We start from the raw sequence: 54,699 nt of genomic DNA, 5'->3' as shown, positions 1-54,699 counted from the left end.
AGCGGCTTCAGCCGCGATGCTCTTGATCGTCACGGACGGCAGCTGTGCCGCGTCCTGGTGAGGGCATTGGACGGCCTTCGCTGCCGGCTCAGGCTCTATCGCGGCTAAAGCCGCTCCTACGGGTTGGTGTGTATCGGCCGGGACGGTGGAGCTTCTGTAGGTACGCATCGGCAGGAACGGCGGAGTGTCTGTGGGAGCGGCTTCAGCCGCGATGCTTTTGATCGTCGCGGACGCCATCTGGGCGACGGGGACTGGCGAGGGTATATCGGGCGGCCTTTGCTGCAGGCTCAGGCTCTATCGCGGCTAAAGCCGCTCCTACGGGATCGTGCGCATGGGCCGGAATGGTGGGGCGTCTGTAGGTACGCATCGGCAGGAACGGCGGAGTGTCTGTGGGAGCGGCTTCAGCCGCGATGCTTTTGATCGTCACGGGCACCATCTGGGCGACGGGGCCTGGCGATGCTTTTGATCGACCCGAATAGCGCTCGAGCTAGGAAACCTGGCGATGCTCTTGAACAGCGCAACCACCATCCGGGCTGGCCAGTCCCGGGCCATGCTTTCGGTCGAGCGGGCCTCGCCCCTGGCCCCATCGACCCGTATACGCCAGATCAATGATGGTCGCGCCCCGGCAGTAGCTGGATTTATCTTCGGTGCATTCGCCATCCAATAACAACGAGGTGCGTCATGCGTGAAGTGGTGATCGTCGACAGCGTACGGACTGGCCTGGCCAAGTCCTTCCGCGGCAAGTTCAATATGACCCGGCCGGACGACATGGCCGCCCATTGCGTCGATGCCCTGCTGGTGCGCAACGGCATCGACCCGAAACTGGTCGATGACTGCATCGTCGGGGCGGGCTCCAACGAGGGGGCGCAGGGCATGAACATCGGTCGCAATGTCGCGGCACTCTCGCGCCTGGGCAATCCGGTAGCGGGCATGACGCTCAACCGCTTCTGCTCCTCCGGCCTCCAGGCCATCGCCATCGCCGCCAACCAGGTGGCGTCCGGCTGCAGCGAGATCATCGTCGCCGGCGGCGTCGAGTCCATCACCATGACCCTGAAAAGCATGAACATGGACAACCTGTTCAATCCGCTGCTGCAGCAGGACAACCCCGGCATCTACTACCCCATGGGCAAGACCGCCGAGATCGTGGCCAGCCGTTATGGCGTGACCCGCGAGGCGCAGGACGCCTATGCCCTGCAGAGCCAGCAGCGTACCGCGCGTGCCCAGGCTGCGGGCCTGTACGCCGACGAGATCGTGCCGATGGCGGTGAAGTACCAGGTCGAAGACAAGGCCACGGGCGAGAAGCGGATCGTCGACGGCGTGGTCGAGGCGGATGACTGCAACCGCCCGGACACCACCCTGGAATCCCTGGCCAAGCTGCAACCGGCGTTCGATCCGGCCGGCAGCGTGACGGCCGGCAACGCTTCGCAGCTCTCCGATGGCGCCTCCATGACCCTGGTGATGAGCCTGGACAAGGCCCTGGAGCTGGGCCTCACGCCCAAGGCGTACTTCCGTGGCTTCACCGTTGCCGGTTGCGAGCCGGACGAGATGGGCATCGGCCCGGTGTATTCGGTACCCAAGCTGCTCGCGGCCAAGGGCCTGAGCGTGGCCGACATCGACCTGTGGGAACTGAACGAGGCCTTCGCTTCGCAGTGCCTGTACTGCCGCGACACGCTGGGCATCGATAACGACCAGTACAACGTCAATGGCGGCTCCATCTCCATCGGCCATCCCTTCGGCATGACCGGCTCGCGCCAGGTCGGCCACCTGGTGCGTGAACTGCAGCGGCGTGAGCTGCGCTACGGCATCGTCACCATGTGCGTCGGCGGCGGCATGGGTGCCACCGGGCTGTTCGAGGCGTATCGCGGCTGACGAGGCGCTGTTCGGCGCCCGTTTCGCCACGGGCGTCGGAACCGCTGGGCAAGGCGTGCCTGCCGCGTCGGCTTATTTTTTCCTGCCTGCGCTGCCTATAATCGGCCTCCGTCAGCCCCAGCCTGCGAGTCGCCGTCGATGCCCTTTGCCGAGAACCTGATCGCCTTCACCCTGGCAGCCAGCCTGCTGACCCTCACGCCGGGCATCGACACGGCGCTGGTGCTGCGCACGGCTGCCGTCGAGGGGCGACAGCAGGCCTTGCGCGCCGCCCTCGGTATCAATGCCGGCTGCCTGCTCTGGGGCGCGGCGGTGGCCTTCGGGCTGGGTGCGCTGCTGGCCGTCTCCGAGTTTGCCTATAACCTCCTCAAGTACTGCGGCGCGGCTTATCTGGCCTGGCTCGGGCTGAACATGCTGGTGCGCCCGCGCACCTCGCTGGCAGCGGCGCAGGCCACCGGCACGCCTGGCGCCAACTGGTTCCTGCGCGGTCTGCTGGGCAATGTACTCAACCCCAAGGTGGGCATCTTCTATGTGTCCTTCCTGCCGCAGTTCATTCCGCACGGGCAGCCGCTGATTGCCTGGACCTTCGCCCTGGTGGGCATCCACGTGGCGCTCAGCCTGGTCTGGGCGCTGCTGCTGATCGGCGCGACCCGGCCGCTCGGCCACTGGCTGCGCCGTGAGCAGGTGATCAAGTGGATGGATCGCGGCACCGGCCTGGTGTTCGTGCTGTTCGCTGCACGTCTGGCCCTGAGCCGGCGCTGAGTCCTGCCACGGCGGCAGCATGCTTTACTCTGTGCCGGCACAACAGACGACCAGGCGGTGACGATGGATCGGTTTCAGAAAATGAGGGTGCTGCTGGCGGTGACCGAAGCCGAGAGCTTCGCCGGTGGCGCCAAGCTGCTGGGCATCTCGCCACCCAGCGTGACCCGTGCCGTCGCGGCACTGGAGGCGCGCCTGGGCACGCTGTTGCTGGCCCGCAGCACGCGCAGCCTGCGCCTGACCGAGGCCGGCCAGCGGTATGTCGAGGACTGCCGGCGCATCCTGCTCGAACTGGAGGAGGCCGAAGAGCTGGCAGCCGGTGGCAGCGTGCGGCCGCGTGGCCGGCTGACGGTGACGGCACCGGTGATGTTCGGCGAGCTGTTCCTGATTCCACGCATCGCCCAGTACCTTGATCTGTACCCGGAGGTGGAGATCAACGCGCTGCTGGTCGACCGCGTGGTGAACATGATGGAGGAGGGCATCGACATCGCCGTGCGCATCGGCTCGTTGCCCGAGGGCGATCACCCGGCACTGCAGGTCGGGCAGGTGCGCCAGGTGCTGTGCGCGTCTCCGGCGTTCCTCGATCGTGTCGGGCGGCCACGCCATCCGGATGAGCTGCGCAGCGCGCCCATCGTCATGCCCAGTGGCAGCGGGCTGCTCAGTCACTGGCAGTTCAGCGCTGCGGACGGCGCCTTCGGTTTCACCCCTGCACCGCGTTTCACCGTCAACTCCAACCAGGCGGCGATCAGTGCGGCGCGCCTGGGCTGGGGCTACACCCGTGTGCTGTCCTACCAGGTCGCGGCGGCGGTGGCACGTGGCGAGGTCGAACTGGTGCTGGAGGCCTTCGAGCCGCCTGCGCTGCCGGTGCACATCATTCATCAGGGCGGTCGTCAGGTCTCGGCCAAGGTGCGTGCCTTCGTCGACCACTGCGCGGCGAGCTTCCGTGCCGACCCGGCCTTGCGGGCGGCCGGCCAGCCACCGGCGGCATGAACCCGTACCGCGAGATGCAGGTGTTTCTCGCCGTCGTCCAGGCGGGAAGCCTGGCCGCTGCCGCGCGGCAGTTGCAGCTGTCGCCGGCCAGCGTGATGCGCAGCATCGCCGCGCTGGAACGGCGCCTGGACAGCAGGCTGTTGCTGCGTGGGCCGCGTGGCGTCAGCCCGAGCGCGGCCGGTGAGGGCTTCGCCGAGCGCTGCGAGGGCATTCTCCAGCGCGTGGCAGAGGCCGAGCGCTCCGTCTCGGGGCTGCACGCGAACCCGGCCGGGCACCTGCAGGTGGCGCTGCCGTTGCTGATGATCCATCAGGTGCTGACGCCCATCGCTCTGGGTTATCTGGCCGCGTTTCCCGACGTCAGCCTGACCACCCTGGCGCGTGAAGAGCTGCCACGGCTGGTGGAAGAGGGCGTCGACCTGGCGCTGGTGGTCGGCCACCTGCCCAGCTCGTCCGGCTTCGCCGTGCCGCTGGGCCAGGTGCGGCCGCTGGTCTGCGCGGCGCCGGACTACCTGCAGCGCCGGGGCCGGCCGGACACTCCGCAGGCCTTGCACGCGCATCGCATCATCGCCACATCCTCGACGGGGCATGTCGCCGACTGGCGCTTCGCCAACCAGCAGACGAAGCTTGCGCCGCGCCTGGTCTGCAATACCGCGCAGGCCGCGATTCGGGCGGCCGTTGCCGGCTTCGGCCTGACGCGCTGCCTCAGCTACGAGGTCGATCAGGAGTTGCGCAGTGGTCAGCTGCAGACAGTGCTGGACGACTTCGCCGCCGCGCCCCTGCCGGTGCAGCTGTACTACCGCGAAGGGCGCCGGGCTGCCGCGCGGGTGCGCAGTTTTCTCGATTTCGTGGTGCCGCGCCTGCGTGCCCACCCGGCATTCCGGGCCTGAGCGACTGCTTGATTGCAGAAAGTGAAATAGTGGATTGCCTTGGATGGGGATTCTTTTCATCGATGGATGAGGTGAACATGGCCCCATCGTCGCGAAGGCAAGTCGTCTCGCGGTGACCTTAGCCAACCCCAAGGAGTCATCGCCATGTCCCGTCCCGCTATCAAGCTGTACAACTTTCCCCGTTCCGGCCATGCCCACCGCGCCGAGCTGATGCTCTCGCTGCTGCAACTGCCGACCGAGCTGATCTTCGTCGATCTGGCCAAGGGCGAGCACAAGACGCCCGAATTCCTCGCGCTCAACCCCTTCGGCCAGGTGCCGGTGATCGATGACGGCGGCACCATCATCAGCGATTCCAACGCCATTCTCCTGTACCTGGCCACGCGTTATGGCAATGACGACTGGCTGCCCAGGGAGCCTGTCGCCGCCGCCCGCGTGCAGCGCTGGTTGTCGGTGGCAGCCGGCCAGGTGGCCTTCGGCCCGGCTGCCGCGCGCCTGGTGACGGTGTTCGGTTACGCCTTCAACAGCGAAGAGGTGATCAATCGCGCCCATGCCCTGTTCAAGATCATGGAAGGCGAGTTGAGCGACACCCCGTTCCTCACCGGTGACAAGCCGAGCATCGCCGACGTCGCCAACTACTCCTACATCGCTCACGCGCCGGAAGGCAACGTGTCGCTGGAGCCCTACCCGAACATCCGTGCCTGGCTGGCGCGCATCGAGGCGCTGCCGGGTTTCGTGCCCATGCCGCGTACCGCCGCCGGTCTGCAGGCCTGATCCACGCCCGCTGCCGGGTCACCGGCAGCACCTCTGAAGGAGGGCGCAACATGCAACAGCTCCCCAGTCACCGGCACTCGCCCTGGCATGCAGGTGAAAGGCAATTGCAGGAGAAGGTGGGCGTCGCCGAGCGCATGGAAGTGCTCGGGCAGAAGGTGATTCGCGACTACATGCCGGATCAGCATCGCGAGTTCTATCACCAGTTGCCCTTCATGATCGCCGCCGCCGTCGATGGCTCGGGCCAGCCCTGGGCGACCCTGATCGAGGGCGAGGAGGGCTTTGTCACCTCGCCCGATCCACGCAGCCTGTCGTTCGATCTCGACGCCATGGCGCTCGATCCACTCGACCCGGCCACCGCCGGCCTCGCTGCCGGCGAGGCCATCGGCCTGCTCGGCATCGAGCTGCACACGCGGCGGCGCAACCGTATCAACGGGCATATCCAGCGGGCCTCGGCGCAGCGCCTGGAGATCGGCGTGGAGCATTCCTTCGGCAACTGCCCGCAGTACATCCAGCTGCGCCACTATCAGCGGGTGCCCGAGGGGCGGGCCAGCGAGCGCTGGGATGCGCACGAGCTGGATGCGCGCAGCGCCGCGATGATCGCCAGCGCCGATACCTTCTTCGTGGCCAGCTACGTCGAGCACGACGATGGCCGGCGCTCGGTGGACGTTTCGCACCGTGGCGGGCGCGCCGGTTTCGTGCGCGTGCAGGGCAATCGCCTGACCATCCCGGACTACGCCGGCAACCTGCACTTCAACACCCTGGGCAACCTCAGCGTCAACCCGCGGGCCGGCCTGCTGTTCGTCGACTTCAGCAGCGGTGACGTGCTGCAGTTGGCCGGGCGTGCCGAGATCATTCTCGACAGCCCGCTGATCAGGCTGTTCGAGGGTGCCGAGCGGCTGTGGACCTTCGATGTCGAGCAGGTGGTCCTGCGTCCTGCGGCGGCGTCGCTGCGCTGGGCGTTCGAAGCCTACGCACCGACCAGCCTGATGACCGGCACCTGGGCACAGGCCGACGCACGGCTGCGCGAGCGCGAGCAGCGCAACGCCTGGCAGCGCTGGCGCGTAAGCAGCGTGCAGCAGGAGAGCGCCGATATCCGCTCACTGGTGCTGAAGCCTGAACTGGGCGATGCGCCACGCTTCGCCGCAGGCCAGCATCTGCCGATCCGGATCACCCGCGCCGATGGGCAGCAGCTGCTGCGCACCTACAGCCTGTCCAGCGCGCCATCGGATGCTCACCTGCGTATCAGCGTCAAGGCGCAGGGCCAGGTTTCCAGGCACCTGCACGAGCAGGTCCGGGTCGGCGACCTGCTCGAGGTACGGCCACCGCTGGGCAGCTTCACCCTCGATAGCGACAGCCCCCGTCCCGTGGTGCTGATCGGCGCCGGTGTCGGCATCACGCCACTGCTGTCGATGCTGCGCGAACAGGTGGCGCTGGGGCAGGGCAAGCGCATCCATTTCTTCCAGGGCGCACGTTGCCTGCGCGACCTGCCGTTCCAGGCCGAACTGCGTGAACTGCAGCAACGTGCTAAGGGGCTGTTGCACGTTCACCGCGCATTGAGCGCGCCAGAGGCCGGTGCCGAGCAGGGACGTGACTACGAACAACAGGGGCGGATCGATCTGCAGCAGATCAAGCACGCGCTGTCGTTCGATGACTACGACTTCTACCTGTGCGGGCCGGCGGCGTTCACTCAGACGATCTACGACGGCTTGCGCGACCTCAATGTGGCCGATGAGCGCATCCATGCCGAGGCGTTCGGCCCCTCGACGCTGACACGCCGCCAGGCCGGAGGGGCCAGTGAAGCGGCCCAGCCGCCTGCGGCGAGCGAGCCGGTGCCGGTGTACTTCACCGCCTCGGCCAAGGAGGCCCGCTGGACACCGGGCAGCGGCAGCCTGCTGGAGCTGGCGGAGAGCCGCGGGCTGACGCCTGAGTTCAGTTGCCGTGGCGGTTCCTGCGGTACCTGCAAGGCGCGGCTGGTCAGCGGTGCGGTGCACTACCCGAATCCGCCGGCACAGTTGCCGGAGGGCGATAGTGTGTTGATCTGCTGCGCGGTGCCGGCTGCCAGCGAAGAGCGCCAGAGCCTGGTGCTGGACCTCTGAGCGAGGCCCGGGCGCCTCTCAGGCCTCGCTGCTCATTCTCAGGGGCGAGGTGTAGGTCTGGCCGCAGATGCGATCACGTCCCTCGGCCTTGGCCCTGTACAGCTGCTCGTCGGCCCAGTTCAGGTGCTGCTCCACGCTGGCGCCAGCGTTCGGCGGCAGGGTCGCACTGCCGATGGACAGGGTCAGGACCGTGGCCACGTCCGAACTGCGGTGTTCGATGGCCAGGCGCTTGATGGCTTCCTGCAGGCGTTCGGCTACCTGGCGCGCGCCGGCTTCGTCGGTATCCGGCAGCAGGGCGGCGAACTCCTCGCCACCGAAGCGCGCGACGAGGTCATAGGGACGGTTCAGGGTGTTGGCCAGCGCCTGGGCGACGTCACGCAGGCACTGGTCGCCGCGCAGGTGTCCGTACTGGTCGTTGTAGCGCTTGAAGTAGTCGACATCGATCATCAGCAGCGACAGCGGCTTCTGCTCGCGCTGGGCCTGCGCTCTGGCCGCGTCGAAGCGCTCGTCGAAGCCACGGCGGTTGAGAATGCTGGTCAGGCCGTCGATCAGGGCCATCTGACGCAGGTAGTCGCTCTGCAGTTTCAGGCGCAGGTGGTTGATCACGCGCGCGCGGACCACCAGCGCGTTGAAGGGCTTGCGGATGTAATCCACCGCGCCGAGCTCGAAGCCCGTGGCTTCATCGTCCTCATGGCTCTTGCCGGTGACGAAGATGATCGGGATCTCGCTGGTTTCGGGGTTGGCCTTGAGGCGCCGACAGACTTCGTAGCCGTCCATGCCGGGCATGACCACGTCGAGCAGGATCAGGTCAGGGCGCAGTTCACGGCTGATGGTCAGTGCCTGTTCGCCATGGGTGGCCATGAACACATCGCACTCGGGACGAAACAGCTCGTGCAGAACCCGGATGTTGATTGGCTGGTCATCGACCACCAGCAGTTTTGGGCGTCCATGGAAAAACGGTTTCAGGCGCTCCAAATCAATCCCCTATGGCAGAGTGCTGTAAATCTTGAAGCAATCGCTTGGCTCGCTCGAAGTCAAGGGAGGTCACGGCCTGACGCAGCGCATCGAACAGGCTGTCGAGATGTTGCGGAGCATGGGCAGCGAGTGCCTGCACGGTCTCCAGCGCTGCAAGGTTGCCGGTATCGAGTTGTACCTTAAGCGCTTCCACCTCCTGCGTCCACAATCCAGTGGTCGTAGGCGCAGCAGGGCTGGCCGGCTCTGTGGGGATGGCGAACATCGCCTGCAGGCGGGCGTGGCTCTCCTGCAGCGACTGCTTGAGCTCGCTCAGCCAGTCATCGTCGCCATAGGCGCTGTCCGGGGTCTGGGCGAAACGCCGTTCCAACTCGGCGAATCGGGCGGACAGCTCCATGGCGCCCATGGTGCCGGAGGTGCCCTTGAGGGTATGCAGGTCCTTGAGCATGGCCGGCAGATCACGTGCCTGCCGGTGCGCTTCCAGTTGCGTCAGCTGCTTGTTCAGTTCGTCCGGGAGCAGGACCAGCATCGAGCGCAGCAGGTTCAGGTTGCCGCCGAAGCGCTTGAGGATGGCTTCGGCACCTTCCACTTTGCCCGGCGGCTGCGGGTCGCTCGCGGCAGCGTCGTCGAGGCCGCACCAGGTACGGATCACGGCGACCAGCTTTTCGATGTCGATGGGCTTGCCCACATGGTCGTTCATCCCGGCCGCGAGGCAGGAGTCGCGGTCGCTGTTCGACGCGTTGGCGGTCATGGCGATGATGGGTTGCGTCGGCTGACCCGACTGCTGGCGGATGCGCCGTGTCGCTTCCAGCCCGTCGATATCGGGCATCTGGATGTCCATGAGAATGGCGTCGAATGGCGGTTCGCTGCCCAGCGCCAGTTCGACGCCCTGCAGACCACCTTCCGCCAGGCTGACCTCGGCACCTTCGCCGATCAGCAGTTCGCGCGCCACCTGACGGTTGAGGGCGTTGTCCTCGACCACCAGCAGACGCAGGCCCTGCAGGCGCTGGCCCAGCTTGTAGCCCGGAACGGGCAGGGCGCGACTGTCGCCGTGACGTGCGCTGAGGATGCTGGCGATCAGTTGGCGTGGGGTCACCGGTTTGGTGAGGAAGCCGGCGAACGGGGCGTCGGCCTCGCTGTAGCGATCGGCCAGGACCTCGCGGCCATGGGCGGTGATCATGATCACCGTGGGCGGTGTGCGCTCGTTCTGCCCCTGTGCCCGCAGGCGCTGGGCCGCTTCCAGGCCGTCCATCCCCGGCATGCGCCAGTCCATCAGCACGATGTCGTAGGGCGGCTCGGCCCGCTGCACCTGGTCCAGCGCCTCCTGGCCGCCGACCGCAGTGTCGGCCAGCCAGCCCAGGCTGTGCGCCGTCTGCTGCAACAATTGCCGGGCCAGCGCGTTGTCATCGACGATCAGCAGGCGCAGGCTCTCCGACCGGTCTGCCGGCTCGGCCAGCAGATTCGCCTGCGCGCCGATGCCAAGCTCGATCTCGAACCAGAAGCGGCTGCCTTCACCCTGGCGGCTCTCCACCTGCAGCTCGCCGCCCATCAGTTCCACCAGGCGCTTGCAGATCACCAGGCCCAGCCCGGTGCCGCCGTAGCGCCGGGTGGTCGATGCCTCGGCCTGGGTGAAACCGTCGAAGATACGCTGCAGCTGCGCCTCGCTGATGCCGATGCCGGTGTCGCTGACGGCGATCTGCAGACGCACCTGGTGCGGCGAACACGCCACCTGATGCAGGCTGACGACCACCTGGCCGGATTCGGTGAACTTCAGCGCATTGCCGGACAGGTTGATCAGCACCTGCTGCAGGCGCAGGCTGTCGCCGCAGAGCACGTCCGGCAGCGAGGTGTCGACATCGAACATCACCTCGATGTCCTTGTCGCCCTGATTGCCGGCCAGTACCACCGCCAGGTCGCTGAGCATGGGCTCCAGCTCGAAGTCGTGGAGGTCCAGCTGCAGCTTGCCGGCCTCGATCTTCGAGTAATCGAGAATGTCGTTGAGCAGGCCCAGCAGCGAGTGAGCCGCTCCCTGGGCCTTGAGGATGTAGTCGAGCTGGCGCGGGTTGAGCTCGGTCGCCTGCACCAGCTGCAACATGCCCAGTACGGCGTTCATGGGCGTGCGAATCTCATGGCTCATGTTGGCCAGGAAGGCGCTTTTCGCCGCGCTCGCCGCATCGGCTTGCTCCTTGGCGCGGCGCAGGTGTGATTCGAGCTGCAGCTGGGCGGTGATGTCGCGGTTGATACCCGTCACCTTCGCCGGCCGGCCCATGGCGTCGTACTCGACGTGGGCGCCGGCCTGGATATGCAACACCTGGCCATCGGGCCTGACGATGCGGAACACCACGTCGAAGGTCGAAACCCGGGCGAGGGCCTCCTGCAGGCTGGCCTCCACGGCGGCGCGATCCTCCGGGTGGATGCGTGCCTGCCAGTGCCCGTAGCTGAGGCCTTGCTCGCGCTGCGACAGTGGGTAGTCGTAGAGCTCGAACATCCGCTCGTTCCACTGCAGCTGGCCATCGCCCGGGGTCCAGGACCAGATGCCCAGCTCGGCCACCTCGGCCGCCATGGCCATCTGGTCTCGCGCGGCGAGCGCTTCGCGGCGCAGCCGCTGTTCTTCGGACAGGTCGAGCGCGATGCCCAGGTAGCCGGTCAGCTGTCCGCTGGTGTCGCGCATGGCGGTCACCATCAGCGTCACGGCAAGCCTGGAACCGTCCTTGCGGATATAGGACCACTCGCGGCTCTCCGCGCCCTCCAGCTCCGACTTGTGCACGAAGACGCGAAAACCGCTGATCGGCTGGCCGTATTCCTCGCTCAGTTCACGGCTGCGCGCCTCCACCTCTTCGGGCAGGTGGAACACCGCCGGCTTCTGCTTGCCGATCATCTCCTCGGCGCTGTAGCCCAGCAGGCGTTCCGCGCCGCGATTGAACACGCGGATGGTGCCTTCCAGGTCGGTGGCGATGATCGACACCTCGGAGGCCGACTCCAGTACGTTGTTCAGCAGCAGGTTGAGTTCGCGCAGCTCCTGGGTGCGCTTGCCCACCTGTTCTTCGAGGCTGGCGTTGAGTTCGAGAATGCGTGCCTCGGCGGCTTTCTGCGCCGAGATGTCGCGCACGGTCTTCGACAGGCCGGTCAATACGCCACTGGCATCGATCAGCGGGGAGATCGATGCGGAAACGTCCACCAGGCTGCCGTCCTTGCGATGCTGCTGCGTATCGAAGTTGCCGATCGGCTTGCTCGCCGCAACGTTGGCGAGGATGTTTCGTTCTTCCTGAAAAAGGGCTTCGGGCACGATCAGTTCGATCAGCGTATGGCCGATGGCCTCGTGCGCGGTGTAGCCGAAGATCCGTTCTGCGCCGTGGTTCCAGCTGATCACCGTGCCATCGAGTGACTGACCGATGATACCGTCGCTGGAGCTTTCCACGATGGCGGCGGAGCGTGCCTGTTCGGCGAGGATCTGCCGATGGCGCTGGCGATTGACCAGCAGCACGCCGGCGAGGGTCGCCAGCAGCAGGCTGACCAGGCTGCCGACCAGCATCACCAGGCGCGGCGAGGCCTGGTGCAGCCCACCGACGAAACCGGGGTGGGCCAGCAGTTCAACCTGCCAGTCGCGCCCGTAGATATGCCGTGATACCGCATGCCGAGCGATGACGGGGGCATCGTCGCTGGCTTCGCTGGCGTAGAAATCGACGACATGCGCGGCGTCGGTGACGTCGCTCAGTTGCAACTGCAAGCCGTCGTTGCTCAGTTTCAGGCCTTGCAGGACCTCTTCGGTCAGCAGCGGGGCGTAGCTCCAGCCGATGCCCTTGGCCATGCGTTCCTCGACGCTGTCCGGGGTGACGGCACCGCGATAGATCGGCAGCAGGATAAGGAAGGATTGCAGGGGATTGCCGGTCGCCTGCACCAGGGTGATGGGCCCGGTGATACGCACCTCGCCGCTGGTCAGTGCGGCGAGCGCTGCGCTGCGGCGGTTGTCTTCCGACGCGATGTCCAGGCCGACGGCAGGGAGATTCTGCTCGACCGGCTCGATGTACTGGATGATGAAGCGCTCGCCATCGTGTGGCGTCAGCTGGCGAATCTCGAAACCGGGCCTGTCGTCGGCACGGGCCTGGGCGATGAAGCGCTCCTGTTCCGCCGCCGGCACCCGCCGGATGAAGCCGAAACCACGGGCGCCGGGAAACTCGCGGTCGACGTCACGCGTCTTGCTGTAGCTGATGAAGCGCTTGCGGGTGATGCCGCCGTCACCGCTGGCCAGCACGGCCCCGCGTGCCCCGCGCAAGCCGTACTGATAGAGCTCGATGCGCTTGGTAACGACATCCGCAGCGCGTTCCGTGGCTTTGACAAGTTCATCCCGGGCCTGTTTCTCGTTGCTCTGTTGTACCCAACCGGCCACCAGCGCGGTAGCGGCCATGCCCGTTGCGAAAGTCAGCAGGACGATCAGTCTCAATGTGGTTTCTTCTTTTCTGCGAGGTGATCAGTTGCGTTCGAGTGCCGGCAGCAGATCCAGGCTCTTGCGCAGTTGCTCGAAGGGCATGGGGCGGCAGTAGAAATAGCCCTGCATCAACTTGCAGCCCAGTGCGAGCAGTTGCTGCGACTGTTCGCTGCACTCCACGCCCTCGGCGACCAGCTCCAGGTCCAGTGCCTGGCCCATGCGTACGATGGCCTCGATGATCGCAGCATCGCTACGATCCGTCAGCATGTCGCGCACGAAACTCTGATCGATTTTCAGCACATCGATCGGCAGGCGCTTGAGGTAGGACAGGCTCGAATAGCCGGTGCCGAAGTCGTCGATGGCGATGCGCACCCCCATGTGCTTGAGCTCGTCGAGCAGGGCTCGGGTCTGGTCCATATCGCGCGCCAGCACCCCTTCGGTGATCTCCAGTTCCAGCAGTTCCGCTGGCAGGCCGGTGTCGTTGAGCACCTCCTTGATCATGTCGAGGAAGGACTCCTCGCGGAACTGCACCACCGAGATGTTGACCCCGACGCACAGGCGCTTGCCCTGGTCGAGCAGCAGCTTGGCGTCGTGGCAGGCCTGGTGGAGGACCTGCTTGCCCATCGGTACGATCAGGCCGGTTTCTTCCGCCAGCGGGATGAACTCGGCAGGGGAGACCAGTTCGCCGTCGGCTCGGCGCCAGCGGATCAGCGCCTCCATGCCGCAACTCTGCTGACGGCTGACATCGAAGCGAAGCTGGTAGAAGACTTCGAAGACCCCCGACTCCAGCGCGCTGCGCATATGGCTTTCGAGCAGGTGGCGGGCTCTGGCATCGCTCTCGATGCTCTGGGAGAAGAAACGATAGCGATTGCGACCCTCCTGCTTGGCCTGGTACATCGCGGCATCGGCCTGGCGATAGAGGGATTCGAGGTCGTCGCCGTCATCCGGGAACACGCTCACGCCGATGCAGGCGGACAGGTCGAAGCGACTGCCTTCGATGTTCATCGGCATCGCGATGACTTCCAGCAAACGCTCCACGTAGTCGCTGATCACCTCCGAGCGCTGGATATCGGTGGCCAGGATGACGAACTCATCACCGCCCTGACGGCTGACGGTGTCCAGGTAGCGTGATACCTCGGTCAGGCGTGCGCTGACCTCCTTGAGGATCCGATCGCCCGTCGAGTGACCCAGGGTGTCGTTGATGCCCTTGAAGTTGTCCAGGTCCAGCAACAGCAGGGCAAGACGGCTGCCGCTGCGCCGTGCTTTCTGCAGCATCTGCTCGGCGCGGTCACGCAGCAGCATGCGATTGGGCAGGTTGGTCAGCGCATCGAAGTAGGCCAGCCGCTTGGCTTCCGTCCGCAGGTTGAGGTGCGCTCGGACATGGGCGCGCACCACGGGAATGCTCAGCGGTTTCTGGATGAAGTCGATTGCGCCTTGCTCCAGCGCCGCCACTTCATTCTCCGTCTGGGTGTGCGCGGTGACGAACAGGATGGCGGCATCGCAGAGCTTGGCGTCGGCCTTGATCAGGCGGCACAGCTCGAAACCGCTCATGCCGGGCATCTCGATATCCAGCAGGATCACGTCTGGCCGACAGAACCGTGCGATCTCCAGCGCCATGCGCCCATCATGGGCGATATGCACCTGTGCCAACTCGTTGACTGCCGCTTGCAGGATCTGCAGGTCGCTGGACTGGTCATCGACGATGAGAATGACGGGAGATGGGTCGAACCTGTTTTCAGACATGCCATAGCTCCGGAACTCCGCTTTCCTGAGGGTGAGACTAGACCAGTTCATGACATGTGCAGGCCGTTTGCGCCGTGGTTCATGGCAGATAGTCAGCCGGTGCAGGGAGGGCCCGACGCTGGCGGTGCCGCGGCGGATTGGCTGCTCCGTGGCAACTGCGAGATTCAGGGCGTTTGGCGTCGGATTGGCCAGGTTTTGGCGAGGGGCGACGCGCCCAGGCAAGAGGGCTGCGCTGGGGGCGGAAATCGGATGGGCGGTCGTGCCGTGGGTGGCTGTTACCTGGCGCGGTAGGGCCCGAGGTGTCGGTTCAGGGCCGACAAGGGCGCTGCGAAGCGGGAAGGCTGCTGCCGTTTTTCACGAAAACGGCAGCAGTCTCGGATCATCCTTGTGGCTGTGCCTCTTCCAGCGATCTGCGGTAGGCGTCGGCTTCGTCCTGCGAGGGGAAGATACCGACCAGCTCTCCATTCTGGATCACATCCCAGACCACGGCTCCCATGGCGCGGGCTTCACGGGAAAGATGTTCGCTGTCACGCTCGTGCACGATCACGTTCATGCTTGTCTCCTCGAAATACGGATGCGGCGAAATGTCGCATTCCGTTTATACGCTTCGTTAGCAAGCTAATTAAGCCGTCGATCTGGCAAAGGACTGTTGCATCCATGCAACGAGCGAAATGGACTTTTCGTTGTCGTGGGGCACTCGGCGCCGGCGCGTGGCCGTGGCATGCGGGGTCAGGCACGCCCGTATTGCTGGCGATATTGCGCGGGCGTCAAGCCGGTCAGCGCCTTGAACAGGCGCCGCAGATTGGTCGCGCTGCTGATACCTCAGGATGGCGAAGTGCTGACGTTCTGATCCCGGCCTGCTGCGCGCTGCGTCATCCAGCGCCGGTACTGGCGAGTCCGGAAGATGTCCTTCACCTGCTGCGTCAGCAGTGCCCACAGCGGCGACACGCCGGGCTGGCTGTCCCGGCCCTGGCTGAGCTTGTGCAGCTGGTATTTCACCACTGCCATGTTCGCCAGCGAGGCCAGCACCTTGTTCTTCCAGGTGATCGGCGGCAGTTGCGGGGCGCTGCCCAGGCCGAGTTGCCAGTCGCGCGGCAGGTTCGGCTCGATGGCCAGTGCGGTGCCGATGCCGACCATCTCGATGCCACTGGCTAGCACGTCCTGGGCGATCGGTGCGCGACGGATGCCGCCGGTGACCATGATCGGCATGCGCGCCACCGCGCGAATCTCGCGGGCGAATTCGAGGAAGTAGGCCTCACGCGCCAGGGTGCGCCCATCGCGCGCCTGGCCCTGCATGGCCGGGGCCTCGTAGCTGCCGCCGGACAGTTCGACCAGGTCCACGTCCAGCTCGTTGAGCAGGCGCACCACCTGTTGTGCGTCGTCGGCACTGAAGCCGCCGCGCTGGAAGTCCGCCGAGTTGAGCTTGACTGCCACGGCGAAGCCGGGTGAGACCACGCCGCGCACTGCCTTGACGATCTCCAGCAGCAGGCGTGCGCGGTTCTCCAGCGAGCCGCCCCACTGGTCGCTGCGCTGGTTGGTCAGGGGCGACAGGAACTGGTTGAGCAGGTAGCCATGGGCGGCGTGAACTTCCACCCCGGTGAAACCCGCCTGTTCAGCCAGGCGCGCGGTGCGGGCGAAGCGCTCGATCACGTCCTCGATCACCGCCTCGGTCATCGCCTGTGGCGTGGCGAAGCGCTTCGACAGGTTGCCCAGTTCCAGCGGCACCGCCGAGGGCGCCCAGGTCGCTTGGCCCAGGTTGGCCTGCATCTGCCGGCCAGGGTGATTGATCTGCAGCCAGAACTGCGCCCCCTTGGCGCGGCCAATGCGGGCCCAGCGCTGGAAGCGGGCCAGCTGCTGCTCATCCTCCAGCACCACGCCACCCGGCCCGGTCATGGCGCGCCTGTCGACCATCACGTTGCCGCTGATCAGCAGGCCGCTGCCGCCCTCTGCCCAGGCCTCATACAGGCGCAGCAGCGGTTCGGACGGCGCGTGGTCGGCGTCCGCCATGTTTTCTTCCATCGCCGCCTTGGCGATGCGGTTGGGAAGGGTCGAGCCATTGGGCAGGGTGAGACTGTCGAACAGATTCATGGGGGGCTTCCTCGGCTGAGCGTGAGGTGACCTTAACTTTAAAGTTCACTTTAATGTCAATGGCCCATTTCATCCCGGAGCAGTATTTTTGCAACCCTGAAAAAACAGTGTTCGAGCCGCTTGACGCTGGGTGGCCGGCTCGTCAGCGAGTAGGCTGCCTGCCTACCTCTTCACACGTTTGCCCGGCTCGTTCATCTCCCCCAGATTCATCTTCGACAGCACCCGCTTGGCGTTGGCTGCACAGTCCAGGTCACCGGGTTTGCTCTCGATCTCGTGGATCAGCGCGAGCAGGTGCGTCTTGCTCTGGGCGAGCCGCTGCTCCAGTGCTTCGATGTCGCGGACCTTGCCCTGCAGGGTGTCGAGCAGCTTGCCATGCTCCCATTGCGACAGGTCCTGCGGCAGCAGGCTGCGCAGCTCGTCGAGGCTGAAGCCGGCCTGCTGGGCGGTGGTGATCAGGTTGAGCACCAGCACGGCTTCTTCCGGGTAGCTGCGATAGCCGTTCGCCTGACGCTCCACCAGCTTGAGCAGGCCGATGCTCTCGTAGAAGCGGATACGCGAGGCTGCAAGCCCCGTGCGCGTCGCCAGTTCACCAATCTTCATCTCTGTCCCGCCACTCTGAAAGGTCGTCCGATTAAGCCTAACTTTAACCTTCAGGTCTGGCCATGAGCGACCTCGGGTGCATGCAGGTTTGGCGAAATGTGCCCGGCAGGGTGCAATGCTTCGCGTCTATGCTTGTCTGACTTTTCAATCCGGCAAGTCTCCGGCTCGCGACAACTTCTTCACCAGGCAGACCATTTGAAGCGTTCGATACTCACCGCAGCCCTGCTGTGTCTGCTCCTGAGCCCGCGGGCCCATGCGGATGCGTATCGAGTGATCACCGAAGAGTGGGCACCCTACAACTATCGGGAAAATGGCCGGCTCACGGGCATGGCCACGGAGATCGTGCGGGCGATCATGGCGTTGACCGGTGATGACTTCGAGATCGCCCTGCTGCCCAGTATGCGCACCACGCGCACGCTGCAGAGCCAACCGCACACGATCATGTATTCGCTGTTTCGCACCCGCGAGCGCGAGCCGCTGTACAAGTGGGTGGGGCCTATCCTCGAAGAGTCCATCCATCCCTATCAACGGGCCGATACGGCACAGCCGATAGACACCCTGGAGCAACTGCTGCAGGCGCCACGTGTCACCACCCGGCATGCCGGCCTGGTTCCCGATGTGTTGCAGTCGCTGGGGTTCACCAACCTGGACAAGAGTGCGGCCGAGAGCTATCAGCTCTACCGCATGCTGCTGGCGGGGCGCACCGAGGTGATAGCGGGGGACACCGATGCCGGCGTGGCGTACTACTGCCGGCAACTGAACATCGCCACCGATGCGCTGCGGCAGATACCCGTCGAGCTGTATCGCTCGTCGTTGTACATCGCGTTCAGCCGGGACAGCGACGATGCCCTGGTCAGCGCCTGGGCCGATGCCCTGGAGCAGCTGCGCCTGTCGGGAGAACTCGCCCGCATCCAGAGGCGCTACGAGCAGATGCCGGCGCGCTAGAGCCAGGGCGCAGAGCCAGCCAGAGGCTCTGCGCGTGGTGGTGGGCTCGCTTCAGATCCAGCGATCGTTCTGCGCCGTGCGCTCGCCACCTTCTTCGCCGGTGTTGAGCACGCCACGGGGTTCGATGAGCATCATCTTCACCTCCTGCGCGGCGTAGGGCTTGTGCTCGACGCCGCGGGGCACCACGTAGAGTTCGCCGGCTTGCAGCAGCACGTGGCCATCGCGAAAGTCGATGCGCAGCTGGCCTTCGAGGACGAAGAAGGCTTCGTCGGTGTCGGCATGCGAGTGCCAGATGAAGTCACCTTCGATGCGGACCACCTTGAACTGGTAGTCGTTCATCTCGGCGACCACTCTGGGCGACCAGTGCTCGTCGATCAGCGCCAGCTTCTGCTGCAGGTTGATCGCTTGGGTGGCCGGGGTAGGGGATTGCTGGGTCATGCGGGGGCTCCTCGTTCTGGTTGTCACCAGCCTAGCGAGGTGCCGTGGAGGCTTCTTGTACGATCCTACAGCTTGAGCATGCCGAGCCAGCGTGCCGGTGACAGGCCGAAGGCGCGGATGAAGTGGCGTGTCATGTGGCTCTGGTCGAAGAAGCCGGCGATCAGTGCGGCGTCGGCCAGTGCCACGCCGGCATGCATCAGCGCGCGGCAATGGTCGAGGCGGCGCAGGGTGACGTAGCGGTAGGGGCTGGTACCGAACAGGGCGCGGAAGTCCCGTGACAGGCTCCAGCGATCCCGGCCGCTGGCGTGTTCCAGGTCGTCCAGGGCGATGTTCGTGTCGAGGTGGGCATGGATGTAGGCACGGGCGCGCTCCGCTGCGACGTAGTCGAAGGCGCGGCGGCCGCGACGCTGGCCGGCCACGGCTTGCAGCGCGTGGGCCAGGTCATAGATGGCGTCGTCTTCCTCCAGCGTTTCGAACGCATGGTCCATGGTCTGCAGGAAGGACTCGCTGGCGTGGCGCAGGCGGATGTCGTCGGAGAGGCCGCCGGCGATGAAGGGCAGAGGCCGACCACCGAGCACCTGCTGGATCAGCACCGGGTCGATGTAGAGCATGCGATAGCGAAAGCCTTCGTCGGTGCCGGCCATGCCGTCGTGCACCTCGTCGGGGTGCAGCACCAGCGTGCCGCCAGGCAGGCTGTGGCGCATGGCGCGGCGATAGCGAAAGCTCTGCACGCCGGACAGCGTGCGGCCGATGGCGTAGGTGTCGTGGCGGTGCGGATCGTAGCCGTGGCCGCTGAAATACGCCTCGATGCGTTCGATCCTTCCCGGCATCTGGCTATGCCGGACCCAGTCACGTTCAGCACTGCGTCGACTCACGGACGAGACTCCTGGCCATCGATGCGATGGCGGTTGACCCGCCACATGTTAAGGCAATGGCGGGCGAGAAGGCGATCCGTCGCCACGCTCGGCCTGCCTGCCGAGCATGCGGAACGTCTCGTCAACCTGGCGCCTGCCAGTCGCGCAGTGCATCCAGCACCACACGGAAGGCGGCCGTCTGCTGGCGCCGGCTCGGGTAGTACAGGTGATAGCCAGGGAAGCTGTCGGACCATGCCCCGAGTACTTCGGTCAGTGCTCCGCTGTCCAGATAGGGCCGTACCTGGGTATCCGGTAGCTGCGCCAGGCCGACGCCGGCCAGGCAAGCATCGAGGATCTGCAGCACGCTGTTCATGATCAGCGGGCCGCCGACACGTACGCGGAATTCGTTCTCGCCGCTGCCGAACTCCCAGGAGTAGAGGCCGCCGTGCGTGGGCAGGCGCAGGTTGATGCAGCGATGCGCGGTCAGCTCCTCCGGACGTCGCGGGGTACCGTACCGCGCCAGATAGCCAGGGGTGGCCACGGTGACCATGCGCATCTCGGGACCGATGGGAACGGCGATCATGTCCGCGTCGATGATCCCGCCCAGGCGTATGCCGGCATCGAAGCGTTCGGCAACGATGTCGGTGAGCCCGTAGTCGGTGATCAACTCCACCACCACGTCCGGGTAGGTCTCCAGCAGGGTCGCCAGCTTGGGCCAGACGACGTGGCGGGCAGCGAACTCGTCGGCGGTGATGCGCACCGTACCGGATGGGTGCTGGCGCAGGTCGGAGATGGCGCTCAGGTGCGCGTCGATGCGCTCGAGCAGCGGCGCGATCTCGAGCAGCAGCTTCTCTCCCGCTTCGGTGCGCGTGACGCTGCGGGTCGTGCGCGTCAGCAGGCGCACCCCAAGGCGCTCCTCCAGGCCGCGTATGGTCTGGCTGACTGCCGAAGGCGAGACGCCGAGGCGCGCGGCGGCGCGGGTGAAGTTGCGCTCCCGTGCCACCGCGATGAAAACCACCAGATCATCCATGCCGCTCGTGAACATTGTTAAGTACTGCTTCATGCCGAGTTAATTATTTTGCGTATACACGAATCAATCTGCCGTCGCTACCTTTGTCTCTCGAGCAACGAATGAGGTGACCGACATGAGTGACAGCGATCTGGCCAGTGCCGACATGCAGGTTCACCGCGCAGGGGCGAGCCAGGCCATCGTCGGCCCGGCCGACTGGTTCACCGGGCGTGTGCGCATCGACCGCATCTTCAACGCGCCGGCTCCTGCGCGGGTTGGCGTCGCGGTGGTCAATTTCGAACCGGGTGCGCGGACCAACTGGCATACCCATCCGCTGGGTCAGGTGCTGCTGGTGACCGATGGCGTGGGCTGGACGCAGTGCGAGGGTGGGCCGAAGACCGAGATTCGCCCCGGCGACCTGATCTGGTGCAACTGCGGCCGCCGCCACTGGCACGGTGCAACCGACAGCAGCGCCATGCAGCACATCGCGATCAACGAGTCGCTCGATGGCAAGCCGGTCGACTGGCTGGCGCCGGTGACGGACGCCGAGTTCCTCGCCGGCCCGGTGAAAAAGGACTGAGCCGCCGTCATTCCCTTCCCCTCAAACAGGAGCCTCTCATGGGCAACTACATTTTCGCGTTGAGCGAGCAGGTGCGTCGCCAGCCGGTCAGCTATCGCAATCGCTTCGGCATCGAGCTGGCCGGCGACCTCTACCTGCCCGCTGACTTCCACAGCCGCGACGACTGGCCGGCGCTGATCATCGGCGCGCCTTATGGCGGGGTGAAGGAGCAGGGGCCGGGCGTGTACGCCAACGAGCTGGCCCAGCGCGGTTTCGTGGCACTGACCTTCGATGCCTCGCACAATGGTGAATCCGGCGGTTCGCCGCGGCGTCTGTCGTCGCCTGAGCTGTTCGTCGAGGATTTCCACGCCGGTGTCGACTTTCTCGGCAACCAGGCTGGCATCGCACGTGACGCCATCGGCGTGATCGGCATCTGTGGCTCCGGTGGCTTCGGCCTCAGTGCCGCGCAGGTCGACCCGCGCATCAAGGCCGTGGCCACCGTGAGTCTGTACGACATCTCGCGCCTGCATGCCGAGGGCTTTGCCGGCAGTCTGGACGAAGCCGCACGCAGGGCGACGCTGCAGGCTCTGGCCGAGCAGCGTTGGAGCGAGTTCGCCAGTGGGCGGGCGACGCTGGGCGAGCGTGGAGCACCGTTGCAGATCGATGCTGATACACACCCGATAGGCCGCGAGTTCGGCGAGTTCTATTCACGGCCACGCGGCTATCACGCCAATTCCAGCACCCAGTTCACCCAGACCTCGGCACAGGGCTTCATGAACTTCCCGCTGCTGGACAAGCTGCAGTGGATCTCGCCACGGCCGCTGCTGCTGATCGTCGGCGAGCATGCCCATTCGCGCTTCTACAGCGAGGACATCTACGCCGCTGCCAGCGAGCCGAAGACGCTGCAGGTGGTGCCCGGCAGCAATCACGTCGACCTGTACGACCGTACCGATGTGATTCCTTTCGACCAGCTACAGGCGTTCTTCCACGACGCCCTGCAATGACCAACCGCCGGCTGACGGGGAGCCCGCCGACCGACAGGGGTTGCACCGCGCGTTGACTCAAGGAGATGTGATCAGCATGAACAAGCGGATCTTCACCGCGGCGCTTTGCGTCGCGGCCCTGCAGACCGGCCCAGCCCGCGCTGCAGAAACGGGCGGGGGCGAGCAGCAGATCGTGCGTGCCGGTACTCAGGCCTCGATCGCCGGCCCGGAGCGGTTCTTCACCGGCCGTGCGCGGATCGACCCGATCTGGCCGGCCGATGAGCACATCAATACCTCCGGTGCGCTGGTTACCTTCGAGCCCGGCGCACGTTCGGCCTGGCATACCCATCCGGCCGGTCAGCGTCTGCTGGTTACCGCCGGCGTCGGCCTGACCCAGGAATGGGGCAAGCCGGTCCGGGTAATCCGCCCCGGCGACGTGGTCTGGTGTCCGCCGGGCGTCAAGCACTGGCATGGCGCGGCTCCGGACACGGCGATGACCCATATGGCGATCACCGCGACCCTGGACGGCAAGAACGTCAACTGGCTGGAGAAAGTGAGCGATGAGCAGTATGGCCAAACGCATCAGGACTAGGTCGGGCCTGGCCATCGCTGCACTCGGCGTCGTTCTGGGCCTCGGCGAACCGGCGCGTAGCGCCATCGCCGAGGAGAACCCGGAGCAACCTGCCAGCAGCCATGCAACCCTCGATTCACGTCAGCAGGCCATCGTGCCGATTGCAGCGTTCGCTGCCGCCGGTGATATCGCGAGGCTCAACGGCGCCCTCGAACAGGGGCTCGACCTCGGCATGAGCATCAGCGACGCCCGCGAGGTGCTGGTACAGCTCTACGCCTATGCGGGTTTTCCGCGCAGTCTCAATGCGCTGTCCGAGCTGATGAGGGTCGTCGAGGCACGCAAGGCCAGGGGCATCGAAGATGCGCCCGGGCGCGAGCCCAGTCAGCCCGTGCCCAAGGGCGATGCGCTGCTGGCTGCCGGCACGGCCAACCAGACCAGGCTGGCCGGAGCCGTGGTCGAGGGGCCGTTGTTCGACTTCGCCCCGGTAGCCAACGAGTACCTGCGCGCTCACCTGTTCGGTGCCATCTTCGAACGCGACAACCTCGACTGGCAGAGCCGTGAACTGGCGACCTTGAGCATGCTCGCGGCACTGCCCGGTGCCGAGGCGCAACTGCAGGCGCACATGCGCATGAGCATGAACATCGGTGTCAGTGCCGCACAGTTACGGCAGCTGAGCGAGGTACTGGGGGAGCGCGTCACCGTCGAAGCTGCCGAGCGCGCCCAGCAGGCGCTGCAGCGTCAGCTGAGCCCGTAACAGGTTTCGGCCCGGCTGGCCTTCGCACAGGCTAGCCGGCGCTCGGCAAATGATCCGCAGGATCGAAGCGCTCGCCGGTGTCCAGGCGAGTTCCGCGCAGGTGCCGGGTGTGCAGGTACGAGGCATGCAGGGCCTCGGCGAAGTAGCTGATCAGGAGCGAGCGGCGACGTGCGCCGCTCGGGTTCAGGCTGCCCGCGTGAACCAGGTCGACATCGAACAGCAGGATGTCACCGGCCGACCCGCAGAGCTGCACGGCGAGGGATTCGTCATTGCTGTCGAATGGCGGCGCTCCCGGATGCGTCCGATGGCTGCCGGGCACGATGCGGGTGGCGCCGTTGTCCTGGCCGTAGTCGTCGAGGTACACCAGGGCATTGGCGATGTCGCCCGGGCGTTGCTGTGACAGATCGCGATGCAGTTGCTGATGGCCGCCGCCTGCCAGGGGTTCGCGGCCTTCCACCTGGGCGATGAAGAAACGCTCGCCAATCAACGCACTCACCCCCGCCAGAAGCAGCGGCAGGCGGCAGATGGCCAGGACCTGCGCATCATCGTCGAGCTGCGCGTGGCGCCAGTCCGCACCTCGCGGCACGGGCCACTGATCCGAAGGTCTGACACGGGCATCGAACAGGCCGCGCAGCGCGTCCAGCCCATCCGCCGGCACGGCCTGGCGCAGCAGCACGTAGCCGTCCCGATGCAGGCGTTCATGGTCGATCATGGCGTTGTCCTTCTCCTCGATGGCGGTCACGGGCCGCTCCCGCCGCGATCCTGCAATGGCAAATTCACCCACAGCCCGTGAGCAAGACTGCATACAATGCGCGCCTGATCATTTCGAGCCATGCACATGGCTGCCCCGAACGAGGAATACGCCCCATGGCCTCCCCAGACAAGCAGAAGAAACGCGCCCAGCGGGCCAAGGCCAAGGCCAAGCAGAACCGCATGGGCAAGCCGAAGAGTCACCCCATCCATCCGTTGCTGGCCAACGCGCAGATCGATGAGCCGTTCGATGATGTGGAGATCGACCTGAGCACCTTCGACTTCGCCGACATCAAGGAAAACGGTTTCGACCCGGCGCATTTCGACGACCTGTTCCAGGCGATGGCAGCGGCCGAGGGCATCAGCCTGCTCGCACTGTGCCTGGTGTTCCTGCAATACCCGGTGCTGGAACTGGTGGTTGCCGAAGAGGCGCAGGATGATGCGACCGATTTCATGATGGGCCTGCTGATCGCCTATCGTGCAGCTTTCCACGACGAAGACGAAGAGGCCGCCGTGACCTGGATCGGCAGCGACGCCTTCCAGGCTGCCTACAACGACGCCTCGACTATCCTGCAGCGGAAGAACGCGCGCGGCTGATGTAGCCATCGTTCAGCCTTGCAACGCGGCCTCTATCCTGGCGATGTCGATCTTGCTCATGGTCATCATCGCCTCGAAGGCACGCCGGGCCGCCGCACGGTCCGGGCTGCCGATGGCGGCCGTGAGGATGCGCGGGGTGATCTGCCAGGATATCCCCCACCTGTCCTTGCACCAGCCGCACTCGCTGGCCTGGCCGCCGTTGTCGATGATCGCCTGCCACAGGCGATCGGTTTCGGCCTGATCGTCGGTCGCCACCTGGAACGAGAAGGCCTCGTTGTGGCGGAACAGCGGGCCGCCGTTGAGTCCCAGGCAGGGTATACCCATGACGTCGAACCTCACCGTCAGCACATCGCCCTGCTGGCCGGAGGGGTAGTCGCCGGGGGCGTGGTGCACGGCCAGCACGGCGCTGTCGGGAAAGGTCTCGGCATAGAAGGTGGCTGCCTCCAGCGCGTCGCGGTCGTACCAGAGGCAGATGGTGTTCTTGCTGTTCATCCTGAATGTCCACGGTTGCAGCATGGACTCCAGAGTCTAGACGCGCGGCTGCCGGCGGCCCTGCGGATGGCGCATGAACCCGCGTGTTGCTAAAGCCGCGTCAGGAGCGGGTGCTCTTGCTGCTGTCCATCACGATATGGCTGGTGATGGACGAGACGTGGGGCAGGGTGCCCAGCACGTTGGTGTGGAAGTCCTTGTAGGCGCCGATGTCAGTCACCTCGACGCGTAGCAGGTATTCAACCGCGCCGGTGATGGTGTGGCACTCCACGACCTCGGGCGCCTCGGCAATGGCCCGTTCGAACGCTTCGAGGCTGGCCTTGGTGTGCTTGGACAGCCCCACCGTGAGATAGACCACGCAGCCGATGCCGAGTCGCGACCTGTCGATCACCGCCTTGTAGCCGGTGATCACGCCGCTGCGCTCCAGTTCCTGCACGCGTCTCAGGCAGGCGGAGGGCGACAGCCCCACCTGCTCGGCCAGCTTCACGTTGGTCTGGCGGGCGTCTCTGGAGAGCTCGTGCAATATACGTTGGTCTATTCGATCGATAGTGGTCATATCTTGTGTTTCGTTCGCTATGGCATCAATGAATTGCAATCGAGTTGCGCGCTAAAGGCAATAAGATTGTGCAATCGAAACCCAGGTGGACATGACCCAGCCAATGACCGATACCAGCGTGCTTCTCTCGTTTCTGCTCTTCTGCGTGGTGATGACCGGCACGCCAGGCCCGAACAATGCGATGGTCCTGCTGGCCGGTGCGCGTGTCGGGGTATGGCGTGCGATGCCGCTGGTGGCGGGCATTTCCGTCGGCGTCGGCCTGCTCCTGGCCGCATTGGGGCTGGGCCTCGGCACGCTGCTGTCGGCCATACCCGGCTTCGATGTGGCGCTGCGTGTCGTCGGCGCAGCCTACATCCTCTGGCTTGCCTGGAAGATCGCCAGCAGTGGCCCGTTGCAGGTTCGTGATGACGACGCCGCACCCATGGGGTTCTTCGGCGGAGTGGCATTCCAGTGGGTCAATCCCAAGGCCTGGGCCGTGACCATCAGCGGCGTGGCGACTTACGTGCCAGCTGAGCATCACGCACAGAACGTCCTCCTCGCGGCCGTGATCCTGCTGTTGGTCTCCGTGCCGTGCGTTGGCATCTGGGCCGTTGGCGGCGCGACGTTTCGCCGTCTGCTGATGCACCCCCGCTATGCGTTGCTGTTCAACCTGAGCATGGCGTTGGTGCTGCTCGTGGCCACGCTGCCGGCGCTCGTGCAAAGCATCCGTTGAAGCACCAGACCACTGCAGGCGTTCGGAAGGGGCATGCAGGCAGAGACCTCAGGGCATGTGCCCGACGGGCGGCTGAATGCTGAATTGACATATCGGTAAATCTCGATATTATCGCGGCATGGACCTGATCAGCATATTCAAAGCCCTGTCGAACCCTACGCGCCTCGAGATCCTCAGAAGGTTGAAGGATCCCGAGAAGGGCTTTCCTCCGCAGGATGAAGGGGACGTGCACACGGTGGGTGTCTGCGTCAGCAGCATCCAGGAAGGTGTCGGTCTGTCGCAGTCGACGGTGTCCGATTACCTGGCGACGCTGCAGCGAGCGGGGCTGGTGGAGGTCCGTCGTGTCGGGCAGTGGACCTACTACAAACGCAACGAAGCGAACATCAGTGCGCTTGCCGAGTTCCTTGGCAAGGAGCTGTAATCTTTTGATCTGATATATCGATATTTCTCGATATCCCTTTTTCGCGAAGTGAGGGTTGAAGATGGCCTGAGAGCAGGAAATTCCGCGAATCTTTTTGTGTTTATATATCGAAAAATCCCGATATCCCTTTTTATCGAAGCGAGGAAATACCATGAAAGCGTTGGTTCTCAACTCATTTGGCGGCCCGCAAGCCTTCGAGCTGCGCGACGTACCCAAGCCAGTGGCGCAGGCAGGGCAGGTACTGGTGCGGGTGCATGCAACGTCCATCAATCCGCTGGATTTCCAGGTCCGGCGCGGTGATTACGCCGATCTGGTGCCATTGCCGGGCATTACCGGGCATGACGTCTCCGGTGTCGTCGAAGCGGTCGGGCCGGGCGTGACGAGCTTCGCGCCGGGCGACGAGGTCTGGTACACGCCACAGATCTTCGATGGTCCGGGAAGCTATGCCGAGTACCACGTCGCCGCTGAAGGCATTGTCGGCAAGAAACCGGCGGCACTGAGTCACCTCGAGGCCGCCAGCCTCACCCTGGTCGGCGGCACGGCCTGGGAAGCGCTGGTGGTGCGTGCGGCGCTGAGGGTGGGCGAGCGCATCCTCGTGCATGGCGGTGCCGGTGGCGTCGGCCATGTGGCGATCCAGCTGGCAAAGGCCATGGGCGCCAGGGTGTTCACCACCGTGCGCGAGGCGAACGTCGAGTTCGCCAGAGGGATGGGGGCCGACGTGGTCATCGACTACGAGAAAGAGGACTACGTTGACGCCATCCTGCGGGAAACCAATGGCCAGGGCGTCGATGTGATCCTCGACACCATCGGCGGCGACACGCTGTCGCGCAGCCCCGATGCGCTCGCGCAACTGGGGCGCGTGGTCTCGATCGTGGACATTGCTCAGCCGCAGAACGTCATCCAGGCCTGGGGCAAGAACGCCAGCTATCACTTCGTCTTCACCCGGCAGAACCGCGGCAAGCTCGATGAGCTCCGTGCCCTGGTGGAGCGTGGCCAGTTGCGGCCTCACGTTGGCGCCGTCTATTCGCTTGCGGACGTTCCACGTGCCCATGCGCTGCTGCAGAGCCCCAACAATGGCCTGCGCGGCAAGATCGCGATTGCCATCGTGCCCTCGCAGCTCTCGTCAGCGCCCCCGACCGTTCAAGCTACCCCGGAGGAAACCCCATGATTCACGAGATTGCGCTGCTGCCCATTCACCGCGAGCGTATCGAGCCGTTCAAGCGCGCCTTCGCCGACGTCGAGTACCTGCTCCGGCGTGCCGAGGGTTACGCCGGCCACATGCTGGCGCAAGGCATCGAGACGCCGGAGGTGTTCAACCTCATCGTGCGCTGGCGTTCACTCGAGGATCACGCGCCGGGCTTCGAGGCGAGTGAGGATCACCGCCTCTTCATGGCGGGGCTGGAGGCGTACTTTGTGCAAGAGCCGCAGGTCTACCACGTCGAGGCGGTCATGCCCGGTGAGTCTCCGGCGCCAGGGGCATTCACGTTCGCCGAGTGAGTCGTCGTGGCGCATGCTGGCCTCGCGCCTCGATTCGGCAGTCGGTTGCTTCCTGCTTCGCGGCTGCCGGATCGCTGGCCATGGCCAGGCGCAGCGAACCGAAGAAGAGCGCGAGGGCGTCAGTGGTGGTGCGGGCGCGTGACTTGGCGAATAATCGCGGCCACTCCATCGTCGTCGAGCCATTGTCGGAATGTCCATGAGCACCACCTTGCCGCCCCTCGTTCTGTCGATCCAGTCGCATGTGGCCTGGGGCCATGTCGGTAACGCCGCTGCGGTCTTCCCCTTGCAGCGACTGGGCTTCGAAGTGCTGCCGATCCATACCGTGCAGTTCTCCAACCACACCGGTTATGGCCAGTTTCGCGGCCAGGTATTCGGTGCCGAACATATCCGCGACGTGCTGCTGGGGTTGCGTGAACGTGGCGTGCTGCCGCGTCTGGCGGCCGTGCTTTCCGGTTATCTGGGGGATGCCGATAGCGGGCGGGTGATTCTCGAAGCGGTGGGCGAGATTCGCCAGCACAACCCGGCGCTGCGCTACCTGTGCGACCCGGTGATGGGCGATGTCGGGCGCGGTGTGTTCGTCAATCCGGCGATTCCCGACTTTCTGCGGGATCAGGCCATTCCCTGCGCCAACATCATCACCCCCAACCAGTTCGAGTTCGAGCTGCTGACCGGCAGCCAGCCGGCCAGTCTGCAGGAGGCCGTCAAGGTCGCCAGGCAGTTGCGCGGACGCGGGCCGGATGTGGTGATCGTCACCAGTCTGGCGACCGCAGACATCCCCGAGGACGAGCTGGGCACCCTGGCGGTGAACGGCGAGGGCGCCTGGCTGGTGACGACACCGCGACTGGCGCTGCACCCCTTGCCCAACGGCATGGGCGATGTGTTCTCCGCCACCTTGCTGGGTCGCCTGCTGGCGGGTCAGGCCCTGCCGCAGGCGCTGGAGCTGGCGACCGCGACGCTCTACGCGCTGGTCGAGCGAACGGCGCAGGGGGCGCGCGACCTGCCGCTGGTCGCGGCGCAGGAGCAGATCGTCGAGCCGGCCCGTGCTTTCCTGGCCAGGCGCTTGCCCTGAACGGGCGTTCGTCGGAATCGGCGTGATCTCAAAGTGATATCGCGGTAATCTGGCCCTGTTTTCGGTCGCGCCTCGAAGCCGTGACCGTTTCTACGGATGGATTTTGACCTTCAACTCCAGCAGGCCACCATCACAGTAGAAGCGTTGTCATGCCGTACCGCCGACTTGTTGCCTCCCTCCTGGCCGTGGCTCTGTGCCTCGTCGCCAATCAGTCTCTCGCTGAGCAGATCAGCGGGCAGCTGCACATCAGTCTCACCATTCTCAAACGCTGCGAAGTATCCGCCGAGCGTGACCAGCAGGCCGTTCGCGTGCTCGGCAACGGTTGCGAGCAGGCCGCGTACCAGCTGCAGGACGGACGCGGGCGAGCGCTGCCGCTGAAGCCCGATGCAGGGGCGGCGTCGGTCTCCACGCAGTCCGTCGCGGATGCCGGCTCGACGCTGGTGGTCTACTGGTAACGCCTCAGTAGTTGATGATCAGCAGCACGTTGTCGGTGTACACGCCGACCGGCGCGTTGGCCTGTGACGGGTCGAGAATCGCCTGGTAGGTGAACGTCTGCGAATCGCCCGTGCCACTGGCGCTCAGTGGCGAGCCGCTGTTCCAGATCAGGCTGCTGCCGTTGTGATAGAGGTTGTAGCGCAGGTAGTCGCTGCCGTTTCTCAGCCGTCGCCAGGGGGCCAGGTAGTTCTGCCCGTCATCGAAGGTCAGCGTGTAGCCCTCGGTGCTGGTGCAGGTCACCGCGAAGGTGCGTTGCTGGGCGGAAAACTGGCTGATCAGCGCATTGGCGCCGAAGTCCACGGCAGGCAGCGTGTCGATGCGACAGGCCTTGGTCACGACCAGGGTGATGGTCAGCGTCGCCAGGGAGCCGCTGCCCCAGTTGGTCGGGGCGCCGCAGATGGGCAGGCAGCTCTGGGTCAGTCCGGGGCTGCGGCTCCAGGAACAGAGGTTGAGCGCACCGACGGTGCAGATGGCCCAGTCCCAGCGCAGGGTGATGGTAGCGGTGTAGGTGCCAGCCGGCACATTGGGCCCGGGGTTGGTGCGAAAGTACAGGCCGATGGCGCTGGAGCTGCCGCCCAGTGCAACCAGGTTGATGGCGTCGAGCTGCTGGGGCTGGCCGGCTACCAGCGTCTGGCTGTAGCCGGAGTCGCGGTAGATCGAGAAGGGTATCTGGTTGCCCTGGCCGTCCTGCAGGGCCAGGGTCCCGGCATTCTGCAGCGTGACCCTGACATAGGCGGCGGCCAGTACCTGGAGCACGCCGGGGCAGGAGAGACCCGCACCGGCCGCGGCCTGCTGCTGGGTGGTGCGCAGGCTCAGTGAGTTGCTGCTGCCGAGGCTCACCGACGCCGCATAGATGCCACAGGCATGGGCCGGGGCGACGAGCAGGAGGCTGCAGAGCGTCAGCGCGAGGGCCAGCCAGCGGGTCATGGCCGGGCACCGTCGTACTGGCAGGGGAGCGGGCCGACCAGGGTAATTTCCACGGCGTCGTCATCCAGAGTGAACCGGCTGCTGCAGGTCCTGCCATCGGCCAGGCGCACGTCGAGGCGGTTGTCCTTGGCCAGACCTTCGAAGTACAGCAGCCCGTCCCAGCCGATGTAGCTGCGCTGGCCGCTGGGCTGATGCGTCACCTGGCTGCCTCGCGGCAGCGGACGGCCCTGGCCGTCGACCAGCTGGATGCTGGCGGAGAGGGTCATCACCATGGCGAAGTTGAGCAGGGCGCCGCTGCCCTGGTGAACCGCGATGCGCTTCTGGGTTTCGCTCAGGTGCAGGTTGCTGGGCATGTCCAGCAGGTCGACTTCGTACTGTCCGGGGTAGTAGGACGGCACCCAGGGCACCAGCAGATAACCCGCTCTGTCGGTGCGGCCGAGCAACTGGTGCTCGTAGTGCACCGGCACGCCTGACTGGCCTTCGGTGCTGACCAGGACGAAGGCGTCGTCGATGCGGTTGCTGGCGAACAGCTGTCCCTGCATCGCCACCAGGGAGCCGCTGACGCCGCCCCACTGCGTGGTCTGGCCATCGTTGCTGTAGACCCCCGCCTGCACCTGCGCATGGCGCGAGCGCCAGGTCAGATCGGCCTGGCGGAAGTCGCTGTCACCCTCGGCCACGCCCAGGTTCCAGCCCAGGCCACCATCGCTGGGCGCGTTGCGACTGTAGTTGGCGCGCACACTCTGCCTGCCGTTGCTGTCCCGCTCCACGCCCGTGGTCAGGCTGGAGTAGAGGTCGAAGGGCACGACCAGCTGGGCCTGGATGGCGGGCGTCGCATCGTCCAGCTGACGGTTGAAGGAGAGGTAGAGGCTGCTGTTGCCCCACAGGCTGCGCGACCACGACAGGTTGATCAGGCGGGTCCGCTGGCCACTGTGTTCTTCGCTGGCGAAGTAGCCGATACCGAACGAGCCGAACCCTTCCGGGCTGAAGCTGAAGGTCAGCTGATCCTGCAGCTTGCTCAGCGGGCCGCCCGCGAGGTCGCTGTCCAGCGCCTGGGCGACGCTGAGGTCTGCATAGTCGGCGGTGCGCTGAATGCGCTGGGCGGTGACGCCGAAGCGGCGCCCGTAGTAGCTGTAGCCGAGGCTGTACTGCTGGCCGTTGCCGATGCCAGCGCTGTGGCTGATGGAGCTGGTCAGGGTACCGAGCAGGCCGAGCCCGACGGTGGCGCCGATGCCGGCCTGCCTGAGCCCGGCGCCATTCTCGCCGTGCGCCTCCAGGGTGAGGCTGTCGCTCAGGCCGTAGCGCAGGCTGCCGCTGCCGACGAGACGGCCGTAGGCGAAATCCTCCACGCCATAGTTGCGGCGCAGCTTGCCCAGCGACAGGGAGAAGTCGGAGAGGCCCTCGCGCAGCAGGCTGTCGGTCACGTAGAAGGGGACGGTCGTCGATACCTGGCGGCCCAGCACGTCGGTGGTGACCAGGGTCGCGGTGCCGGCGCCGCTGATATAGGGCACGGTGTTGAGGGTGAAGGGGCCAGGGCGCAGGTCCTGCTGGCTGACGCGGGCGTCGTCGATGAACAGGTCCACCGTGCTGGGCACCGTGGCATCGCCGTCGAAGCGGGGCAGGGGGTAGGTGATCAGGTCCGGACGCAGGGCAAACTCGCGCGAAAGCTGCACGCCGCCGAGGCGGACCGCGCTGTTCCAGGTCAGCGCGCCGGTGATCAGGTCGCCACCGCTCAGGCTGAGCATGCGTTGCTGGTCGTTGAAGCGCCAGGTGGTGTCGTAGCGGGTGTAGCCGTCGCGGTAGCCTGGGCCGGAGAAGCTGTGGCGATACACGCCGGTGTTGGAAATCATGCCGAATCCATCGAAGACGCGTTGCTCCAGCCAGGTATTGGCATAGTGGCCGGCGTTCTCGGTGTGGCTGTAGTAGAGGTCGTAGTTGAACAGCGCGCCGAAGGCAGTTTGCGCCGGCATCGGTTCGCTCAGGCTGCTGGGACCGAAGCGCTGGTGTGGCAGCCATTCGCTGGGCAGGGTCAGCAGCAGGCGCTGGCTTTCCTGCTGATAGTCGCTGTGCAGCGCGTCGATCCGGTCCAGGGCGACCCAGGGCGGCGGCTCGGGGGGCAGGCGAACGCCGGCGGCGAGCAGATCCTCGCGCTGGACGAACAGCCGGCCCTGATGTTCTCTCACTTCCGTTACCTTGCCGCTGGGCAGTTCATTGACGATCAGTTCCAGATACAGCACCTGAGCCTGGGCCAGTTGCTCGGCGTCATCGGCATGGGCCGTGCATATGCAGAGCACGGCTGCCAGTAACAGCAACAGGGGCAGTGAGCTACTCAGTGGCCAGTACCTGCGCTTGGCGACTCTCGTTGATGCGCGCCTGTATGCGCCCGCTGCGAACCCCGCGCGGCATCGGCCAGCGCATCCTGGCGCCGGGCAGGACGTAGCCGAGCAGTCCTTCGGCGACGGGCTGGGGGCCGTTGGCGCGCAGCAGTTCCACCTGCGACAGCCTGGCTGGTGCGGGGCCGACGTTGTGCAGGTGGAGGAAGGTTCCGGCGCGTTCCTCGACGAAGCGGTAGCGCAGGTCCGGCGCCAGTGGCTGACCCTGGTCGGGTGCTTCGCGCAAGCCGTCATCCAGATAGGCTCCGGGGCCGACCACGACCAGCGGCACGGAGTAGCGCATCTGGAACTGCACGCCCAGCTGCGACGGATTCGCCCTGGGCGGCAGCACCTCGTCGACCAGTACCCGGTAGGTGCGCAGGGTGCCGGGCGGCGGCGGTTGCAGGTTGACCAGCCTGACCAGCTGGCGCTTGCCCGGTTGCACGGTGGCCATCGGCGGGCTGCCGACCACCTGCTTCTGTTGGCTCAGGCGGTCTGCGAAGGCTTCCTGCTCCCAGGTCATCACCCTGACCTGCAGGTCCACCGGCTCCAGGCCACGGTTCTCCAGCCACAGTGCGGCTGACTTCTGACGATCCGCCTCGATCATCGGGTTGATGGGCCAGATGAGTATGGAGGTGGCCGCCTGCACGGCGACGCTGAGCATCGCTGTCGCCAGCAGGCAGCCGAGCAGCAGGGCGCGCGTGCACATGGCTCAGTAGCTCACGGTAACGGTGACGGTATCGGTGTAGAGGCCGGCCGAGGGCATCGGGCTGACGCTGAACAGGCGGGCGTACACCGGATAGGTCTGGCTGCCGCCGCCACTGGGGAAGTTGATGCTCATGCGCGTGCCTCCGTTGCTGTCGTCGCCCCAGATGATGCTGCGGGCGGCATCCTGATAGAGCTGGTAGCGCAGGCGCTCGCTGCCCAGGGCGAGGTAGCGGCCCAGGCCGACGCTGCTGGCGTTGAGCCCGGCATTGAGCGAGACGCTGACCGAGGTGCCGGGAGAGCACTGCAGGACGATGGAGCCGTTGCCCGGCGTGCTGGCGATGTCCAGGTTGCCTGGCAGGCTGCTGACCTGGCCGAACGACAGGTTGCCGAACGAGGTGGCGTCGCTGGCGCCGCTGCCAAGCAGGCAGCCCGCCACGATTTCCGCGCGCAGCTGGAAGCTCTGGCTGACGATCTGATCGTTGACCCCGGTATCGCCGAGGACTGGCACCACGGGTGCAGCCAGCAGGGTCAGGCAGGCGAGGCCGGCTGTTGTGGGCGCAAGGGCTCGGCACGGCATCACCAGCTCACCGTGATGGTCAGGGTGTCGCTGTAGTTGCCCGGCAGCGGCGCGCCCTGGGCCGGTACCCGGGCATAGACCGGCAGCCACTGGTCCTGGCCGTTGCCCATGGCGCTGACGCCAGTCGTATCGTCCCAGACCGTGGCGTGGTCGGCGCTGGTGTAGAGGTTGTAGCTCACCACGTCGGCGCCAGGCCCCGCCATCTGGCGGTTGCTGGTGGTGCCGCTGTGGCCGGCGTTGATCAGCACGCGATAGGGAATGTTCTGCTGGCAGTTGATGCGCAGGGCGCCTGCTCCGGGCTGGCCCACGCGCTCGATGAGGTTGTCGAGCCTGAGGTGGGTGCCGAAATCCAGGGTGCCGAAGCTGACCCCGGAACCACTGTCGCCGCCTGCCTGGCAGGCCGGCAGTACCTCCACGCTGAGGCCGACCGTGGCGGTCTTGTCGACCGCAGGCAGAACGCCCGGGGTCAGCAGGAGTAGCAGGGCGATCAGGCGGTGCATGGTGATTCTTCCTTGGTAGGCGTGACGTCCTCTTGCACGGGCCGTGAGGGGTTACCAGGCGATGGTCACCTGCACGGTGTCGGTGTAGGTGCCGGCGACGGGCGTGGTCTGCGCGGGTACGCGGCCGTAGACGACCACCTCTTCGTCATTGCCGGTACCGGTGCCGGAAAGCACGTTGCCGGTGGCGCCGCCATCGCCCCAGGACTGCGTGCGACCGGCATCCTGGTAGAGGTTGTAATCGATGAGGACGCCGCCGCTGTTCATGCGTCGCTGTCCGCCGGTGGCGTTCTGCCCGGCGTTCAGCGCGATGGTGTAGGGCGTGTTCTGCGTGCACTGCAGGCCGAACGAGCTGCCGCCGGAGTTGCCGAGGGAGCGTCCGTCGATCAGGTTGTTGAGGTCGTTGTAGTCACCGAATGACAGCGAACCGAAGGTGTTGCCGCTGCCACTGGCACTGCCGTTGGTGACCGTACAGCCACTGCCGATGGTGATCTGGATGTTCAGTTGACCTTGCAACTCGCCGGCCGAGAATGCCGGTGCGGAGAAGAAGAAGAGGGTCAGTACGGCGCTTCTCATGACGCACTTCATCGCTCGAGTCCCTTCCAAACGGAGTTGCTTGGACCATAGTTCAAGCTCGTCGGAGGCTCAAAGACGGCCCGCCCCGTCCGGTTGGCGCAGGCAACGAATATTGCGAATAAATGACTGATTGGTCAGGAGAATTTGTCCGTGTAAGTAATAACCGGAATGACGAATCGGTGATGGCTTACGCGGTTTTCAGAGTGCAGCGTCCGGGCCGGATTGTCCGGCCTGGCGCTTTACAGCCGGCTCACCCCGGCAATCACCGGGGTACCGCTCAGCGGGTCGCTCAGCAATGTGCAACGCACGCCGTACAGGCGTTCCACCAGCTGTGGCGTGACGATGTCGTTCGGGCTGCCGCTGGCAACGATCCGCCCCTGGTGCATGGCGATCAGGTGATCGGCGTAGCGGCAGGCGCTGGACAGGTCATGCACCACCATGACGATGGTCTTGCCGGCGGCGGCCAACTCGCGGATCAGCTCGAACACCTCGATCTGATGGCCCAGGTCGAGCGCCGAGGTGGGCTCGTCGAGCAGCAGCAGCGGCGTGGTCTGCGCGATGGCCATGGCCAGCCAGGCACGCTGGCGCTGGCCCCCGGACATGGACTCCAGGGGGCGATCGGCCAGTTCGACCAGGTCCGCCGCCGCCAGCGCGGCGTCGACGATCGCCTGATCCTCCTCGCTCCACTGGCGCAGCAAGCTCTGGTGCGGCTGACGGCCGAAGCGGATCAGCTCGCTGACGGTCAAGCCATCCGGCGCGCTGGCATCCTGGGGCAACAGGGCCAGCCGCCGTGCGACCTCGCGCGAGGGCAGGCTGCCGATGGCCTTGCCGTCGAGCAGCACGCTGCCGGCGCTGGGCTTGTGCAGGCGGGCCAGGCCGGCGAGCAGGGTGGACTTGCCGCAGCCGTTGGGGCCGACGATGGCGCTGACCTGGCCGCTGGGGATCGTCAGGTTGAGCGTGTCGATGATCAGGCTCTGGGCATAGCCCATGCTCAGTTCACGGGCTTCCAGGCTCACGTCCGTCGGTCTGGCGTCGGCGAGCAGGGAGGAAAGGTGGGTCATGTCGAACTCCGTGAGGGCTGGCGCAGCAGAATCCACAGCAGGTAGGGGCCGCCGACCACGGCGGCGATGATGCCCACCGGAATCTCGATGGGGGCCAGCAGGGTGCGGCCGACCCAGTCGGCGAGGATCATCATCAGTGCGCCGCACAGCGCGGCATTGAGCACCGGCACGCCATGCCGGCGGCCCAGGTGACGTGCCATTTCCGGCGCCGCCAGGGCGATCAGGCCGACCGGGCCGACGACGGCAACGGCCAGGGCCGTGAGCCAGACGCAGAGGATCAGGGTGAGCAGGCGCATCAGCTGCAGGCGCACGCCGAGGCCGATGGCGACGCTGTCGGAAAAGCGCATCAGGCTCAGCGCGTTGATCAGCAGCTTGGCCAGGGGCAGGCCAAGCACCAGGCCGATGCCGAGCAGCAGCACCGAGTCGGCCGGGCGCGCATTGAGACTGCCGACGGTCCAGGGGTAGGCCGCGTTGGCCGCGTCCATGTCGCTGCGCGCCAGCATGAGGTTGGTCAGTGCGCCGAACAGCGCGCCGATGGCGATACCGACGACGATGAAGCGGTAGCCACGCGCGCCGCCGCCTGCGGCCAGGGCGAAGGTCAGCACGGCGGCGGTGGCGGCCCCGCTCAGGGCCAGCGCCGAGGGGGCAAGGCTGGTCGGCACCGCCACGATGGAGGCGACCGCGAAGGCGGTGGCGCCGTTGTCGATGCCGATCACCCCCGGGGTGGCGAGGCGGTTGCGCGCCAGGGTCTGCAGCAGGCAGCCGGCGGCCCCGAGGGCGGCGCCACTGAGCAGGCCGGCGACGAGGCGCGGCAGGCGCAGCTCCTGGATCAGGAACACCTGCAACGGTTCACCCTGGCCAAAGGCGGCCTGCAGTGCCTTCCAGGGCGTGAGGCCGTCATCGCCACTGGCCAGGAGCCAGGTACTGACGGCGAGCAGCAGGGCCCCCAGAATCAGGCCGACCGCCAGGCTGCGTCGATGCAGCAGCAGGCTGCACTCGCCCAGGCATAGCAGGGAGTGGCCACTGGGGGCGAGGCGGGGGCGTGCGGATGGATGCTTCATGTCACAAGGTCGGCAGGCGATGGTTGCGCACCACGGCGATCAGGATCGGTGCGCCGACGAAGGCGCTCACCACCCCCACCGGCAGTTCGTAAGGCTGCACCAGCAGGCGCGAGATGACGTCGGCCAGGAGCAGGACGCAAGGCCCCAGAAACATGCTCAGCGCCAGCGTGCGACGGATGTCGGAGCCGACCAGGCGCCGCGCGATGTAGGGCACGATCAGGCCGATGAAGGCGATGGGGCCGGCTGCAGCCGTTGCCGTGCCCACCAGGATCGCCACGGCCAGCAGCGTGCCCAGGCGGGTCAGTTGCGGGTGGTGGCCAAGGCCGCTGGCGACGCGTTCACCCAGGGCCAGTGCCGCCAGTGGACGGACGACGATCAGTGCCAGCAACACGCCGGCGAGCAGCCCGGGCATGCTCCACTCGAGCGTGTCGAGGGGGCGTCCGGCGAGGGCGCCGATGACCCAGAAACGCATCTCGTCGGCGGTGCGCTGATCCCACAACAGCAACAGGCTGCTGAGTGCGCCGAGCATGCCGGAGAAGGCGGCGCCGGCCAGCACCAGACGCACCGGGTCATCGCCCACACCGCGCAGACGGGTGACCAGCAGCACCAGCAGGCAACCCAGCAACGCGCCGAGCATGGCGACGCCCAGGTGCAGGCTGGCGGCGGAGGCGCCGAGGTTGATGGCCAGCACCACGGCGAAGGAGGCGCCGGCACTGACGCCCAGCAGGCCCGGTTCGGCCAGTGGATTGCGGGTCACGGCCTGGAGCAGCACCCCGGCCGCGCCGAGGGCGACGCCCACCAGCAGAGCCAGCTCCGTGCGTACCCAGCGCAGCTCGAAGACGATGAAGCGGGCGTCGTCATCCTGGCCGCCCAGCAGCGCATGGAAACTGGGCAGGATGCCGATGTCGCCGGCCCCGAGCAGCAGGCTGGCGCCACATAAAAGCAAAAGGCACAGGGCGGCGAAGCCCAGTGCCTTGGCAACGGTCAGGCGTGAGGCGGGCATCAGTCGAGCAGTGCCTTCTCCACGTCATCGAGCACCTGCTGGGCCGCCAGGTAGCCGGAGCTGCTGCTCCAGATCTGCCCATCCACGGTCATCACCTGATCCTCGGCGACGGCTTTCAGGCGCGTGAAGGCCGGCTGCTTGCGGGCATCGTCCAGGGCCTTGCGGCCGTCGGGGTTGAGCGTGGCGAGGAAGATCCAGTCGGCATTGATGCGCGACAGGTTTTCCAGGCTGAGCACGTCGCTGTGTGGCTTCTTCTCCTGGGCGGCCGCCAGCGCGTTGGGGCGCAGGCCGAGGTCAGCGAGCAGCTGACCGACGAACAGGTGGCTGGACATGATCACCGGCCCCTGCGGGTTCCAGCGCACCACGCTGATCGCCTGGCCCTGCGGCAGGCGCTGGCGCAGGGCAGCGCTGCGCGCGTCGATTTCGGCGATGCGCTGCTGGCCTTGCTGCGCCTTGTCGAGCGCCTGGGCGTAGGTCGCGTAGGTGATGCGCCAGTCCTCGAAGCTATTGCCCTTGGGCACCACGGTCGGGGCCATCAGGCTCAGCTTGGCGTACAGCTCGGGCGGCAGTTCGCTCGAGGCCAGGACCAGGTCGGGCTGCAGGCGCAGGATCGCCTCCAGGTTGGGTTCGCGCACGCTGCCCACCAGGGTGATCGCGCCGGCCTTGGCCTTCAGATAGTCCGGCACGTCGTTGCCACCCCGGCTGGCCAGCGTGCCGACGGGTTGCACGCCCAGCGACAAGGCGGCATCCAGCGCGCTATCGCCCAGTGCGACCACGCGCTGCGGCGTGCCGCTGAGTGTCAGCGGGCCATTGGCGCTGTCCAGCGTGCGTTCGCTGGCTTGCAGGGGAAGGTTGAACAGCAGCGTGGCGGCGAACGCCAGCGCAGTGCGTTGCACGAAAGAGGGGATGGACATGCAGGACTCCAGGCCGAAAGGGCTGCGATGACGCCGCCCCATACAGGATCGAAAGCAAGCTATCTTTTACTCTCAAGCGTAATGAAAATCCATTGCGTTTACGAAGTTTTTACAAGGACATCGCTCAAGCTCCGCCTGTGACAGGTGTCTGCAGGGTGGTCATTTTCATTTCTGCTTTGAAACTCCTAGCGCGTTCATCGGCTTCTTTCATGCATTCGAATGCTGCAGACTAGCGCGCATTTCCTTCCCTCCATCGATCAGGAGAGTGTTCATGAGCCCCGTTTCCTTCGCCCGCCAGCGCTACACCACCAAGGCTTACGATGCCAGTCGCCAGGTGGATCAGGCGATCATCGACGAGCTGCTCGAACTGCTGCGCTTGGCCCCGTCGTCGGTCAATTCGCAGCCGTGGCACTTCGTCGTGGCCAGTACCGCCGAGGGCAAGGCGCGCCTGGCCAAGGGCGCCCAGGATGGCTTCGCCTACAACCAGCCGAAGATCCTCAACGCTTCGCACGTGATCCTGATCTGCGCGCGTCGCGACATCGACGAAGCCTACCTGGCCGACGTGCTGCAACAGGAAGCCGACGATGGGCGCTTCCGTGACGATGCGGCGCGCACCGGCCAGCACAACACGCGCAGCAGCTACGTCGAATTGCATCGCGGCCTTGGCGACATGCCGCACTGGACGGAGAAACAGGCCTACCTGGCACTGGGCACCCTGCTGCTGGGCGCGGCTGCCAAGGGGGTGGATGCCACGCCGATGGAGGGCATCGACCGGGCGGCGCTGGATGAGGAACTGGGCCTGGCTGCCCAGGGGCTGAGCAGTGTCGTCGCCGTGGCACTGGGGTACCACAGCGACGGCGACTTCAATGCGGCGCTGCCGAAGTCGCGCCTGCCGGCCGAGCGCGTCTTCACTCACCTCTGAGCACACGGCCCCTGCACAGGGGGCGCGTCGCCATCATTCCGGCAGCTTGGCGATCACCTTGATCTCGAAGTCGAAGCCGGCCAGCCAGGTCACGCCGATGGCCGTCGCGGTCGAGTAGGGGGCTTCGCCCCAGTACTCGGCCGCGACTTCCCAGATGGTCTCGAAGCGCGAATGCGGGTCGACCATGAAGATGGTGGTGTCCACCACATCGTCGAAGCTGCTGCCCGCCGCGGCAAGAATCGCATTGAGGTTGCTGAAGGCCAGGCGCACCTGCTCTTCGAGAACCGGTTCCGGCGAGCCGTCCTTGCGACTGCCGACCTGGCCGGAGACGAACAGGAATCCATTGGAGCGCACCGCCGGCGAGTAGCGGTGAAGTTCATAGAGCGCATGGCGATCGGCCGGGAAGACCACGTCACGTTTGGGGTTCATTGCACACCTCCATCTGGGCTACGCTGCAGCCGTTGTTAACGATGGAGTCACTGTAAGAAGACGCCTGGTCTGGATAAACGCGCAACTCTGGTCATGACTGTTTGTAGAATCCAAACAATCAACAGTCGAGAGAGACGCGAAATGGACCGTTTCGATGCGATGCAGGCGTTCGCGCGCGTGGTCGAGACCGGCAGCTTCACCAAGGCTGCCAGCACCCTGCACATGAGCAAGACCAGCGTGACCCAGCTCGTCCAGCAACTCGAGGCGCGCCTGCGCGTGCGTCTGCTCAACCGCACCACGCGCAAGGTCAATGTCACCGCCGACGGCGCGGCCTATTACGAACGCGTGGTGCGCCTGCTGGCCGATGTCGACGACGCCGAGACCAGCCTGTCCAGCGCGGCGATGGCGCCCCGTGGACGCCTGCGGGTCGACGTGCCCAGCCCCTTTGCGCGGATGCTGCTGATTCCGGCCCTGCCAGCGTTCTACGCACGCTATCCGGAGATTCAGCTGACCCTGGGGGTGAGCGACCGTATCGTCGACATCATTGGCGAGAACGTCGATTGCGTGGTGCGTGGCGGCGAGATCACCGACCAGTCGCTGATCGCCCGCCACGTGGGCGACCTGCAACTGGGCATCTACGCCACGCCAGGCTATCTGCAGCGCAGCGGAACGCCGGGCCACCCGCGCGAACTGGAAGAGGCGGGGCACAGCACCGTGGGCTTTCTCTGGTCGCGGACCGGCAGGGCCTTGCCCTACGCCATGCAGCGGGGCGACGAGCGCATCGAGGCGCAAGGTCGGCCGCTGCTGACCGTCGATGATGGCAATGCCTATCTCGCGGCCGGCCTGGCTGGGCTGGGCATGCTCTGGCTGCCGCATTACATGGCCGCGCCGCACCTGGCCAGCGGCGAGCTGGTGCGCCTGTTCGAGGACTGGCAAATGGCGCCGATGCCGATGTACCTGGCATTCGCGCCGAACCGCCACGTCAGCGCCAAGCTGCGGGTGTTCATCGACTGGGTGGTGGCGCTGATGGCCGAGCATACCCCGCTGTCGGCGCATCGCTGAGCCGAGGGGGCGTCGTTCCCGAGGCTGACGAGCGGGCAGCAAAGAATTGTCTTGACCGCAGAGAATGATCGTTCTACCTTGCTGAGAACGATCATTCTCTGCGGTGCCTGAACCATGCTCGAAGATGCTTCCATCCAGCAGCGCCTGCTGCAGACCACCGAAAGCCTGATCTACGCCGGAGGCATCAACGCCACCGGCATGGATGCCATCGTCAAGGCCTCGGGGGTGGCGCGCAAAAGCATCTATCGCCTGTATCCGACCAAGGAAGCCCTGGTGGCGGCGGCGCTGCGTGCCCGTGACGAGCGCTGGATGCGCTGGTTCATCGATGGCACGTCCAGCGGCGAGCCGCGTGCGCGGCTGCTGGCGATCTTCCCGCTGCTGCGCAGCTGGTTCGAGTCAGCGGACTTTCGCGGCTGCGCGTTCATCAATGCGGCTGGCGAGACCGGCGATCCGAGCAGCGAGATTCGCGCCGTGGCGCGGCTGCACAAGCAGCGCCTGCTCGGCTACCTGAACGAAATCACCGCCGCCTGTGGCCTGGCCGACGCTGCCGGCGTGGCCAGGCAACTGCTGTTGTTGATCGACGGCGCTACCGCCGTTGCCATGGTCACCGGCCAGTCCGATGCCGCCGACTGTGCCGGCCAGACCGCGTCGATGCTGTTGCAGACCCCGAATGCCCAGTGATGGGCGCCATTCCCTGAAAGCAAGAGGTGCCGTTATGTCGTCCAATGATGAAATCCGTCCGCCGCTACCGCCGTTCACCCGCGAGAGCGCCATCGAGAAGGTCCGTCTCGCCGAGGATGGCTGGAACAGCCGGGATGCGGCCAAGGTCGCCAAGGCCTACAGCCTGGATACGCGCTGGCGCAACCGCGCCGAGTTCGTCGACGGGCGCGGCCAGGCGCAGGCCTTCCTCGAACGCAAATGGGCCAAGGAGCTGGAGTACCGTCTGATCAAGGAGCTCTGGGCGTTCACCGACAACCGCATCGCCGTGCGCTATGCCTACGAGTGGCGTGACGACTCGGGCAACTGGTTCCGCTCCTACGGCAACGAGAACTGGGAGTTCGGCGCTGACGGCCTGATGGTCAATCGCTACGCCTGCATCAATGACCTGCCGATCACCGAGGCCGAGCGCAAGTTCCGCTGGCCACAGGGGCGCCGTCCGGATGATCATCCGGGTCTGTCCGAACTGGGGCTCTGAACGGCTCGCAGGCACGGGACTTGCTGCTTGAATGCGTCGATGACCCCGAACTCCAAGGATGCCGAATGAATCGCAACGATCTGCGCCGTGTCGACCTGAACCTGCTGGTGATCTTCGAGACCCTGATGTTCGAGAAGAACCTGACGCGGGCTGCGGAGAAGCTGTTCCTCGGCCAGCCGGCAGTCAGTGCGGCGCTGGCGCGCCTGCGCGACCTGTTCGACGACCCGCTGCTGGTGCGCAACGGCCGGGGTTTCGAGCCGACGGCGCGGGCCCTGGCGATTCTCCGGGAGTTGCAGCCGGCGATGGACACCATCTCGGGCGCGGTGAGCCGTGCCCGGGAGTTCAACCCGGCGACCAATCGCGACACCTTCCGCATCGGTCTGTCGGACGATGCCGAGTTCGGGCTGTTTCCGGCGCTGCTCAATCAGCTCCGCGAGGAGGCGCCGGAGGTGGTGATCGTGGTGCGGCGGGTCAACTTCCTGCTGATGTCGTCGATGCTGGCGTCGGGGGAGATCTCCGTCGGTGTCAGCTACACCACCGAGCTGCCGGCCAATGCCAAGCGCCGCAAGCTGCGCGAGATGCGCGTCAAGGTGCTGCGCGGCGATGAGCGGCCAGGGCCGCTGACGCTGGACGAGTACTGCGCCCGGCCGCATGCGCTGGTGTCCTTCTCGGGCGACCTGTGCGGCAACATCGACAACGATCTGGCGCGCCTCGATCGTTCTCGTCGCGTGGTGCTGGCGGTGCCGCAGTTCAGTGGCTTGCGCTCGATCATCGCGGGGACGGAAATGCTCGCCACGGTGCCGGATTTCGCGGCGGCAGCCCTGATCGAAGGCACCAGCCTGCGCGCGGATGACCCGCCATTCGAGCTGGTCAACTCGGACCTGTCCATGGTCTGGAGCGGGGTGACCGACAACGATCCGGCCGAGCGCTGGATCAGGAGCAAGATCGTCGAGTTCATGGGCGAGCCGGGCGCCTGAGCGGGGCTCAGGCGCGGTAGAACACCTGGATCAGGTGATAGCCGAACTGGGTCTTCACCGGGCCGTGCACCTCGCGCAGGGCCTTCTTGAAAATCACCTGGTCCACCGCGCGGACCATCTGTCCGGGACGGACTTCGCCCAGGTCGCCACCTTTCTTGCCGGACGGGCAGGTGGAGTGCTTGCGTGCCAGCACATCGAAGGCTTCGCCGGCGGCGATGCGCTTCTTCAGGGCCGCCGCTTCCGCTTCGGTCTTGACCAGGATGTGGCGGGCCATTGCCTTTGCCATTGATGGGCTCCTCAATTCTGTCAGCGCGCTATTGTGCCAGCATTCGCTGCGCCAGCAGAATGACGTCAATTTTATGGGTCGTGCGTTGTCCGCACTGCAGGTAATCATGGCCTATGGTATTTCAATCGCTGTTGACGGAAGCGCCGCCATGGATCTCCCTGCAATGCTGAAAGTCCTGTCCACGCAGGACGGTTCCGACCTCTATCTCTCCACCGGCGCGCCGCCCTGTGCCAAGTTCAATGGCGTGCTCAAGGCGCTCAGCCAGGAGCCGCTGAAGGCGGGGGACGTGGCCGCCATCGCGGATTCGGTCATGGATAGCGCGCAGCGCGAGGAGTTCGAGCGCGAACTGGAAATGAACCTGGCGATCTCGCTGGCCGGGGTCGGTCGTTTCCGCATCAACATCTTCAAGCAGCGCAACGAGGTGTCCATCGTCGCGCGCAACATCAAGATGGAGATTCCACGCTTCGAAGACCTCAAGCTGCCCGAGGTCCTGCTCAGCACGGTGATGGAGAAGCGCGGCCTGGTGTTGTTCGTTGGCGGCACCGGTTCGGGCAAGTCGACCTCGCTGGCGGCGCTGATCGATTACCGCAACCGCAACAGCGGTGGCCATATCATCACCATCGAAGACCCGGTGGAGTACGTGCACCGGCACAAGAAGTCGATCATCAATCAGCGCGAGGTGGGCGTGGATACGCGCAGCTTCCATGCAGCGCTGAAGAACACCCTGCGCCAGGCGCCGGACGTGATCCTGATCGGCGAGATCCGCGACCGCGAGACCATGGAGCACGCACTGGCCTTCGCCGACACCGGGCACCTGGCGATTTCCACCCTGCATGCCAACAACGCCAACCAGGCGCTGGACCGCATCATCAACTTCTTCCCTGAGGAGCGTCGCCCGCAGTTGCTCAATGACCTGGGCAACAACCTCAAGGCTTTTGTTTCCCAGCGCCTGGTCAAGACCATTGACGGCAAGCGCCGCGCGGCGGTGGAGGTGATGCTGGGGACGCCGACGGTGCGTGACCTGATCAAGCGCAACGAATTCTCCGAGCTCAAGGAGATCATGGAGAAGTCGAAGAACCTCGGCATGCAGACCTTCGACCAGGCGTTGATCGACCTGGTGCACGACGGCGCCATCGACGAGGAGGAGGCGGTGAAGAACGCCGACTCGGCGAACAACGTGCGCCTGAAGCTCAAGCTCTACCGCGACAACCCGGCCAATGCCAAGCCCGCGCCCGTCGCAGCGGCTCCGGTGGCGGCGCCGGCTGCAGCGCCGAAGGCCGCCGAGGCGGGCGACTGGGGGCTGGAACTGAAGCTGGAGGACATCGAGGAAGAGCAGCCGCCGGAGGATCCGGGGCGCCAGGGTATCTAGGGCTTGGGCCAGAGCATTGGGCGGTAGGCCTGGCGTAGCCGCTGGCTGACGCCGTTGTGGTCGAGCTGGGCGATGGCGTCGCGCAGCTGCGTCACCAGCTGGCGGTCGCAGTCGAGCGAGCAGGCCAGGTAGAGGTCGGTGCTTACCAGGGGTGGGCTCATGCGCAGCTCGTGCCGGCGCGCCGCCGATTTGTGCCAGATGTACAGCGCCTCGTCGATGCCGGTGAACCAGGCATCGATGCGCCGCAGTTCGAGCAGGCGGGCCGGGTTCTCGCCAAGCCGGGTCTGCACGATCTGCTGCTCCGCGAAACCCTCGCGGCGCAGCGTCTCCACCTGTGCAGTGCCCAGCCCGACACCGATGCGCTGGTAGCGCCGGCGCGCCTCGGCGAAGCTGGCCACCGGCTCGTCGAGGCTGAAGAAGGCGCGCTCGAGCAGCATGATCGGGGCTATCCAGGTGTAGCGCGCCTCGCGCTGCGGGGTTCGTGACAGCGGGATGATCAGCAGGTCCTTGCCCTTGCTCACGGTGGCCTGCGCCCGCAACCAGGGCTCGGCGATGATTTCGGTCAGGCGACCGCTGCGGGCGGCGGCGGCCAGCACCACGTCACCGACCATGCCGTTGCCGCCTTCATAGTCGTGAAAGGTCAGCGGCGGGGCGTCGGGCAGGTACAGCTTCACCGGCCCTGCTGCCGCTGCACAGACGGCAACGCTCAACGTCAGGACAAACAGCAGGTGTTTGAAATGAGGCACGGTGAACATCCTGTTGTTCAGTGGAGAAACAATAGACGCAAGCGGCTATTACCCTGGGGTCCGTGAGTCTCCGTGACTGGCAGGTGGTGCGGCCGGGCAGGTGCTCGTCGGGAAAATGGCGTCATTATAATGAACAAATATGCCTGAAGGCTAATTGCCATTACTCGGTGCGCTTGCCTGTGTTGCGCGAAGGCTCTGGCACGGGGATTTGCCGGCATTTTCCCGGTTCGGCTGGCGTGTTCGCGCCGTGCTGCTCGTTGCAGACTGATGCGGGATTTCAGTTCTGCAGCTGCGCCAGATCGCGATACAGCTCCAGTGCCTGGGGGTTGGCCAGCGCATCGGTGTTCTTCACCGGCCGCCCATGAACGACATTGCGCACGGCCAGTTCGACGATCTTGCCGCTGATGGTGCGGGGAATGTCAGCGACCTGAACGATTCGCGCCGGTACGTGGCGTGGTGTGGTGTTGGCGCGGATCACCTGGCGAATCTCGTCGCGCAGGGCGTCGTCCAGGGTCGCGCCATCGCGCAGGCGCACGAACAGCACGACGCGCACATCGCCATCCCACTCCTGGCCGATGGCGATGGACTCCAGCACGCTCGGTACCTTTTCCACCTGGCGGTAGATTTCCGCGGTGCCGATGCGCACCCCGCCGGGGTTGAGCACGGCATCGGAGCGACCGTGGATGATCAGGCCGCCGTGCGCGGTCTCCTCGGCGTAGTCGCCGTGCGCCCAGACGCCGGGGAAGGTGGTGAAGTAGGCCGAGCGGAATCTTTCGCCATCGGCATCGTTCCAGAAACCGAGCGGCATCGATGGAAAGTGCCGGGCGCAGACCAGCTCGCCCTTGGCGCCATGCAGCGGTCGGGCGTCCTCGTCCCATACCTGCACGTCCATGCCCAGGCCCTTGCACTGCAGTTCGCCGCGCCATACCGGCAGGGTCGGGTTGCCCAGGGCGAAGCAGGAGACGATGTCGGTGCCACCGGAGATCGAGGACAGGCAGACATCGCGCTTCACATCGCGATAGACGTAGTCGAAGCTCTCGTGCGCCAGCGGCGAGCCGGTGGACAGCAGGGTCCTGAGTGTCGTCAGGCGATGGCTTTCCCGTGGTTTGACGCCGGCCTTCTCCAGCGCGGCGATGAACTTGGCGCTGCTGCCGAACACGGAGATGCCCTCGGCGTCGATCAGGTCGATCAGGCGGGTGGGCTCGGGGTGCAGCGGCGATCCGTCGTAGAGCACCAGGGTGGCGCCCAGTGCCAGGCCGGATACCAGCCAGTTCCACATCATCCAGCCGCAGGTGGTGTAGTAGAACAGGGTGTCGTCGGCGCCCAGGTCGGTATGCAGGCCCAGTTCCTTGAGGTGTTGCAGCAGCGTGCCACCGACGCCATGGACGATGCACTTGGGCACACCGGTGGTACCGCTGGAGTAGAGGATGTACAGCGGCTGGGAGAAGGCGAGCGGGACGAACTGCGGCGCGCCGCCGGGCTGGTAGAAGTCCTGCCACAGGCTGATCTGCGCGGATGACCTGTAATCCTCGGGGCTGGCCTGCAGGCGCGTGTACGGCACGATCAGCAGCTGCTCCAGGCTGGGCAGTCGCTCCAGGATCTCGCCCAGCTTGGTGGTCAGGTCCAGATCCTTGCCGGCATAACGGTAGCCGGCAGCGGCGATCAGCACCTTGGGTTCGATCTGGCCGAAGCGGTCGATCACGCCCTGGGTGCCGAAGTCGGGTGAGCAGCTTGACCAAATGGCGCCCAGGCTGGCACTGGCCAGCATGCCCACCACCGTTTGCCAGGTATTGGGCATGAACGCCGCCACCCGGTCGCCTACGCCGACGCCGGCATCGCGCAGGCTGCGTTGCAGGCCGGCGACATGGGCGGCCAGTTGCGCGTAGCTGAGCTGCTCGCGGCGACCGTCTTCGCTCACGGCCACCAGCGCCGGGTGGCCGTCGCGGCGGCGCAGCAGGTGTTCGGCGAAGTTCAGGGTGGCGCCGGGAAACCACTGCGCATCCGGCATGGCCGGGCCTTCGCGCAACACGCACTCGGCGCGGGCGTGCCAGCGCACGTCGAAGACATCGGCGATGGCCTGCCAGAACGCCTCGCGCTGCGCGACGCTCCAGGCGTGCAGGGCGGGGTAGTCGGCCAACTGCAGGGCGTGGCGGTGGTTGACGAAGTGGCGCAGGGCTTCCATGCGGCTGGCCGCGACACGTTCGGCGCAGGGTCTCCACAGAGGTTGCGGCATGATGAGTCCTCGTGGTCGTCGTGCTCAGCCTTCAGCTTAGCTCGACCGCCGGGCCTCATCGTCTCCCGGCGCTAGTGACTCAGGCGCGCGCGTGCCACGCGTGAACCGTTGGCCTTGCCCAGTACCTGGCAGATGCGCTGGCCAGCGGCGATCAAGCCGTCCATGTCCACGCCGGTGTCGATGCCCAGGCCCTGCAGCAGGTAGAGCACATCCTCGCTGGCGACGTTGCCGGTGGCGCCCTTGGCGTAGGGGCAGCCGCCGAGCCCGGCGACCGAGCTGTCGAACACGCTGATGCCTTCGAGCAGGCTGGCGTAGATGTTGGCCAGGGCCTGGCCGTAGGTGTCATGGAAGTGCCCGGCCAGCCGCTCACGCGGAACGTCGCGGCTGACTACGTCGAGCAGCACGCGGGTCTTGCCGGCGGTGCCGGTGCCGATGGTATCGCCCAGCGAAACCTCGTAGCAGCCCATGGCATGAAGCTCGCGGGCCACTGCGGCAACCTGCAGCGGGGCGACGTCGCCGTCGTAGGGGCAGCCCAGCACGCAGGAGACGTAGCCACGCACGCGCACCTTGGCGGCCTTGGCCGCCTCCAGCAGCGGCACGAAGCGCTGCAGGCTGTCGGCGATGGAGCAGTTGATGTTCTTCTGCGAGAAGGCTTCGCTGGCTGCGGCGAACACCGCCACTTCCTCCACCTTCGCCTCCAGCGCGGCCTCGAAGCCCTTGAGGTTGGGGGTGAGCGCCGCATAGGTGATGCCTGGCCGGCGCTGGATGCCGCTGAACACCTCGGCGGAGCCGGCCATCTGTGGCACCCATTTGGGCGAGACGAAGCTGCCGACTTCGATGTAGCGCAGGCCGGCGGCGCTCAGGTCATCGACCAGGCGCACCTTGTCGGCGACGCTGATCGGCTGTTTCTCGTTCTGCAGGCCGTCGCGCGGGCCTACTTCGACCAGGCGCACGGAGTGGGGCAGGTTCATCGGGTTTCCTCGTCGATATCCGGTTGTAACGCATGGGGTGGACATCGCTTTTCATGTCCTCCTCGATACGGGTGGGTGCCCTTGTGGTGGATCGATACAGCGTGATCCACCCTACGGTTCGAGCTCAATCAGTGCGTAGGGCGGACATCGCCTTTCATGTCTGCCCCGATGCGGGTGGGGACCCTGATGGTGGATCGATGCAGCGTGATCCACCCTACGGTTCGCGTTCAATCCGTGCGTAGGGTGGACATCGCCTTTCATGTCCACCGCGATGCGGGTGGGTGCCCTGATGGTGGATCGGTGCAGCGTGATCCACCCTACGAGTCGAGTTCCACCAGCACTGTGCCTTCGCTGACCATTTCCCCTTCGCAGCAATACAGCGCCTTGACCGTGCCAGCTTCGGGCGCGCGGATGCTGTGTTCCATCTTCATCGCCTCCAGCACCACCAGGGTGGTGCCGGCCTCGACCGCCTGGCCGGCCTCGACCAGCACACGGACGATGCTGCCGTTCATGGGCGCGCCCAGGCCGCCGTGCTGGGCATGGCTGGCCTCGGCCGCCGCGATGGGGTCGAAGCGGGTGATGGCGTGCAACTCGCCGTGCCATTGCAGGTAGAGGGTATCGCCACGGCGCATGCAGCGCAGGCGCTGGCGCGTGCCTTCGATATCCGTCTGCAGGGTGTCGTCATCGAAATGCGCCTGGTTGCCGGCGCGCACCTTGCGGTTTGTGCCCTGGCAGCTCAGGTGCAGGTCGACTTCTGCCGCCCCGGCGCTGCGCCAGCCACTGCGGGTGGCCCAGGGCGAGTGGCTGTCGTCGGCACGCTGCAGGGCCGCCTCGGTCTGCACCCAGGCGTCGGCGGCGAGCCGCCAGAAGCGCGCCGGCAGTTCGCCGGGGCTGGGCAGCAGCTGCTGCTGGTGGCGGGGGATGAAGCCGGTATCCAGTTCGCAGGCGGCGAACGCCGGATGGGACAGGATGCGGCGCAGGAATGCGAGGTTGGTCCTGACGCCGCCGACCAGGGTTTCGTCGAGCATGGCCAGCAGGCGCAGGCGTGCCTGTTCGCGGTCCTCGCCCCAGGCGATCAGCTTGCCCAGCATGGGATCGTAGAAGGGCGAAACGCTGTCGCCCTCGGCCACGCCGCTGTCGAAGCGGCGACCGTCGCCGGCCGCGCCTTCGCGGTAGAGCGCCAGGGTGCCGGTGGCCGGCAGGAAGTCATGCTCCGGGTCTTCGGCATACAAGCGCACCTCGATGGCGTGGCCGTTCAGCGGCACCTGTTGCTGGCTGATCGGCAGCGGCTCGCCACGGGCGACACGAATCTGCCAGGCCACCAGGTCGAGGCCGGTGATGGCCTCGGTGACCGGGTGCTCGACCTGCAGGCGCGTGTTCATTTCCATGAAGAAGAAGTCGCCGCGCTCGTCGAGCAGGAATTCCACCGTACCCGCACCGACATAGCCGATGGCCTGTGCGGCCTTGACCGCTGCCTCGCCCATGGCACGGCGCAATTCGGTGCTCAGGCCGGGGGCGGGGGCTTCCTCGACCACCTTCTGATGGCGCCGCTGGATCGAGCAGTCGCGTTCGTTGAGATACAGGCAGTTGCCATGTCGGTCGGCGAAGACCTGGATCTCCACATGGCGGGGTTTGAGCACGTACTTCTCCACCAGCATGCGCGAATCGCCGAAGGCCGACTGCGCCTCGCGCTGGGCGGATGCCAGGGTTTCGCCCAGTTGCGCCTCCGACTCGGCGACCTTCATGCCCTTGCCGCCGCCGCCGGCAGCTGCCTTGAGCAGCACCGGGTAGCCGATGCGTGCGGCGGCCTCGCGGAAGGTCTCGAGGTCCTGCTTGTCGCCATGGTAGCCGGGCACCAGCGGCACGCCGGCCGCTTCCATCAGCGACTTGGCGGCGGACTTGCTGCCCATCGCCTCAATGGCCGAGGCGGGCGGGCCGAGAAAGACCAGCCCGGCCTGCTCGATGGCCTGGGCAAAACCGGCGTTCTCCGAGAGGAAGCCATAGCCGGGATGGATGGCCTGGGCACCGCTGGCCTTGGCGGCGGCGATGATCCGGTCGATCAGCAGGTAGCTGTCGGCGGGCTTGGCGCCGCCGAGATCGACCGCCATGTCGGCTTCCCGGACATGCCGTGCCTCGGCGTCGATGGCGCTGTGCACGGCCACGGTGTGGATGCCCATGGCCTTGGCCGTGCGCATCACCCGGCAGGCGATCTCGCCCCGGTTGGCGACCAGCAGGGTATCGATATGGGTGGGCTTCATGCTTGCGGCTCCTGCCAGGCTGGCGTGCGTTTTTCCAGGAAGGCTCGGAGTCCTTCCTGGCCCTCGGGGCTGATGCGGATCCGGGCGATGGCATTCTCGGTGTAGCGACGCAGGGCCGGGGTCAGCTCACCGCTGGCCACTTCGCGCAGCAGGTCCTTGCTGGCGCGCATGGCCTGCGGGCTGTTCAGCAGCAGGTTGGCGACCCAGGCATCGACCTGCGACTCCAGTTCATCAGCGGGGTAGCACTCGGCGAGCAGGCCCAGTTCGCGGGCGCGCTTGCCGTCGAAGCGCTCGGCAGTCAGGGCATAGCGCCTGGCCGCGCGTTCGCCGATGGCCTGCACCACGAACGGGCTGATCACCGCCGGGGCCAGGCCGATGCGCACTTCGGAGAGGGAGAACAGCGCGTCCTCGCTACCGATGGCCAGGTCGCAGCAACTGGCCAGGCCCACCGCGCCGCCGAACGCCGCCCCTTGCACCACGGCGAGGGTGGGAATCTTCAGTGCGGCGAGGTTGTACATCAGCTCTGCCAGCTCGCGCGCGTCATTCAGGTTGGCGTTGTAGTCGAGCCCGGCCGCTTGCTGCATCCAGGCCAGGTCGGCGCCGGCCGAGAAGTGCTTGCCGCGGCCACGCAGGAGGAGGAAGCGCAGGCTCTTGTCTTCGCCCACGGCATCGAGGGCGAGGATCAGCTCGCGAACCATCTCGGCGTTGAAGGCGTTGTTCTTTTCCGCCCGGTTCAGCCACAGGGTGGCGAAGCCGCGTGTATCGGTTTCAAGCTGTACGGTGGTGAAGTCGGTCATATCTCGTCGCTCTCAGATCTGCGGTGTAGGAGCCGGCTTGCCGGCGATGCTGCTGATCGCCCGCAAGCGGGCTCCTACCGGCTGCTTTACATGCGGAACACGCCGAAACGGGTCGGCTCGATCGGCGCATTGAGGCTGGCGGACAGCGCCAGGGCGAGCACGTCGCGGGTCTGTGCCGGGTCGATCACGCCGTCGTCCCACAGCCGGGCACTGGAGTAGAAGGCGTGCGCCTGGTGCTCGTACTGCTCGACGATGGGCTGCTTCAGGCGCTGTTCCTCGTCATCGCCGAAAGGCTGCCCGGCGCGTTGCGCCTGTTCGCGCTTGACCTGCACCAGCACGCCTGCGGCCTGTTGCGCGCCCATCACGCCGATGCGCGCGTTGGGCCACATCCACAGGAAGCGTGGGTCGTAGGCGCGGCCGCACATGCCGTAGTTGCCGGCGCCGAAGCTGCCGCCGATGATCACGGTGAACTTCGGCACCTGGGCACAGGCCACGGCGGTGACCAGCTTGGCGCCATGCTTGGCGATGCCGCCTTCCTCGTACTTCTTGCCCACCATGAAGCCGGTGATGTTCTGCAGGAACAGCAGCGGGATACCGCGCTGGCAGGCCAGCTCGACGAAGTGCGCGCCTTTCTGCGCCGATTCGGCGAAGAGAATGCCGTTGTTCGCCAGGATCGCCACCGGGTAACCGTTGATGCGGGCGAAACCGCACACCAGCGTGGTACCGAACAGCGCCTTGAACTCATCCAGCTGCGAGTCGTCGACGATACGGGCGATGACTTCGCGCACGTCGAACGGCTGCTTGGCATCGGCTGGAATCACCCCGTACAGCTCCTCGGCCGCATGGCGAGGGGCGATGGGCGCACGGTTGTCCAGCTGGCCGAGCTTGCGCCAGTTCAGGTTGGCGATGCTGCGCCGGGCCAGGGCCAGGGCATGTTCGTCGTCCTCGGCATAGTGGTCGGCAACGCCGCTGGTCTTGCAGTGCACGTCGGCGCCGCCCAGTTCCTCGGCGCTGACCACCTCGCCGGTGGCGGCCTTCACCAGTGGCGGGCCGGCGAGGAAGATGGTGGCCTGCTCGCGGACCATGATGGTCTCGTCGCTCATCGCCGGCACATAGGCGCCGCCAGCGGTGCAGGAGCCCATCACCACGGCGATCTGCGGGATGCCCAGGGCGCTCATGTTGGCCTGGTTGAAGAAGATGCGGCCGAAGTGTTCGCGATCCGGGAATACCTCGTCCTGGCGCGGCAGGTTGGCGCCGCCGGAGTCCACCAGGTAGATGCACGGCAGGCGGTTCTCGCGGGCGATGGCCTGGGCGCGCAGGTGCTTCTTCACCGTCAGCGGGTAGTAGGAGCCGCCTTTCACCGTGGCGTCGTTGGCCACGATCATGCATTCCACGCCCTCTACACGGCCGATGCCGGCGATCACCCCGGCTGCCGGCACGTCCTCGCCGTAGACGTCATGGGCGGCGAGCTGGCCGATCTCGAGGAAGGGCGAGCCGGCATCGAGCAGGCGGTTGATGCGTTCGCGCGGCAGCAGCTTGCCGCGCGCGGTATGGCGCTCCTGCGCCTTGGTTCCGCCGCCCTGCTGAACACGGGCGAGCAGGGCGCGCAGGTCGTCCACCTGGGCGAGCATGGCGGCCTGGTTGGCGGCGAACTCGGGCGAACGGGTGTTGATCTGGGTGTGCAGGATGGCCATGGGCGCACTCCGAATTGCAGGTTTTAGCTCCCCTCTCCCGTTCACGGGAGAGGGGCTGGGGGAGAGGGTGGTGCTAGCACCTCCGGCCCTCTCCCTAACCCTCTCCCACAAGTGGGAGAGGGGACTGTCCGCGTTGTTTGAGGGTTATTTTGTTTCGTTGAACAGCTCGC

General features: G+C 66.1%; 56 protein-coding genes (1 of these 56 cut by a window edge). 24 read left to right on the top strand and 32 right to left on the bottom strand.

Annotation, left to right across the window (positions count from 1 at the left end; all coding sequences use genetic code 11):
• The first annotated feature begins 681 nt into the window (after positions 1-681).
• The 6 genes from EWH21_RS13950 to EWH21_RS13925 all read left to right on the top strand — a co-directional run bounded on the left by EWH21_RS13950 (position 682) and on the right by EWH21_RS13925 (position 7,369).
• On the top strand, positions 682-1,869 hold the full coding sequence (locus tag EWH21_RS13950; protein WP_277698601.1) for a thiolase family protein: 1,188 nt from the start codon (positions 682-684) through the stop codon (positions 1,867-1,869).
• Between the two features lie 138 nt (positions 1,870-2,007).
• Positions 2,008-2,628, top strand: coding sequence for a LysE family translocator (locus tag EWH21_RS13945; RefSeq protein ID WP_037047994.1), 621 nt, complete (start codon positions 2,008-2,010; stop codon positions 2,626-2,628).
• A 63-nt stretch (positions 2,629-2,691) separates the two neighbouring features.
• Complete coding sequence (locus tag EWH21_RS13940; protein WP_277698600.1) at positions 2,692-3,615, top strand: LysR family transcriptional regulator; 924 nt, start codon at positions 2,692-2,694, stop codon at positions 3,613-3,615.
• Complete coding sequence (locus EWH21_RS13935) at positions 3,612-4,502, top strand: LysR family transcriptional regulator (protein ID WP_277698599.1); 891 nt, start codon at positions 3,612-3,614, stop codon at positions 4,500-4,502. Before EWH21_RS13940 ends, EWH21_RS13935 begins: the two co-directional genes overlap by 4 nt.
• Positions 4,503-4,646: 144 nt before the next feature.
• Positions 4,647-5,273 carry a glutathione S-transferase gene (locus EWH21_RS13930; RefSeq protein WP_277698598.1) on the top strand — a complete coding sequence of 209 codons (627 nt, stop codon included), beginning with the start codon at positions 4,647-4,649 and terminating at the stop codon, positions 5,271-5,273.
• A 50-nt stretch (positions 5,274-5,323) separates the two neighbouring features.
• Positions 5,324-7,369, top strand: coding sequence for a pyridoxamine 5'-phosphate oxidase family protein (locus tag EWH21_RS13925; RefSeq protein WP_277698596.1), 2,046 nt, complete (start codon positions 5,324-5,326; stop codon positions 7,367-7,369).
• Between the two features lie 18 nt (positions 7,370-7,387).
• On the opposite strand, the gene EWH21_RS13920 is transcribed toward EWH21_RS13925, so the two are convergent.
• The 7 genes from EWH21_RS13920 to EWH21_RS13895 form a co-directional block, all read right to left on the bottom strand.
• Positions 7,388-8,344 (bottom strand): diguanylate cyclase, encoded by a 957-nt coding sequence (locus EWH21_RS13920; protein ID WP_277698595.1) that lies wholly within the window; start codon positions 8,342-8,344, stop codon positions 7,388-7,390.
• Between the two features lies 1 nt (position 8,345).
• The gene (locus EWH21_RS13915) at positions 8,346-12,782 is read right to left on the bottom strand and encodes a CHASE domain-containing protein (protein WP_277698594.1); all 4,437 of its coding nucleotides are present in this window, start codon (positions 12,780-12,782) and stop codon (positions 8,346-8,348) included.
• 27 nt (positions 12,783-12,809) lie between these two features.
• The gene (locus EWH21_RS13910; RefSeq protein WP_277698593.1) at positions 12,810-14,510 is read right to left on the bottom strand and encodes an EAL domain-containing response regulator; all 1,701 of its coding nucleotides are present in this window, start codon (positions 14,508-14,510) and stop codon (positions 12,810-12,812) included.
• 379 nt (positions 14,511-14,889) lie between these two features.
• Positions 14,890-15,063: a hypothetical protein gene (locus EWH21_RS13905; RefSeq protein ID WP_167494343.1), complete on the bottom strand. Its 174-nt coding sequence runs from the start codon at positions 15,061-15,063 to the stop codon at positions 14,890-14,892.
• 176 nt (positions 15,064-15,239) lie between these two features.
• Entirely contained in the window at positions 15,240-15,329 is a 90-nt protein-coding gene (locus tag EWH21_RS24000) for a helix-turn-helix transcriptional regulator (RefSeq protein ID WP_341870008.1), read from the bottom strand.
• Between the two features lie 3 nt (positions 15,330-15,332).
• Positions 15,333-16,598 carry an NADH:flavin oxidoreductase/NADH oxidase family protein gene (locus tag EWH21_RS13900; RefSeq protein ID WP_277698591.1) on the bottom strand — a complete coding sequence of 422 codons (1,266 nt, stop codon included), beginning with the start codon at positions 16,596-16,598 and terminating at the stop codon, positions 15,333-15,335.
• Positions 16,599-16,760: 162 nt separating this feature from the next.
• Positions 16,761-17,198 (bottom strand): MerR family transcriptional regulator, encoded by a 438-nt coding sequence (locus tag EWH21_RS13895; protein ID WP_037047965.1) that lies wholly within the window; start codon positions 17,196-17,198, stop codon positions 16,761-16,763.
• Positions 17,199-17,393: 195 nt separating this feature from the next.
• Here EWH21_RS13895 and EWH21_RS13890 point away from each other — a divergent pair, with 195 nt between their 5' ends.
• Positions 17,394-18,143: a transporter substrate-binding domain-containing protein gene (locus tag EWH21_RS13890; protein WP_277698590.1), complete on the top strand. Its 750-nt coding sequence runs from the start codon at positions 17,394-17,396 to the stop codon at positions 18,141-18,143.
• 51 nt (positions 18,144-18,194) lie between these two features.
• On the opposite strand, the gene EWH21_RS13885 is transcribed toward EWH21_RS13890, so the two are convergent.
• The 3 genes from EWH21_RS13885 to EWH21_RS13875 all read right to left on the bottom strand — a co-directional run bounded on the left by EWH21_RS13885 (position 18,195) and on the right by EWH21_RS13875 (position 20,480).
• Entirely contained in the window at positions 18,195-18,581 is a 387-nt protein-coding gene (locus EWH21_RS13885) for a cupin domain-containing protein (RefSeq protein ID WP_037047959.1), read from the bottom strand.
• A gap of 65 nt (positions 18,582-18,646) precedes the next feature.
• Entirely contained in the window at positions 18,647-19,411 is a 765-nt protein-coding gene (locus EWH21_RS13880; protein ID WP_134676848.1) for an AraC family transcriptional regulator, read from the bottom strand.
• Between the two features lie 166 nt (positions 19,412-19,577).
• Positions 19,578-20,480, bottom strand: a complete 903-nt coding sequence (locus EWH21_RS13875) for a LysR family transcriptional regulator (protein ID WP_037047954.1) — start codon at positions 20,478-20,480, stop codon at positions 19,578-19,580.
• Positions 20,481-20,580: 100 nt separating this feature from the next.
• On the opposite strand from EWH21_RS13875, the gene EWH21_RS13870 reads away from it, so the two are divergent.
• The 4 genes from EWH21_RS13870 to EWH21_RS13855 all read left to right on the top strand — a co-directional run bounded on the left by EWH21_RS13870 (position 20,581) and on the right by EWH21_RS13855 (position 23,311).
• Positions 20,581-21,024, top strand: a complete 444-nt coding sequence (locus tag EWH21_RS13870) for a cupin domain-containing protein (protein ID WP_277698589.1) — start codon at positions 20,581-20,583, stop codon at positions 21,022-21,024.
• A 38-nt stretch (positions 21,025-21,062) separates the two neighbouring features.
• Entirely contained in the window at positions 21,063-22,007 is a 945-nt protein-coding gene (locus EWH21_RS13865) for an alpha/beta hydrolase (RefSeq protein ID WP_037047950.1), read from the top strand.
• A gap of 76 nt (positions 22,008-22,083) precedes the next feature.
• Positions 22,084-22,578, top strand: a complete 495-nt coding sequence (locus tag EWH21_RS13860) for a cupin domain-containing protein (RefSeq protein ID WP_175253954.1) — start codon at positions 22,084-22,086, stop codon at positions 22,576-22,578.
• Complete coding sequence (locus EWH21_RS13855) at positions 22,547-23,311, top strand: carboxymuconolactone decarboxylase family protein (RefSeq protein WP_277698588.1); 765 nt, start codon at positions 22,547-22,549, stop codon at positions 23,309-23,311. The genes EWH21_RS13860 and EWH21_RS13855 overlap by 32 nt, the downstream gene beginning before the upstream one ends.
• Positions 23,312-23,342: 31 nt before the next feature.
• Here the strand turns inward: EWH21_RS13855 and EWH21_RS13850 are convergent, their stop codons facing one another.
• Positions 23,343-24,023 (bottom strand): phytanoyl-CoA dioxygenase family protein, encoded by a 681-nt coding sequence (locus EWH21_RS13850; RefSeq protein WP_277700618.1) that lies wholly within the window; start codon positions 24,021-24,023, stop codon positions 23,343-23,345.
• Positions 24,024-24,178: 155 nt separating this feature from the next.
• Between EWH21_RS13850 and EWH21_RS13845 the strand changes: the two genes are divergently transcribed.
• Positions 24,179-24,658: a hypothetical protein gene (locus EWH21_RS13845; RefSeq protein ID WP_037047946.1), complete on the top strand. Its 480-nt coding sequence runs from the start codon at positions 24,179-24,181 to the stop codon at positions 24,656-24,658.
• Positions 24,659-24,670: 12 nt separating this feature from the next.
• Here EWH21_RS13845 and EWH21_RS13840 read toward each other — a convergent pair whose 3' ends face one another.
• Together EWH21_RS13840 and EWH21_RS13835 are read right to left on the bottom strand one after the other, a co-directional pair.
• Positions 24,671-25,150 (bottom strand): VOC family protein, encoded by a 480-nt coding sequence (locus EWH21_RS13840; protein WP_037047943.1) that lies wholly within the window; start codon positions 25,148-25,150, stop codon positions 24,671-24,673.
• A gap of 100 nt (positions 25,151-25,250) precedes the next feature.
• Positions 25,251-25,703, bottom strand: a complete 453-nt coding sequence (locus EWH21_RS13835; RefSeq protein WP_206596651.1) for an Lrp/AsnC family transcriptional regulator — start codon at positions 25,701-25,703, stop codon at positions 25,251-25,253.
• Between the two features lie 103 nt (positions 25,704-25,806).
• Here EWH21_RS13835 and EWH21_RS13830 point away from each other — a divergent pair, with 103 nt between their 5' ends.
• The 6 genes from EWH21_RS13830 (at position 25,807) to EWH21_RS13805 (ending at position 29,857) form a co-directional block, all read left to right on the top strand.
• A complete protein-coding gene (locus EWH21_RS13830) occupies positions 25,807-26,415 on the top strand; it encodes a LysE family translocator (protein WP_277698587.1) in 609 nt (202 codons plus the stop codon).
• Between the two features lie 118 nt (positions 26,416-26,533).
• Positions 26,534-26,836, top strand: coding sequence for a metalloregulator ArsR/SmtB family transcription factor (locus EWH21_RS13825; protein WP_037047921.1), 303 nt, complete (start codon positions 26,534-26,536; stop codon positions 26,834-26,836).
• 151 nt (positions 26,837-26,987) lie between these two features.
• A complete protein-coding gene (locus EWH21_RS13820) occupies positions 26,988-28,004 on the top strand; it encodes a zinc-dependent alcohol dehydrogenase family protein (protein WP_277698586.1) in 1,017 nt (338 codons plus the stop codon).
• On the top strand, positions 28,001-28,333 hold the full coding sequence (locus tag EWH21_RS13815; protein WP_277698585.1) for an antibiotic biosynthesis monooxygenase: 333 nt from the start codon (positions 28,001-28,003) through the stop codon (positions 28,331-28,333). Before EWH21_RS13820 ends, EWH21_RS13815 begins: the two co-directional genes overlap by 4 nt.
• Positions 28,334-28,529: 196 nt before the next feature.
• Positions 28,530-29,402 (top strand): pyridoxal kinase PdxY, encoded by an 873-nt coding sequence (gene pdxY / locus EWH21_RS13810; protein ID WP_277698584.1) that lies wholly within the window; start codon positions 28,530-28,532, stop codon positions 29,400-29,402.
• A 149-nt stretch (positions 29,403-29,551) separates the two neighbouring features.
• Entirely contained in the window at positions 29,552-29,857 is a 306-nt protein-coding gene (locus tag EWH21_RS13805; RefSeq protein ID WP_047592565.1) for a hypothetical protein, read from the top strand.
• A 4-nt stretch (positions 29,858-29,861) separates the two neighbouring features.
• Here EWH21_RS13805 and EWH21_RS13800 read toward each other — a convergent pair whose 3' ends face one another.
• The 10 genes from EWH21_RS13800 to EWH21_RS13755 all read right to left on the bottom strand — a co-directional run bounded on the left by EWH21_RS13800 (position 29,862) and on the right by EWH21_RS13755 (position 39,590).
• Entirely contained in the window at positions 29,862-30,824 is a 963-nt protein-coding gene (locus EWH21_RS13800; RefSeq protein ID WP_047592567.1) for a spore coat protein U domain-containing protein, read from the bottom strand.
• A complete protein-coding gene (locus EWH21_RS13795) occupies positions 30,821-33,133 on the bottom strand; it encodes a fimbria/pilus outer membrane usher protein (protein ID WP_277698583.1) in 2,313 nt (770 codons plus the stop codon). The genes EWH21_RS13800 and EWH21_RS13795 overlap by 4 nt, the downstream gene beginning before the upstream one ends.
• Positions 33,134-33,146: 13 nt before the next feature.
• Entirely contained in the window at positions 33,147-33,902 is a 756-nt protein-coding gene (locus EWH21_RS13790) for a molecular chaperone (RefSeq protein WP_152488835.1), read from the bottom strand.
• 3 nt (positions 33,903-33,905) lie between these two features.
• Positions 33,906-34,478 (bottom strand): spore coat U domain-containing protein, encoded by a 573-nt coding sequence (locus EWH21_RS13785; RefSeq protein WP_277698582.1) that lies wholly within the window; start codon positions 34,476-34,478, stop codon positions 33,906-33,908.
• Positions 34,478-34,978, bottom strand: coding sequence for a spore coat U domain-containing protein (locus EWH21_RS13780; protein ID WP_134676721.1), 501 nt, complete (start codon positions 34,976-34,978; stop codon positions 34,478-34,480). The genes EWH21_RS13785 and EWH21_RS13780 overlap by 1 nt, the downstream gene beginning before the upstream one ends.
• Positions 34,979-35,029: 51 nt before the next feature.
• Positions 35,030-35,551, bottom strand: coding sequence for a spore coat U domain-containing protein (locus EWH21_RS13775; protein WP_051800525.1), 522 nt, complete (start codon positions 35,549-35,551; stop codon positions 35,030-35,032).
• A gap of 239 nt (positions 35,552-35,790) precedes the next feature.
• Positions 35,791-36,612, bottom strand: coding sequence for an ABC transporter ATP-binding protein (locus tag EWH21_RS13770; RefSeq protein WP_047592577.1), 822 nt, complete (start codon positions 36,610-36,612; stop codon positions 35,791-35,793).
• Positions 36,609-37,673: an iron ABC transporter permease gene (locus tag EWH21_RS13765; RefSeq protein WP_277698581.1), complete on the bottom strand. Its 1,065-nt coding sequence runs from the start codon at positions 37,671-37,673 to the stop codon at positions 36,609-36,611. Before EWH21_RS13765 ends, EWH21_RS13770 begins: the two co-directional genes overlap by 4 nt.
• 1 nt (position 37,674) lies before the next feature.
• Entirely contained in the window at positions 37,675-38,676 is a 1,002-nt protein-coding gene (locus EWH21_RS13760; RefSeq protein WP_277698580.1) for an iron ABC transporter permease, read from the bottom strand.
• Positions 38,676-39,590, bottom strand: a complete 915-nt coding sequence (locus EWH21_RS13755) for an iron-siderophore ABC transporter substrate-binding protein (RefSeq protein WP_277698579.1) — start codon at positions 39,588-39,590, stop codon at positions 38,676-38,678. The genes EWH21_RS13760 and EWH21_RS13755 overlap by 1 nt, the downstream gene beginning before the upstream one ends.
• A 271-nt stretch (positions 39,591-39,861) precedes the next feature.
• On the opposite strand from EWH21_RS13755, the gene nfsB reads away from it, so the two are divergent.
• Positions 39,862-40,512: an oxygen-insensitive NAD(P)H nitroreductase gene (nfsB, locus tag EWH21_RS13750; protein WP_277698578.1), complete on the top strand. Its 651-nt coding sequence runs from the start codon at positions 39,862-39,864 to the stop codon at positions 40,510-40,512.
• Between the two features lie 33 nt (positions 40,513-40,545).
• On the opposite strand, the gene EWH21_RS13745 is transcribed toward nfsB, so the two are convergent.
• Positions 40,546-40,941, bottom strand: coding sequence for a RidA family protein (locus EWH21_RS13745; RefSeq protein ID WP_037047879.1), 396 nt, complete (start codon positions 40,939-40,941; stop codon positions 40,546-40,548).
• 141 nt (positions 40,942-41,082) lie between these two features.
• Between EWH21_RS13745 and EWH21_RS13740 the strand changes: the two genes are divergently transcribed.
• The 4 genes from EWH21_RS13740 to EWH21_RS13725 all read left to right on the top strand — a co-directional run bounded on the left by EWH21_RS13740 (position 41,083) and on the right by EWH21_RS13725 (position 44,175).
• Entirely contained in the window at positions 41,083-42,003 is a 921-nt protein-coding gene (locus tag EWH21_RS13740; protein ID WP_134676715.1) for a LysR family transcriptional regulator, read from the top strand.
• Between the two features lie 114 nt (positions 42,004-42,117).
• Entirely contained in the window at positions 42,118-42,684 is a 567-nt protein-coding gene (locus EWH21_RS13735; protein WP_277698577.1) for a TetR/AcrR family transcriptional regulator, read from the top strand.
• Between the two features lie 34 nt (positions 42,685-42,718).
• On the top strand, positions 42,719-43,198 hold the full coding sequence (locus EWH21_RS13730; RefSeq protein WP_047591574.1) for a nuclear transport factor 2 family protein: 480 nt from the start codon (positions 42,719-42,721) through the stop codon (positions 43,196-43,198).
• Positions 43,199-43,263: 65 nt separating this feature from the next.
• Entirely contained in the window at positions 43,264-44,175 is a 912-nt protein-coding gene (locus tag EWH21_RS13725) for a LysR family transcriptional regulator (protein WP_037047853.1), read from the top strand.
• Between the two features lie 7 nt (positions 44,176-44,182).
• Here EWH21_RS13725 and EWH21_RS13720 read toward each other — a convergent pair whose 3' ends face one another.
• Positions 44,183-44,461 carry a peptidylprolyl isomerase gene (locus EWH21_RS13720; RefSeq protein WP_277698576.1) on the bottom strand — a complete coding sequence of 93 codons (279 nt, stop codon included), beginning with the start codon at positions 44,459-44,461 and terminating at the stop codon, positions 44,183-44,185.
• 148 nt (positions 44,462-44,609) lie between these two features.
• Here EWH21_RS13720 and EWH21_RS13715 point away from each other — a divergent pair, with 148 nt between their 5' ends.
• Entirely contained in the window at positions 44,610-45,830 is a 1,221-nt protein-coding gene (locus EWH21_RS13715; protein WP_175253973.1) for a PilT/PilU family type 4a pilus ATPase, read from the top strand.
• Here the strand turns inward: EWH21_RS13715 and EWH21_RS13710 are convergent.
• The 7 genes from EWH21_RS13710 to EWH21_RS13680 all read right to left on the bottom strand — a co-directional run.
• Positions 45,827-46,585 (bottom strand): ABC transporter substrate-binding protein, encoded by a 759-nt coding sequence (locus EWH21_RS13710; protein WP_277698575.1) that lies wholly within the window; start codon positions 46,583-46,585, stop codon positions 45,827-45,829. The two genes, EWH21_RS13715 and EWH21_RS13710, sit on opposite strands and share 4 nt — an antisense overlap.
• A gap of 268 nt (positions 46,586-46,853) precedes the next feature.
• Positions 46,854-48,809: an acetoacetate--CoA ligase gene (locus EWH21_RS13705; RefSeq protein WP_277698574.1), complete on the bottom strand. Its 1,956-nt coding sequence runs from the start codon at positions 48,807-48,809 to the stop codon at positions 46,854-46,856.
• 71 nt (positions 48,810-48,880) lie between these two features.
• The gene (locus tag EWH21_RS13700) at positions 48,881-49,780 is read right to left on the bottom strand and encodes a hydroxymethylglutaryl-CoA lyase (RefSeq protein WP_277698573.1); all 900 of its coding nucleotides are present in this window, start codon (positions 49,778-49,780) and stop codon (positions 48,881-48,883) included.
• 317 nt (positions 49,781-50,097) lie between these two features.
• The gene (locus EWH21_RS13695; protein ID WP_277698572.1) at positions 50,098-52,038 is read right to left on the bottom strand and encodes an acetyl/propionyl/methylcrotonyl-CoA carboxylase subunit alpha; all 1,941 of its coding nucleotides are present in this window, start codon (positions 52,036-52,038) and stop codon (positions 50,098-50,100) included.
• Complete coding sequence (locus tag EWH21_RS13690; protein WP_277698571.1) at positions 52,035-52,835, bottom strand: gamma-carboxygeranoyl-CoA hydratase; 801 nt, start codon at positions 52,833-52,835, stop codon at positions 52,035-52,037. Before EWH21_RS13690 ends, EWH21_RS13695 begins: the two co-directional genes overlap by 4 nt.
• A gap of 86 nt (positions 52,836-52,921) precedes the next feature.
• Positions 52,922-54,529, bottom strand: a complete 1,608-nt coding sequence (locus EWH21_RS13685) for a carboxyl transferase domain-containing protein (protein WP_277698570.1) — start codon at positions 54,527-54,529, stop codon at positions 52,922-52,924.
• Positions 54,530-54,673: 144 nt separating this feature from the next.
• Positions 54,674-54,699: the end of an isovaleryl-CoA dehydrogenase gene (locus tag EWH21_RS13680; RefSeq protein WP_037047830.1), read on the bottom strand. Its footprint extends 1,138 nt past the window's final position; the window shows 26 of its 1,164 coding nt (coding positions 1,139-1,164); its start codon lies off the right edge, out of view; it ends in the stop codon at positions 54,674-54,676.

Source organism: Pseudomonas sp. REST10, assembly GCF_029542605.1.
In the GTDB taxonomy this organism is placed as follows: domain Bacteria; phylum Pseudomonadota; class Gammaproteobacteria; order Pseudomonadales; family Pseudomonadaceae; genus Aquipseudomonas; species Aquipseudomonas khazarica.
Note: the sequence above shows the minus strand (reverse complement) of the source record. Positions and strands in the feature narration are given on the sequence as shown.

What these genes read in the sequence shown, in the direction of transcription:
- EWH21_RS13950 (WP_277698601.1), top strand. Translation starts at nt 682, where the DNA reads ATGCGTGAAGTGGTGATCGTCGACAGCGTACGGACTGGCCTGGCCAAG.
- EWH21_RS13945 (WP_037047994.1), top strand. Translation starts at nt 2,008, where the DNA reads ATGCCCTTTGCCGAGAACCTGATCGCCTTCACCCTGGCAGCCAGCCTG.
- EWH21_RS13940 (WP_277698600.1), top strand. Translation starts at nt 2,692, where the DNA reads ATGGATCGGTTTCAGAAAATGAGGGTGCTGCTGGCGGTGACCGAAGCC.
- EWH21_RS13935 (WP_277698599.1), top strand. Translation starts at nt 3,612, where the DNA reads ATGAACCCGTACCGCGAGATGCAGGTGTTTCTCGCCGTCGTCCAGGCG.
- EWH21_RS13930 (WP_277698598.1), top strand. Translation starts at nt 4,647, where the DNA reads ATGTCCCGTCCCGCTATCAAGCTGTACAACTTTCCCCGTTCCGGCCAT.
- EWH21_RS13925 (WP_277698596.1), top strand. Translation starts at nt 5,324, where the DNA reads ATGCAACAGCTCCCCAGTCACCGGCACTCGCCCTGGCATGCAGGTGAA.
- EWH21_RS13910 (WP_277698593.1), bottom strand. Translation starts at nt 14,510, where the DNA reads ATGTCTGAAAACAGGTTCGACCCATCTCCCGTCATTCTCATCGTCGAT.
- EWH21_RS13905 (WP_167494343.1), bottom strand. Translation starts at nt 15,063, where the DNA reads ATGAACGTGATCGTGCACGAGCGTGACAGCGAACATCTTTCCCGTGAA.
- EWH21_RS13900 (WP_277698591.1), bottom strand. Translation starts at nt 16,598, where the DNA reads ATGAATCTGTTCGACAGTCTCACCCTGCCCAATGGCTCGACCCTTCCC.
- EWH21_RS13895 (WP_037047965.1), bottom strand. Translation starts at nt 17,198, where the DNA reads ATGAAGATTGGTGAACTGGCGACGCGCACGGGGCTTGCAGCCTCGCGT.
- EWH21_RS13885 (WP_037047959.1), bottom strand. Translation starts at nt 18,581, where the DNA reads ATGACCCAGCAATCCCCTACCCCGGCCACCCAAGCGATCAACCTGCAG.
- EWH21_RS13880 (WP_134676848.1), bottom strand. Translation starts at nt 19,411, where the DNA reads ATGCCGGGAAGGATCGAACGCATCGAGGCGTATTTCAGCGGCCACGGC.
- EWH21_RS13875 (WP_037047954.1), bottom strand. Translation starts at nt 20,480, where the DNA reads ATGTTCACGAGCGGCATGGATGATCTGGTGGTTTTCATCGCGGTGGCA.
- EWH21_RS13870 (WP_277698589.1), top strand. Translation starts at nt 20,581, where the DNA reads ATGAGTGACAGCGATCTGGCCAGTGCCGACATGCAGGTTCACCGCGCA.
- EWH21_RS13865 (WP_037047950.1), top strand. Translation starts at nt 21,063, where the DNA reads ATGGGCAACTACATTTTCGCGTTGAGCGAGCAGGTGCGTCGCCAGCCG.
- EWH21_RS13860 (WP_175253954.1), top strand. Translation starts at nt 22,084, where the DNA reads ATGAACAAGCGGATCTTCACCGCGGCGCTTTGCGTCGCGGCCCTGCAG.
- EWH21_RS13855 (WP_277698588.1), top strand. Translation starts at nt 22,547, where the DNA reads ATGAGCAGTATGGCCAAACGCATCAGGACTAGGTCGGGCCTGGCCATC.
- EWH21_RS13850 (WP_277700618.1), bottom strand. Translation starts at nt 24,023, where the DNA reads ATGATCGACCATGAACGCCTGCATCGGGACGGCTACGTGCTGCTGCGC.
- EWH21_RS13845 (WP_037047946.1), top strand. Translation starts at nt 24,179, where the DNA reads ATGGCCTCCCCAGACAAGCAGAAGAAACGCGCCCAGCGGGCCAAGGCC.
- EWH21_RS13840 (WP_037047943.1), bottom strand. Translation starts at nt 25,150, where the DNA reads ATGAACAGCAAGAACACCATCTGCCTCTGGTACGACCGCGACGCGCTG.
- EWH21_RS13835 (WP_206596651.1), bottom strand. Translation starts at nt 25,703, where the DNA reads ATGACCACTATCGATCGAATAGACCAACGTATATTGCACGAGCTCTCC.
- EWH21_RS13830 (WP_277698587.1), top strand. Translation starts at nt 25,807, where the DNA reads ATGACCGATACCAGCGTGCTTCTCTCGTTTCTGCTCTTCTGCGTGGTG.
- EWH21_RS13825 (WP_037047921.1), top strand. Translation starts at nt 26,534, where the DNA reads ATGGACCTGATCAGCATATTCAAAGCCCTGTCGAACCCTACGCGCCTC.
- EWH21_RS13820 (WP_277698586.1), top strand. Translation starts at nt 26,988, where the DNA reads ATGAAAGCGTTGGTTCTCAACTCATTTGGCGGCCCGCAAGCCTTCGAG.
- EWH21_RS13815 (WP_277698585.1), top strand. Translation starts at nt 28,001, where the DNA reads ATGATTCACGAGATTGCGCTGCTGCCCATTCACCGCGAGCGTATCGAG.
- pdxY (WP_277698584.1), top strand. Translation starts at nt 28,530, where the DNA reads ATGAGCACCACCTTGCCGCCCCTCGTTCTGTCGATCCAGTCGCATGTG.
- EWH21_RS13805 (WP_047592565.1), top strand. Translation starts at nt 29,552, where the DNA reads ATGCCGTACCGCCGACTTGTTGCCTCCCTCCTGGCCGTGGCTCTGTGC.
- EWH21_RS13800 (WP_047592567.1), bottom strand. Translation starts at nt 30,824, where the DNA reads ATGACCCGCTGGCTGGCCCTCGCGCTGACGCTCTGCAGCCTCCTGCTC.
- EWH21_RS13790 (WP_152488835.1), bottom strand. Translation starts at nt 33,902, where the DNA reads ATGTGCACGCGCGCCCTGCTGCTCGGCTGCCTGCTGGCGACAGCGATG.
- EWH21_RS13785 (WP_277698582.1), bottom strand. Translation starts at nt 34,478, where the DNA reads ATGCCGTGCCGAGCCCTTGCGCCCACAACAGCCGGCCTCGCCTGCCTG.
- EWH21_RS13780 (WP_134676721.1), bottom strand. Translation starts at nt 34,978, where the DNA reads ATGCACCGCCTGATCGCCCTGCTACTCCTGCTGACCCCGGGCGTTCTG.
- EWH21_RS13775 (WP_051800525.1), bottom strand. Translation starts at nt 35,551, where the DNA reads ATGAGAAGCGCCGTACTGACCCTCTTCTTCTTCTCCGCACCGGCATTC.
- EWH21_RS13770 (WP_047592577.1), bottom strand. Translation starts at nt 36,612, where the DNA reads ATGACCCACCTTTCCTCCCTGCTCGCCGACGCCAGACCGACGGACGTG.
- EWH21_RS13765 (WP_277698581.1), bottom strand. Translation starts at nt 37,673, where the DNA reads ATGAAGCATCCATCCGCACGCCCCCGCCTCGCCCCCAGTGGCCACTCC.
- EWH21_RS13760 (WP_277698580.1), bottom strand. Translation starts at nt 38,676, where the DNA reads ATGCCCGCCTCACGCCTGACCGTTGCCAAGGCACTGGGCTTCGCCGCC.
- EWH21_RS13755 (WP_277698579.1), bottom strand. Translation starts at nt 39,590, where the DNA reads ATGTCCATCCCCTCTTTCGTGCAACGCACTGCGCTGGCGTTCGCCGCC.
- nfsB (WP_277698578.1), top strand. Translation starts at nt 39,862, where the DNA reads ATGAGCCCCGTTTCCTTCGCCCGCCAGCGCTACACCACCAAGGCTTAC.
- EWH21_RS13745 (WP_037047879.1), bottom strand. Translation starts at nt 40,941, where the DNA reads ATGAACCCCAAACGTGACGTGGTCTTCCCGGCCGATCGCCATGCGCTC.
- EWH21_RS13740 (WP_134676715.1), top strand. Translation starts at nt 41,083, where the DNA reads ATGGACCGTTTCGATGCGATGCAGGCGTTCGCGCGCGTGGTCGAGACC.
- EWH21_RS13735 (WP_277698577.1), top strand. Translation starts at nt 42,118, where the DNA reads ATGCTCGAAGATGCTTCCATCCAGCAGCGCCTGCTGCAGACCACCGAA.
- EWH21_RS13730 (WP_047591574.1), top strand. Translation starts at nt 42,719, where the DNA reads ATGTCGTCCAATGATGAAATCCGTCCGCCGCTACCGCCGTTCACCCGC.
- EWH21_RS13725 (WP_037047853.1), top strand. Translation starts at nt 43,264, where the DNA reads ATGAATCGCAACGATCTGCGCCGTGTCGACCTGAACCTGCTGGTGATC.
- EWH21_RS13720 (WP_277698576.1), bottom strand. Translation starts at nt 44,461, where the DNA reads ATGGCAAAGGCAATGGCCCGCCACATCCTGGTCAAGACCGAAGCGGAA.
- EWH21_RS13715 (WP_175253973.1), top strand. Translation starts at nt 44,610, where the DNA reads ATGGATCTCCCTGCAATGCTGAAAGTCCTGTCCACGCAGGACGGTTCC.
- EWH21_RS13710 (WP_277698575.1), bottom strand. Translation starts at nt 46,585, where the DNA reads ATGTTCACCGTGCCTCATTTCAAACACCTGCTGTTTGTCCTGACGTTG.
- EWH21_RS13705 (WP_277698574.1), bottom strand. Translation starts at nt 48,809, where the DNA reads ATGCCGCAACCTCTGTGGAGACCCTGCGCCGAACGTGTCGCGGCCAGC.
- EWH21_RS13700 (WP_277698573.1), bottom strand. Translation starts at nt 49,780, where the DNA reads ATGAACCTGCCCCACTCCGTGCGCCTGGTCGAAGTAGGCCCGCGCGAC.
- EWH21_RS13695 (WP_277698572.1), bottom strand. Translation starts at nt 52,038, where the DNA reads ATGAAGCCCACCCATATCGATACCCTGCTGGTCGCCAACCGGGGCGAG.
- EWH21_RS13690 (WP_277698571.1), bottom strand. Translation starts at nt 52,835, where the DNA reads ATGACCGACTTCACCACCGTACAGCTTGAAACCGATACACGCGGCTTC.
- EWH21_RS13685 (WP_277698570.1), bottom strand. Translation starts at nt 54,529, where the DNA reads ATGGCCATCCTGCACACCCAGATCAACACCCGTTCGCCCGAGTTCGCC.